Annotated in this window: 30 protein-coding genes, 1 tRNA gene, 3 pseudogenes and 1 CRISPR repeat array (1 of these 35 only partly in view); of the genes and pseudogenes, 15 read left to right on the forward strand and 19 right to left on the reverse strand. The window is 53.7% G+C overall.

Annotated features, from left to right (window positions below; all coding sequences use genetic code 11):
• Together BUA28_RS06360 and BUA28_RS06365 are read right to left on the reverse strand one after the other, a co-directional pair.
• Nucleotides 1–2,793, reverse strand: the 5' portion of a protein-coding gene (locus tag BUA28_RS06360) for a PAS domain-containing hybrid sensor histidine kinase/response regulator (protein WP_072767274.1). The gene continues 549 nt to the left of window position 1, outside the view; the window shows 2,793 of its 3,342 coding nt (coding positions 1–2,793); it begins with the start codon at nucleotides 2,791–2,793; its stop codon lies beyond the left edge, outside the window.
• A gap of 532 nt (nucleotides 2,794–3,325) precedes the next feature.
• Nucleotides 3,326–5,176, reverse strand: coding sequence for a S9 family peptidase (locus BUA28_RS06365; RefSeq protein ID WP_072767321.1), 1,851 nt, complete (start codon nucleotides 5,174–5,176; stop codon nucleotides 3,326–3,328).
• A 307-nt stretch (nucleotides 5,177–5,483) separates the two neighbouring features.
• Between BUA28_RS06365 and BUA28_RS06370 the strand changes: the two genes are divergently transcribed.
• The 3 genes from BUA28_RS06370 (at nucleotide 5,484) to BUA28_RS06375 (ending at nucleotide 8,088) form a co-directional block, all read left to right on the forward strand.
• A complete protein-coding gene (locus BUA28_RS06370) occupies nucleotides 5,484–6,698 on the forward strand; it encodes a RecQ family ATP-dependent DNA helicase (protein WP_218587236.1) in 1,215 nt (404 codons plus the stop codon).
• On the forward strand, nucleotides 6,695–7,177 hold the full coding sequence (locus BUA28_RS16065; protein WP_218587237.1) for a RecQ family zinc-binding domain-containing protein: 483 nt from the start codon (nucleotides 6,695–6,697) through the stop codon (nucleotides 7,175–7,177). Before BUA28_RS06370 ends, BUA28_RS16065 begins: the two co-directional genes overlap by 4 nt.
• A gap of 323 nt (nucleotides 7,178–7,500) precedes the next feature.
• Complete coding sequence (locus tag BUA28_RS06375) at nucleotides 7,501–8,088, forward strand: diguanylate cyclase (protein WP_072767275.1); 588 nt, start codon at nucleotides 7,501–7,503, stop codon at nucleotides 8,086–8,088.
• A gap of 63 nt (nucleotides 8,089–8,151) precedes the next feature.
• Here the strand turns inward: BUA28_RS06375 and BUA28_RS06380 are convergent, their stop codons facing one another.
• The 3 genes from BUA28_RS06380 to BUA28_RS06390 form a co-directional block, all read right to left on the reverse strand.
• Nucleotides 8,152–9,165: a methyltransferase gene (locus tag BUA28_RS06380; protein ID WP_178297921.1), complete on the reverse strand. Its 1,014-nt coding sequence runs from the start codon at nucleotides 9,163–9,165 to the stop codon at nucleotides 8,152–8,154.
• A 216-nt stretch (nucleotides 9,166–9,381) separates the two neighbouring features.
• Nucleotides 9,382–9,687, reverse strand: coding sequence for a hypothetical protein (locus tag BUA28_RS06385; protein WP_072767276.1), 306 nt, complete (start codon nucleotides 9,685–9,687; stop codon nucleotides 9,382–9,384).
• Nucleotides 9,688–9,855: 168 nt separating this feature from the next.
• Nucleotides 9,856–10,059 carry a hypothetical protein gene (locus BUA28_RS06390; protein WP_143148449.1) on the reverse strand — a complete coding sequence of 68 codons (204 nt, stop codon included), beginning with the start codon at nucleotides 10,057–10,059 and terminating at the stop codon, nucleotides 9,856–9,858.
• 504 nt (nucleotides 10,060–10,563) lie between these two features.
• On the opposite strand from BUA28_RS06390, the gene BUA28_RS06395 reads away from it, so the two are divergent.
• Entirely contained in the window at nucleotides 10,564–11,754 is a 1,191-nt protein-coding gene (locus BUA28_RS06395; RefSeq protein WP_072767278.1) for an ATP-grasp domain-containing protein, read from the forward strand.
• Between the two features lie 74 nt (nucleotides 11,755–11,828).
• Here BUA28_RS06395 and BUA28_RS06400 read toward each other — a convergent pair whose 3' ends face one another.
• Nucleotides 11,829–13,058, reverse strand: coding sequence for a glycosyltransferase family 4 protein (locus tag BUA28_RS06400; protein ID WP_072767279.1), 1,230 nt, complete (start codon nucleotides 13,056–13,058; stop codon nucleotides 11,829–11,831).
• A gap of 780 nt (nucleotides 13,059–13,838) precedes the next feature.
• On the opposite strand from BUA28_RS06400, the gene BUA28_RS06405 reads away from it, so the two are divergent.
• Entirely contained in the window at nucleotides 13,839–15,557 is a 1,719-nt protein-coding gene (locus tag BUA28_RS06405; protein ID WP_218587238.1) for a di-heme-cytochrome C peroxidase, read from the forward strand.
• A 48-nt stretch (nucleotides 15,558–15,605) separates the two neighbouring features.
• Here the strand turns inward: BUA28_RS06405 and BUA28_RS16400 are convergent.
• The 4 genes and pseudogenes from BUA28_RS16400 to cas9 form a co-directional block, all read right to left on the reverse strand.
• A pseudogene (locus tag BUA28_RS16400) lies at nucleotides 15,606–15,719 on the reverse strand (IS21 family transposase); the annotation flags it as partial.
• Nucleotides 15,720–15,743: 24 nt separating this feature from the next.
• Nucleotides 15,744–17,167: direct repeats of the CRISPR family, unit length 36 nt; unit sequence GTTCCGGCCAGAGCGCAAATCCCAATCTGCTAAACT.
• 69 nt (nucleotides 17,168–17,236) lie between these two features.
• Entirely contained in the window at nucleotides 17,237–17,563 is a 327-nt protein-coding gene (gene cas2, locus BUA28_RS06410) for a CRISPR-associated endonuclease Cas2 (RefSeq protein ID WP_178297923.1), read from the reverse strand.
• Between the two features lie 6 nt (nucleotides 17,564–17,569).
• Complete coding sequence (gene cas1, locus BUA28_RS06415; protein ID WP_072767282.1) at nucleotides 17,570–18,499, reverse strand: type II CRISPR-associated endonuclease Cas1; 930 nt, start codon at nucleotides 18,497–18,499, stop codon at nucleotides 17,570–17,572.
• Nucleotides 18,500–18,502: 3 nt separating this feature from the next.
• On the reverse strand, nucleotides 18,503–21,646 hold the full coding sequence (gene cas9 / locus BUA28_RS06420) for a type II CRISPR RNA-guided endonuclease Cas9 (protein ID WP_072767283.1): 3,144 nt from the start codon (nucleotides 21,644–21,646) through the stop codon (nucleotides 18,503–18,505).
• Between the two features lie 1,342 nt (nucleotides 21,647–22,988).
• On the opposite strand from cas9, the pseudogene BUA28_RS06430 reads away from it, so the two are divergent.
• Nucleotides 22,989–24,319, forward strand: a pseudogene (locus BUA28_RS06430) (RtcB family protein).
• A 53-nt stretch (nucleotides 24,320–24,372) separates the two neighbouring features.
• Here BUA28_RS06430 and BUA28_RS06445 read toward each other — a convergent pair.
• Nucleotides 24,373–24,465 (reverse strand) — tRNA-Ser (locus BUA28_RS06445).
• 62 nt (nucleotides 24,466–24,527) lie between these two features.
• Between BUA28_RS06445 and mltF the strand changes: the two genes are divergently transcribed.
• From mltF to BUA28_RS06460, 3 genes are all read left to right on the forward strand, one after another.
• Entirely contained in the window at nucleotides 24,528–25,928 is a 1,401-nt protein-coding gene (gene mltF / locus BUA28_RS06450; protein WP_256598251.1) for a membrane-bound lytic murein transglycosylase MltF, read from the forward strand.
• Between the two features lie 201 nt (nucleotides 25,929–26,129).
• Nucleotides 26,130–26,768: a peroxiredoxin gene (locus tag BUA28_RS06455; protein WP_072767288.1), complete on the forward strand. Its 639-nt coding sequence runs from the start codon at nucleotides 26,130–26,132 to the stop codon at nucleotides 26,766–26,768.
• 306 nt (nucleotides 26,769–27,074) lie between these two features.
• Nucleotides 27,075–27,605, forward strand: coding sequence for an REP-associated tyrosine transposase (locus BUA28_RS06460; RefSeq protein ID WP_072767289.1), 531 nt, complete (start codon nucleotides 27,075–27,077; stop codon nucleotides 27,603–27,605).
• 62 nt (nucleotides 27,606–27,667) lie between these two features.
• On the opposite strand, the gene cysG is transcribed toward BUA28_RS06460, so the two are convergent.
• Nucleotides 27,668–29,143: a siroheme synthase CysG gene (gene cysG / locus BUA28_RS06465; RefSeq protein WP_072767323.1), complete on the reverse strand. Its 1,476-nt coding sequence runs from the start codon at nucleotides 29,141–29,143 to the stop codon at nucleotides 27,668–27,670.
• 377 nt (nucleotides 29,144–29,520) lie between these two features.
• Between cysG and BUA28_RS06470 the strand changes: the two genes are divergently transcribed.
• From BUA28_RS06470 to scpB, 6 genes are all read left to right on the forward strand, one after another.
• Entirely contained in the window at nucleotides 29,521–30,363 is an 843-nt protein-coding gene (locus tag BUA28_RS06470) for a 3',5'-nucleoside bisphosphate phosphatase (protein ID WP_072767290.1), read from the forward strand.
• A 161-nt stretch (nucleotides 30,364–30,524) separates the two neighbouring features.
• Nucleotides 30,525–31,157 (forward strand): L-threonylcarbamoyladenylate synthase, encoded by a 633-nt coding sequence (locus BUA28_RS06475; RefSeq protein ID WP_072767291.1) that lies wholly within the window; start codon nucleotides 30,525–30,527, stop codon nucleotides 31,155–31,157.
• Nucleotides 31,150–31,797 (forward strand): site-2 protease family protein, encoded by a 648-nt coding sequence (locus tag BUA28_RS06480; protein WP_072767292.1) that lies wholly within the window; start codon nucleotides 31,150–31,152, stop codon nucleotides 31,795–31,797. The genes BUA28_RS06475 and BUA28_RS06480 overlap by 8 nt, the downstream gene beginning before the upstream one ends.
• Before the next feature lie 53 nt (nucleotides 31,798–31,850).
• A complete protein-coding gene (locus BUA28_RS06485) occupies nucleotides 31,851–33,053 on the forward strand; it encodes a tryptophan--tRNA ligase (protein ID WP_072767293.1) in 1,203 nt (400 codons plus the stop codon).
• Nucleotides 33,054–33,138: 85 nt separating this feature from the next.
• Complete coding sequence (locus tag BUA28_RS06490) at nucleotides 33,139–33,945, forward strand: segregation and condensation protein A (protein ID WP_083569901.1); 807 nt, start codon at nucleotides 33,139–33,141, stop codon at nucleotides 33,943–33,945.
• A complete protein-coding gene (gene scpB, locus BUA28_RS06495; protein ID WP_072767295.1) occupies nucleotides 33,911–34,627 on the forward strand; it encodes an SMC-Scp complex subunit ScpB in 717 nt (238 codons plus the stop codon). The genes BUA28_RS06490 and scpB overlap by 35 nt, the downstream gene beginning before the upstream one ends.
• Before the next feature lie 72 nt (nucleotides 34,628–34,699).
• Here scpB and BUA28_RS06500 read toward each other — a convergent pair whose 3' ends face one another.
• From BUA28_RS06500 to BUA28_RS16405, 7 genes and pseudogenes are all read right to left on the reverse strand, one after another.
• On the reverse strand, nucleotides 34,700–36,793 hold the full coding sequence (locus tag BUA28_RS06500; protein ID WP_072767296.1) for a CopD family protein: 2,094 nt from the start codon (nucleotides 36,791–36,793) through the stop codon (nucleotides 34,700–34,702).
• Nucleotides 36,790–37,200: a copper resistance CopC family protein gene (locus BUA28_RS06505; RefSeq protein ID WP_083569902.1), complete on the reverse strand. Its 411-nt coding sequence runs from the start codon at nucleotides 37,198–37,200 to the stop codon at nucleotides 36,790–36,792. The genes BUA28_RS06500 and BUA28_RS06505 overlap by 4 nt, the downstream gene beginning before the upstream one ends.
• Before the next feature lie 199 nt (nucleotides 37,201–37,399).
• Nucleotides 37,400–37,981 (reverse strand): hypothetical protein, encoded by a 582-nt coding sequence (locus BUA28_RS06510; RefSeq protein ID WP_256325254.1) that lies wholly within the window; start codon nucleotides 37,979–37,981, stop codon nucleotides 37,400–37,402.
• A gap of 113 nt (nucleotides 37,982–38,094) precedes the next feature.
• Nucleotides 38,095–38,670 (reverse strand): hypothetical protein, encoded by a 576-nt coding sequence (locus tag BUA28_RS06515; RefSeq protein ID WP_072767297.1) that lies wholly within the window; start codon nucleotides 38,668–38,670, stop codon nucleotides 38,095–38,097.
• Nucleotides 38,671–38,926: 256 nt separating this feature from the next.
• Complete coding sequence (locus BUA28_RS06520) at nucleotides 38,927–40,177, reverse strand: methane monooxygenase/ammonia monooxygenase subunit B (RefSeq protein WP_072767298.1); 1,251 nt, start codon at nucleotides 40,175–40,177, stop codon at nucleotides 38,927–38,929.
• Nucleotides 40,177–41,001, reverse strand: a complete 825-nt coding sequence (locus BUA28_RS06525; RefSeq protein ID WP_025042266.1) for a methane monooxygenase/ammonia monooxygenase subunit A — start codon at nucleotides 40,999–41,001, stop codon at nucleotides 40,177–40,179. Before BUA28_RS06525 ends, BUA28_RS06520 begins: the two co-directional genes overlap by 1 nt.
• Nucleotides 41,002–41,282: 281 nt before the next feature.
• A pseudogene (locus tag BUA28_RS16405) lies at nucleotides 41,283–41,377 on the reverse strand (methane monooxygenase/ammonia monooxygenase subunit C); the annotation flags it as partial.

The following is a 41,377-nucleotide window of genomic DNA, read 5'->3' on the forward strand; positions in this document are numbered from 1 at the left end:
CGGTTTACTGATGTAATCATCCATGCCTGCGAGCAGACACCGTTCTTTATCGCCCTGCATTGCCTGCGCCGTTACCGCAACGATGGGGAGCCTCGATTTACGGTCGGGCCGGCGACGAATCGCAGCAGTGGTTTCAAAACCGTCCATCTCTGGCATTTCACAATCCATAAATACAATATGATAGAAAAATGCCTCTACCATCTGCATTGCTTCCCGACCACTGGCAGCGACATCTACATTACAGCCCAGATTCCGCAGTATCATTGCTCCGACAATCTGGTTAGTAGCGTTATCCTCTGCAAGCAGCACACGCGTGCCAGTAAATGGGCGGTCCAGGCTGTGGGCCGTCTGTGTCTCGTGGATGTCAGGGAGGGAAGATTGACTAGTGATGAGATTTGTAGATCGCTGGTGGCAGTGTGCGTCCCAGATACTCCCCAGGGTCGACAACAGCTCTGATTGGCGCGCTGGCTTGACCAGATAGGCCGCAAAACCGACCTTCTTGAGCCGCTCCCTGATATCGCCTTCTTGTCCCAGTGAACTGAGCATCACCAATTGTATATTTTGGAGCAACGGATCCGCCTTGATGACTTGGCCTAGCATTTCTCCATCCATCTCCGGCATTTGATAATCAAGGATCGCGATCTGATACGGATCACCCGCGGCATGAGCCTCGCGCAACGCCCGGAGTGCTTCCACACCTGATACGCAACTGCCAATGCGCATCTTCCAGACGCGGAGTTGCTCTTGCAGCACCAAACGGTTAGCTGAGTTATCGTCCACAATCAACACACGAACACGTGCAAGCTCAACATGCGGTCTCGTGTCGACCGGCTGCTCTCTCTGTAAAGGCAGGCGCAGAGTAAACCAGAAGGTCGATCCAACGCCAACCCGGCTCTTCGCAGCGATGGTGCCGCCCATCAACTTAACCAATTGCTTGCTGATAGCCAAGCCGAGACCGGTACCTCCGTAACGTCGTGTAGTGGTATTATCGGCCTGCGTGAATTTGTCGAACAGACTCTCCAGTTTATCTGCCGCGATGCCGAGCCCACTGTCCTCCACGCTTATACGGAGCGAGACCTCGTCTTCGCCGAGCTCGTCGGCCTCCACATCGATGAGTACGTGACCCTTGTCAGTAAACTTGATGGCATTGTTGGCCAAATTAGTCAGTATTTGGCGGATACGCCCCAGATCGCCAAATACATGGCGCGGCACATCCGGCGGATAACGCACTATTACATTTACATCTTTCTTTCTTGTCGGCTGCATGGCAATCATGCCCGCCACCTCTTCAACGGCCTGAAGCAGGTCAAATGGAGCGGGCGAAATGACAAGTTTTCCTGCCTCAATCTTTGAAAAATCAAGAACGTCATTGATAATGGTCAGGAGTGTTTCGCCGCTCGCGCGTGCCAACCCCGCCAATTCCCGCTGTGGCGACGTTAGTGACGTATTCAAAAGCAGGCCGACTGTGCCGAGCACGCCATTCATGGGCGTACGGATTTCATGGCTCATATTTGCAAGAAACTCGCTCTTGGCACGGTTCGCCGCCTCTGCTGCTTTTCGAGCTTTCTGCAACTCTATCTCAATATTCTTCCTCGCTGTAATATCCTGGCCCGAAAAGTAAAATTCCCGCACATCCGGTATTGTAGCCACGTTCCATAAAACCCAGCGGGAGGAGCCATCCTTGCAGCACATCCGGCTTTCAAAGGAAACGGAAATGCCGGTCATGAGCTTATCCAGCTCTGCCGTAGTATCTGCACGTGAGCTGGAGAAGACGAAGTCTATGAACGGCCGAGACAGCAGTTCCTCCGGTGGATAGCCAGAAACCTTGGCCCAGGCTACGTTCAATCGTTTGAAGTAACCATCGAAGCCGCAGATGGCAAGAAAGTTGAGAGATTGATTAAAGTAACGGTCTCGTTCAGTTTGAGCGGCAGTAAAGGCACGGGAAAGATTACCGATCTCGTCATTTGAGTCAATCTGGAAATGAACGGCTTGGTCCACGTCTTTGATATTCCGCGTTTCATCTTCGAGCTGCACAAGACTTTGTACTTTTCGCCGCACAACCCGATACGAAAGAGCGAGCCAAACCATGAAAAAGGCCAGTGTTAAAAAAATGACACAAGCATAGAAAGTAGAGCGACGCTCGGTGGTAACCACGGCATGGAGCGTGCGCTCATCGAGCAGATCATCGAATTCGTTCACTACACGCACGATCTCCGCCTTCGCAATATGGTAGTTCTCGTCATGCAAGAGGCCGCGGGCGAACTCGGGATCAGGCATTCCCTTCACGTTAAACTCACCGGCTGGATCCTGAAACAGCCCTTTCATTGCATCAAATGCCCTGCCCTCCTGTTTCATCAATAGACGTGAACTGTTTTGGGCTTTCTCGAGCTTTGCAAGCTCTGCCGCCGTAAATCCAAGCTCTTCCATTCTCGATCTCAGGGAGAGCTTGCGCCCAGGACCCGGTCGAAAGCCCGCATCACCCATTATGAGGTCCCAGTAACCGCGCTCATAGTGCGGCGGGCGCTCGTGGTCGCCGTCGCGGATCGCAACTATATCCAAGTACATTTGCTCAAACTTTGGGTTGCCAGTGGCCACATAGGCACGAGCCATGTGCGTCAGGTCAGCGGAGGACCGGCGCAACTCATCGGCGACGAGGAAGGAAGCGTAACGAACATTCAGGGCATCATCCAGTTTCCGGTGCTCCAGGAAGCGAAGCGCAATAAGTAGGGTAAGCAGGGAAATAAGCACCCCTGTCACAAGATAAAATATGTAACTCATTTTCCGAATTGTCATTAATCTCCTTCCGTTTTGCTCTGGCTCCGCCGAGCTGCCTGCTGCGCGTGGACTTGTGATCTAAAGTGGCTCAGTTATTAACGGATGTCTAATTCGAATCTTGTGCAGATTTGCGCGGACGGAAGCAACTACGGCTGATTTCTCGGGTGGCATCCCAACCGTGACGTGACAACAGCCCGCAACGGATCGGTTATATGCTTGGCCGCTGTACTTAACCTGAACATGGCGATGGTGGCGTCGCTAGCCGCCAGCTATTTATCGCACCGCTGGTAAAAACCGGCTTATCGAAGTCTTGGCAAAGGAGATTTCGCCTGAGATCGCTTGTACCCCTGACCAAACTCAAAGGTGAATTGACCAATTTCGCCGGTGCGAAAATACTCGCGTTGCCTGGGCCGAAAAATCTCAGGCTGAACGGCTAACGGAATAATCTTGAACTGGACATTGACTCCAAGGACGGGGCTTGCACTTGAACTGATCGGCTCTTGCCGTTTGCTCGGCAGTATACAAAACGCAGAGTCGGGGGTTATATCGTCTATTTTCCGTCTTTCACGATATCATTACCTTTCAGATACTTATCCAAAAATTCCAGTATCCGGCGGTTGGCCTCGATCTGATTCTTCTTCTTGGTGAAGCTGTGGCCTTCATCCGGAAAAACGATATATTCCACCGGGACATTATTTTTTTTGACAGCTTCCACGATCTCATCGCTCTCCGCTTTGACCACGCGAGGATCGTTGGCGCCCTGGATAACCATTAAAGGCTTTCTTATTTCCTTGGCGTGAAAAAGCGGCGAGGTTGCAACGAGGATATCGATGTCATTCACAGGATCACCAATCTCATCATAAATTGCTTTACGGACCGATTCCCAGTAGAGAGGTATGCTCGCCAGCGTTCGCAGCCAGTTGCTCACTCCAAAAATATCAACGCCCACTTTAAAAGCCTCGGGACGAAACGCCAACGCTGAAAGCGTCATATAACCGCCATAGCTCGCACCCATGATGCCGATGCGTTCATGGTCGATGTAGCCGAGGCTGGCTAGAAAGGTCTTGGCCTCTATACAATCCCACAGGGGCTCGCGCCCGTGCTTGCGATTAGCGGCGGTAAAAAAAGTTTTGCCATATCCCGAACTGCCACGGTTGTTGATCCCCAGCACCGCATAGCCGTGGTTTGCGAGATACTGGATCTGCGCGTTATATCCGCGCATCGTCTGCCCGCCGGGGCCGCCATGGACATAAATAATGGCGGGCACTTTGTTTGCCGCAGAGGCTTCGTGCGGCTTGTAATAAATTGAAGGTATTATCATTCCATCGAAAGACCTGAAACGGACCACCTGCGCCTCCACCAAGTCCAAGGGGTCGATTTCCTTGCTCAAGCTCTGGGTGAGCTGTTGCAACTGCCCCGTATTGAAATCGTGGACGAACAGGTTATCGGGAGAGCGGTCTCCATTCACATAGAACGCCATCCGTGCGCCACTCTGCGAAAAAACGACGCCCCGGATTTCTCCCTCAGGCAGTGCCGGGAGAGCCAAGGGTTTCTCTTCCTCTTCTGTGCCCTCACCCGCCATAATCTCCACAATCCGAACCACCACACTGCCGTCCTGATTGATGGCGGTAACCCGAAACCGTCCATTCCGGGAGAAATAGGTGCTGATCACATTCCAATCGGCGCTTTCATGATCTCTGACCACGCCGGTGGTCAAGTCATAGGTGCACAAACGCTTGAACTCGCTTCCCTCATTGGTGAGAAAAAACAGTTTTTGCGAGGCCGGGTCAAAAGTCTCGGCTTGCAAGCTAATGGCGCCCTCATGCGGGGTCAGGTGTTTTACCTGTTGCCGGGCGGCATCAAACAGGTAAATATCGCTATCGGAAGTGGTATTGGCCCTGTTCAGTGCAATCCATCGCTCATCGCGGCTGATGGGGCCAAGGTCGAATCCTTCCTCATTCCTGTATATTAAAACGCGAGCATAAGTCGCGGCATCATAGCGATACAGATCGAAAAACCTGGGATCACGCTCATTGCTGGAAACAAAAAACGCGCTTCCATCCGGCCTCCACCCCATGAATTGCGCCTTGAGCCCGTGTCCCGGCGTCAGATCTTTTTCCGACCCATCCGGAGCAAGCAGAAAAAGATGATAATTTTCATCGCCGCCTTGGTCCCTGGTAAAAAGCACCCGGTCATCGTGGGGAAAAAAGCTGACGGAAAATGTACTGTCCGATGCGGACCGGGTCAGAGGCTCTCGCTTGCCCCCCTCTACCGGCAGCGTGTAGACGTTGAAAATACCTGATGCATTGCTGCTGAAAAGAATACGCTTCTCGTCAGCGCTGAACGAGGCGCCGGCTATAGAAATAGTCGCCATGAACTGCTCTATGGTATAGCGTTTCATGTAAGGATGGACCTCATTGATGGGTATGCGTGCATTCTCAAGCGCATAAGCAGCGTAAAAATTTTGTCGGAAAAATGAAGCACGCCGTATTGGCGCCAACACAAGAGCTTTACAGGATATGCATCAGCGCTTTTATGCTTGTGCGACTATAGGCTTCAGGTAGTCGGTCAAAACATTTGCCCTTTTTATGGAAGCGAACATCCGGATTGCGCCAATATAAAACGGCTGGCCGCGCCGTGGTAAATGAAAATGCACAAATAATTTTCAGATAGAGTATCTTTTAGTAATCATGAAGGCAAACGAGGCGATGGAAACCGAAGTTTCCGGCATGGATGATTCGCTACCGGACCAGAGCAGCCTGGAGGAGAGTCTTCACGAAGTATTCGGGCTGCATCACCTGAGACCCGGTCAGAAGGAAGTCATTCAGAGTGTACTGAATGGGCGAGATACGCTTGCGGTAATGCCTACTGGCAGCGGTAAATCCCTTTGCTACCAACTCCCCGCCTTAAACTTGCCAGGCACCGCCATTGTCGTGTCTCCCTTGATTTCGCTGATGAAAGATCAGGCCGAGAAACTTGAAGAGGTCGGGGTCGACGCGGCACAGGTCAACAGCACGCTTAATGCACATGAAGAGTCGGAGACGCTGCAAAACATTCGCAGGTCGCAGAGTGAAGTCGTATTCGTCACACCCGAACGCCTGTCCAATCCGGATTTTATCGCCAACCTGCAACACATCGCCATAAACCTCTTTGTTGTGGACGAAGCCCATTGTATTTCGCAATGGGGCCATGACTTCCGTCCGGCTTATCTCGGGTTGGGAGATGTGATCAAGGCACTGGGCAACCCGCCTGTGCTTGCCCTGACCGCCACGGCTACACCCGAGGTGATCGACGATATTGCGCAGCAGCTTGGGCGCAGCCCCATGCATATTGTCAACACAGGCATTTATCGGCCAAACCTGCAATATCGGGTGATACATGCCACGAGCGTAGAAGAAAAACTGAAGAAGTTGCAAAACCTGATCCAGGAGAGCGAGGAAAGCGGAATCATTTATACCGCCACCGTAAAAGCGGCAGAGGAAGTGATGGCCGCGCTTCAGGCGACGGGCGCCAGCGTTGCACTCTACCACGGGCGCCTTTCAAGAAAAAAACGCAGCGAAAACCAGGAAGAATTCATGGAAGGCCGAAGCAGGATCATGGTGGCGACCAGCGCATTCGGCATGGGAATTGACAAGCCTGATATCCGGTTTGTGGTGCACTTCCAGATGCCCGGGAATCTGGAAGCATATTATCAGGAGTCCGGCCGCGCCGGACGCGATGGAAAAACGGCGGCATCACGCTGCTTTATGACGTCCAGGGCAAGCGGATACAGCAGTTTTTTCTGGCACGCCATCATCCTGGACGAGAGGAATTGCACCAGATATATAAAGCAATACAAAAGCTCCTGGTGGAGCAAGAAACGGTTGAGTTCGAGCAGTTGCGTGAGCAAACCGGCCATCCCTCGGTTCGGAGGCTCCAGGTGATACTACAGCTCCTGGAAGAGGGCGGCATAGTCAGGCGGGACAAGCAACTGGGCTATCACCTGGAGAAAAAAGATGCCAAAACCGAAGACCTGGTTCAGCTTGCCGAGGCTGCGGGCAGGAAAGGCGACCATGACCGGCAGGCACTGGAACGCATGGTTTTCTATGCACAAAGCGGATTTTGCCGATGGAAGGTTCTGCTGGAATATTTCAATGAGGAAGCGGAATGGGACCATTGCGGACATTGCGATAATTGCATGAATCCGCCGGAAAAAGCGTTGTTACCGCTTCCCACTTCCGACCAGGAGGCAAGCGCGGTAGCGAAGCCTGCGTCAACGCCCTCGTTCCCTGCGGGCGCGATGGTCAAGGTTCCAAAAGTGGGAAAAGGTCAGATCCTCAGTAGCACAGATGAGATGGTTACAATCATTTTTCCGGATAGCCAGAAGCGAACCTTTTTGAAGAACCATGTGGAATTGCTCTGAAACGGAATGTGGAAGCCATGGACGTGGACGGAGCGGAGTCATGAGCAGGTAATTTTGTGGCCGGATGACGATGGCTTATCGAGTATCTGCCCTGTAAATGCCTTTCTTTCCGGTGCCGCTTTGGCTTCGCGGGATTATTTTCGCCTATCGGCTCTCTGAACCGAGCTGAAGGAGCTATTGTCAAACGCAACAATCACGCCTGCCAACACCTGCCAGTGCCAGAGCGAGTCCCGGCGTATGGATAAGGGATCAGACCTGGCGGGGTGATTAAACAGAATTGCAGGCGCATGTCCCAGCGCTCGATCAAAGTGAGGAAGAGCATCATGCTGAACGATCCTTCGGTTCTGATACTGATGTACTTCATCCTGCCCGTCTGGTTGCTCGCAGGTTGCGCCGACTGGCTGTGCCATCGCGCCTCGCATATCGAGACGACGACCGGCGCCAAGGAATCGATGCTCCACCTCCTCATGTTTGCCGAGATCGGCGTGCCATTGCTTGCCGCGATCTTCCTGCAGATAAACGCCGGCATCATCGCCCTCATGATTGCCGCTTTCTTCGTCCATGAGGCCACCGCACTTTGGGACGTCAGTTATGCGGTCACGGCGCGGAATGTGACGCCTATCGAACAGCATATCCACAGTTTCCTGGAGATGATCCCGCTAATGGCGATCCTGTTTATTGTCTCGCTTCATTGGGGTCAGTTCCAGGCGCTCTTCGGCTTTGGCTCCGAAACGGCTCGCTTCGACCTCAACTGGAAGGAGGAGCCATTGCCGGCAACCTATGTGATTTCCATTATGGCGGTCATCCTTACGTTCGAGCTCATACCTTATATCGAAGAGTTTTTCCGTGGACTGCGGGCCAATCATGGCGCGCTGGTTCCGCCAAAAGCCCGTGTGCATAAAAGCCGCTGAGCTGCTCGCCACTGCGCCCCCCGGATGGGCTGCCCGATATTGGCTGCGGCCGGAGGCAACGGTTTATTTGATCCCGACCACCATCGAGTCCGCTCCGGTCAACGGTTCTACACGCGTGGCGGAAAAGCCGGCTTCCTCCATCCATCCTTTGCAATCGGCGCCTGTGTAATCGAAGCCTCCCGGCGTCTCCAACAGCATGTTCAGGCTCATCATTAATCCAAATGCATTCTTTGAACGGTCATCGTCGATGATGGAATCATAAACGATGAGCGCACCGCCTGCGGGAAGCGCAGCATACGCCTTGCGGATGAGCATTTTTTTTGTGGGCAGGTCCCAGTCATGCAGGATATGCCCCATCAGCACGACGTCTGCCTTGGGCAGGTCATCCTTAAAAAAATCGCCAGATAAGAACACGACCCGGTCCGCGACACCAGTCGCCACGGCATACTGCTGAAAGACCGGTTCAACTTCCGCACGGTCGAATCCCAGGCCGCGCAAGTGAGGGTTCACAAGCGCGATCTGCACAGCGAGGTCCCCCTGTGCGGTACCGATATCGACGAAGGTCTGGTACCTTTGCCATGGGAAAGAGCTCGCGATAACCGTATTGGACGCATGGCTGATGCCGGTCATGGCCCTAAGAAACTCGCTCAAGCCTGCAGCATCGGCATAAAGAGTCTCGAAAAGATCCGCTTCGTTATTCTTGCATTCGTTTTGCGGTTGACCGGTACGAAGCGCTTCAGTCAAGTTGTTCCAGATCGGGTAGAGGCGTCGGTTTGCCATCTCAAGGATGCCGCCAATGTATGAGAGTTTCTTCCGGTCGAGATACAGGTCCGTTTCCGGCGTATTGCTATAACGGTCGCCCTCCCGTTTCAAGAAGCCAAGTGCTACGAGGGTATCAAGAAAATCACGCGACGCGCGGGGATGCAGGCCCAGCCGTTCTTGAAGTGAAGCAAGGCTCGCCGAGCCTTGCGCCAGTTCCGTAAAAACCCCTATCTCCACAGCACATAGCAAAGTTTTCGCTGGCCAGAAGGCCATGCCGGTCTGCAAAATATTTTCGGGAGTAAGCTGCTTTTCCATTGAGTCTCCGGATAGGAAAAATAACGATTACGGGAAGCTAAAGCCTTCCAGATTGGCTGCGCTTCAGCTGCACCTGCAGGCCTTCATTACTCTGCTACACCGCTGTCGGACTTTTTTATATTCGCACCACGACATCCGGCTAACCATGAGTGCCAACGCTGAAACCCGATAGTTAAATCGCGATAGTTCAATTGCCAAAGCGCGACAAGTTAAGTATCAGGTAGCATCCTTACATTTTATTTCCCATAAAAGCTCCCTGGTTGCAGATTCCGCTTCGATCGGTTGCAAAATCACCGGCGTTTGCTCATTAATGAGTATGTATTCTGATTTACAAATCTTATTAGCCCGGTTCGTCAATGTTCTGATCGCCCAATCCCGACTTATTTGACAAGGTTTATAATTAGTCTTGATGAAATAGTGCGTCCCATCATTTAATTTCTTTGAAGTCTGCTCATACTCGGGTGCGCTAGCACAACCCGCAAACAAAGAGGCCACCAGCAAAACTGTTACGACAGCTTTCATACTTCTCCTTTCAAAATTTAATAGCCCGGTTCATGGTCCTGCTGGCGGTCCCGGTCGTATTCCCGTTCATGGCGTTTCGCTTCACTGGACCCCACGCTAATTCTTCCTGCGGTCGTATTGCCGCTCGGTCGACTCATAGAACCAATTACAGATTTCCCACCGATCATGCTATTCGAGAAGCTCGCGCCATGTCGCGTGTGGAAGAGGTTTGTAATCGTTAAGATCGTGTGACCGGTCCGGATAGTCAACCTTCAGTCTCTCCACCGCCAGGTCGATTGCTTCATCCAGCCATTGTGCCATAACAGTGATTGGACCGGCCGGGGCCTCGGATGGGTCGATCGGATGAAATGTGATCTTGTATTCGCGCATCATTATCTCCTTATCTAGCAACCTGTCGGACTTAAAGGAAATCGGCTGCAAAAGCGTCTGGCCGGTTCATATTTCGCCGCTTTTTCGGCCAATAGAATAACTATTGGCCTTCAAAATCCTCAAAATCTGCCCTCACCCAGTCACTTTTTCGCTGCGATTCTTTAAGTCCGACAAGCTGCTTGCGTCGCTAGTTCATGATAGCGATTGAAATTCAAATATCAATCTCTTTAATCCCGATCGCCGCAAGCGCCTTCGCTTCCTTATGTTACTGCCATCTCTTATCCGGGATTGTGAAATGGCGAGTTTTTCTTAAAGACCAAGTGCAAGCGCATTTTTTACTTAAGGAAGAGGACTGGAAAAAATAGCTGTAGGAACATACAGCTTGTTAGGGTCAAACGAAGGATTAGAATCCGCGACTAGCCTTGATGTCCCCACTTGGCTTTTGGACCCCGTTGATACCGAAGGCTTGATCCAGCCCCCGGCCCCCCTTACACAGGTAGTAAAAGAATGCATAAGCTTGAAGTGCTTTTAATTGGCGGATACTGGCCAGAACTGATGATGACGGTACTGGGTTTATTAACACGGGCCGGGTTTACCGTGGATGTGATTTCGACCAATGCTTTTTTTAAAAAAAACAGATCAATACGAGATTATTTCCTTGCTGAAAAAAATGATCTACTCGTGAAAATCGCCTCGGAAAAGATAAAAAAAGAATACACGTTAGTTGTTATCGGAGACGATCCCACATTAGGAAAAATATTGAATTCCGATCTGTCCACGGAAGAAAAATTAGCGTTGCTTCCGGTTTTGTCGGAGAAGCACTTTGCACATATTTTTTCTAAAATTGGCTTATCCCAAGCTTTTAAAAGAAGTGGGGTTCTAACGCCTGATTTCCGGATCGCCAATGACGAACATGAACTGAAAAATGCGGTAAGGGAATTGGGTCATCCCGTCATTATCAAACTCGATTCATCCTCGGGTGGCAAGGGAATATTTGAAAGTTCAGGCGATGACGGATTTGATAATTTGATAACCAACATAAAGACCTATCCCGTTTTGGTGCAAAAGAAGATAAAAGGCGCGGAAGTGTCCATGGAGGCTTTTTACCAAAATGGCAAGCTTATTCATTTTGCCTGCTCGACACCGGAAAAATACAAATACAAATTCGGACCCACCTCAGTGAGGCGATATGTACAACTTTCTCAATTGGACGAAAAGGTTTTTGAGGATCTCGGGTTACTGGGGAGGGCATTGGGTGCCGATGGTTTCATAAATATCAGTTCCATCCGGTCCGATCTGGATCAAAAGCTATATTTTTTCGAGGCTGATATGAGGCCGAACCTGTGGGTCAGTCACCCGCGCTACTTTGGCGATGATCCAGCCAAAGTGATTAACCGGTATTTTTCCACGCGGAAAATCCTCACGTCCCCTTATCCTGTTAACGCCGGCCACCCTGAACAGATCCTGCTATCGCATCCGTTAAGAATAGGCCTGGGCGATTTGATCTTGAACCGTTATCAGGTTTGGCGGCATCTTCCAGAGAACTTCTTGTATTTAACGTTGCGCTACCGCGCCTGGGCATGGGTGACAGACACAATGGCCAAACGCTATAAGCGTTTATTGCCCAAACCATACCGGGCGCTGGTGAAAAAACATATTTCGTCAATTAAATATTCATTTTCAAGCGGTTCAACGTAGAAGGCTCAGGGTAGAAGGTCGAGGTTAGAAATAAGGTAGAAATAATCCCACCCGACTGTTTCCCCTGTTTGAGATCATTCCCGGCCGGATGTGCCTGACTGGATTTTTGCCTCCGCTACGGCATCCAGAATTTTATTCTGCGGCAAACGCGTGACTTTGGGGCCGGAGCGGTTTGAAGTCACCTCTGACAGTATCTCAAGAACCTCCCGTGCATATCGCTCCTGCGTAAACCTGTTCGCTGCCCATTGTTGGGCAGCATGCCCGATGCTGAGGCTCTCCTTCGGGTTGTCGTGCAGGAACCGTATTCGTTCAGCCAGCTCTTTTACATTTTCCCATTCATAGAGAAGACCCGTCTTGCCGTGCTGAATGATCTCCGCTGTTGCCCCCCTGGCGCTTCCTATGACGGGCTTTCCCGCAAGCATCGCTTCCACCGCCACCCGGCCAAAGGCCTCCCATCGGGAACACACAAGCACGACATCGGCGTTACGTATGAGGGGCATCGGATCTTCGGCATAGCCGTGAAATTTTATCCGTCGGGTGACATCGAGGGTCATTGCCAGCCGCACCAGTTCCGCGCGGTAGCGTTTTCCATCGTCCCCCACCAGCAACAAATGAACATTGATGTTCTTTCCGACCAGTTCCGCAAGCGCAGAGATTGCCTGGTGCTGGCCTTTCCATCGATGCAGGGAGCCGATAATGACGCACTGGAAAAATATTCGATCCTTGACCAGGCTGGTTGAATTCCCAACATTGGGGCGTGGGGTAACCGACTGGTAAATTACGCGGATCTTGTCCGCATTACGGAGATGTTTGTAATCATCCCCAACAGACCGGGAAGTGACAATAATCGCATTGGACAAACGATCCATGAGATACGAGACAGCGGGTTCGCCCAGATCGAATCTCTGGCTGGGATTATGGCGCAAGGACTCATGCGAATGCCAGATGTGCGGCAGGCGTAGAAGCCGCGCGGCGAACGCGCCGACCCCGGTTACCACCGTATTGGTATAGACAACGTCCGCATTCCAATTTTTAATTACCTGGGCCACGCGGATACTCATGAGCGCTGTTTTCAGGAGGCGCATTACACGATATGGAAGCGCCCTTGGGCGAGACATCCAGACTGGATAACCGATGATTCGCCATTTAATGTTTAGGCGGTCAAGCTCGTCCAGAAGCGGACCCTTCTTGGGAACCAATACCAGGGCCTCGACACCCGAGCGAAGCAGCCCCTGCAGCAACTCGAGCAAAGCCAATTCCGCACCGTACCGCCCAGCGGAATGAGAAATAAAACATACGCGCATTGGTGAGTTTCCCTGAGCCAGACGAAGTGCCGAAGTGTCGGCAGCCCAGCCATCGATAAATTGAGAATACGTGGCCGACAACCTTCTTTAGGCGGCAGTTATTTATTAGGCACGAGAATTGCAGATAAAAACAGCTGTAAGAAATTACAGGTGGGAGCGGCGGAGAGGTTTAACTCTAAATATGACGTATCGCCGGAAGCAAGAGGCCGATACACATTTTGTGATAGAGCGTGGATCGGGCTGCCTTGTAACAACTTAACCCATACAGAAGTGATTATCTAAGGCTCGAATAGCGAGAAAAAAGCCTTTCTTCTTTGCTGATTACCCCTGTTTCACCTGTTCCATACTTCTTTCAATCTTTTTGAATTCTGATCTCCAGATCAGCCAGGGCAGCACATGCGGCTGGACCCTCAGACTTTCCACCGGCGACAGTATTTTCCAGTTTCCCTCCGTTAAGGAGGCGGTGACAAGCCCCTACGCCCTCGTGGCGAGGGAGTCGAAAATCAATAATTAATAAGAGCGCACTGCGCAATTGTACCGCCAGGCATCAACTGGATTGGCATTCCGGGGTGACCCGGCATCCAAGTCAGCTTGATCCATTCAACCGGGAGGTTTCCGAAATTCGTCGATAACTTGTGACCCTTGCTCATAAGGATGTAAGTGTTGGTGTAGTCACGTTGACACTCAAAACTTTCATGCAACCGAGGCAGCAGGAGCGGGCAGCAGGAACGCGACGGATCCGTGAGATGCCCGATTCATTAATCCAGAGGGAGATAAATCTTGAAAATAAAAGTTCTATCCTGTATCGGCAGCATTCTATCCGCCTTGGCCGTGCTCGCGTCCCCGGCTTCATCTGCCGCCGAACCCGTGCTCATGGACCAGGGCACGAAATGGACGGCCTCGGACCGAAAGGATTTCTATAGTCGTGACCAGGGGTCGCGTATCATGCCGCTACGCTGGATCTCCGCATTGAAGCAACCAGACGGCCAGCAATTCATGGCTGATAGCCTGAGCCGATACGGCTTCCTGCCCAATAAAACCAGCAAGCCCGCAGGACTACCTATCGGATTTACCGTTGCAAGCGGAAGCGAGGAACAGGAAATCGGCATGAATTGTTCCGCCTGCCATACCCGTCAAATTGAGGTTAACGGCACCGCGTATCTGATCGACGGTGGGCCGGGAATTGTCGATTTCCAGCGTTTTCTAGCTGACCTCGATGTTGCCGTAGGCGCCATCCTGACAAACAAACAGGCGTTCACGGATTTCGCGCACGCTGTACTGGGTCAGTCGGCGACTGCAAAGAACAAGGAGATGTTGCGGGAATCAGTGAAGGCCTGGTATTTGCCCTATCACACGTTGATTGAGCGTTCACTTCCTGCACAGCCTTGGGGGCCCGCGCGACTCGACGCGGTATCGATGATCTTCAACCGGCTCGCCGGCCTCGATATCGGTTCTTCGCCTACCCGTATTATTCCCGAAAACATTCAGCCAGCCATCGCGCCGGTACGCTATCCGTTCCTTTGGAATGCCGCAATCCAGGACAAGACCCAATGGCCTGGTTTCGCCAGCAATGGCAATGATATTCTTGGCCTTGCCAGGAATCTTGGAGAAGTTTATGGCGTGTTTGGGATTTTTCGTCCAAAGAAAGATGCGGGGCATTTACTCGGAATCGACTACCTGCACAAAAACTCAGCTGAATTTCAGGGGCTGGGCGCATTGGAAAATTTGGTAAAAAAAATAGGCCCTCCCAAATGGGCATGGAAGGTAGATCAGCAACTTGCGGATAAAGGCAAGGAGATCTTTGCACGCAATACTGGACAGGGTGGCTGCGCCGATTGCCACGGCATCAAACCGGGGAAAACCCAGTTTCTCAACCAAAAAACCTGGGCCACGCCCGTAATGGATGTCGGTACGGATTCCAGGGAGTACGAGGTTCTCGGCCGGACGGTCAAGACGGGTGTACTTGACGGCGCGAAAATTCCGCTTCTCGCCAAGCCGCTAAAGCCCGTCGATACTGCCTTCAATGTTCTGAGCACAGCCGTCCTCGGCTCCATCCTTCAGCACTACGTTCCCGTCCTTATGAAAACCGAAGACGAAGCTCGGATGAAGGGCGCACAGTCTCCTTTTCCGCCGGAAACAGAATCTCTTCGGGATGCGTTCATTGCGCCCCTACCGGCTGCCACACCGTCCTACGCGTATGAATCGCGCGTCCTTGAGGGGATCTGGGCGGCTGCTCCCTATCTTCACAATGGATCAGTTCCCACGCTGGCGGAGCTGCTGAAACCGGCGGCTGAACGGGTGAGTTCCTTCAAGATCGGTCCGGCTTACGATACAGATAATGTAGGCCTTGCCATTGAGCAAACCAAGTTCGACTATACGCTGGAGACTACGGATTGCAGTGATCGAAATTCCGGCAACAGCCGCTGTGGCCATGAATTTGGCACTACACTTTCGGCTGACGAGAAAAAGGCATTGCTGGAGTACCTCAAAACACTCTGATCTAGCTATGTCAAATACTGCTTCTTCGATATCGAAGAAGCAGTTTACAAGAACCTGCCTTCTCCATCGATAGGCGTCCTGCTCAACGACAATCGTTCCAGCGTTATCAAACAAGACATGCTCGGGAACGCCACCAAAATACCCAAATGCCTGCTCAAGACCTTTGCTGCACTACCGCAGACCGTACGTCCGGCCAGAGCGCAAATCCCAATCTGCTAAACTGTAAAACTCGCGCTCGAGTACGCGGAGTACGTTCCGGCCAGAGCGCAAATCCCAATCTGCTAAACTAATACAGCGTTTCGACTCCTGAAGGCGTTGGTTCCGGCCAGAGCGCAAATCCCAATCTGCTAAACTCGAGCAATGCCACGATCATCACCTACGTGGGTTCCGGCCAGAGCGCAAATCCCAATCTGCTAAACTACAAGGAATTCGCCCGCGTAAAGCAGGATAGTTCCGGCCAGAGCGCAAATCCCAATCTGCTAAACTGCCGTATTGCCGGAGTGGATACGCACGCCGGTTCCGGCCAGAGCGCAAATCCCAATCTGCTAAACTGTAACAGGATCGAGATGGCTAAATTATCCAGTTCCGGCCAGAGCGCAAATCCCAATCTGCTAAACTACGTATAGAGTTATTGGGCGAACCGTGGAAGTTCCGGCCAGAGCGCAAATCCCAATCTGCTAAACTGCCTGGACGATGAGACGTACCGTGCAATGCGTTCCGGCCAGAGCGCAAATCCCAATCTGCTAAACTGTTGGCGCCGTTATCCCAGTTGATATTCACGTTCCGGCCAGAGCGCAAATCCCAATCTGCTAAACTGCGAGGCAATGCGCGACATTGCCACTCTGGGGTTCCGGCCAGAGCGCAAATCCCAATCTGCTAAACTTTCATATTTGAGTAGGCGACAGTACCGCCTGTTCCGGCCAGAGCGCAAATCCCAATCTGCTAAACTCGGGCGGGCCTTCACGGTGAACTTCAACGAGTTCCGGCCAGAGCGCAAATCCCAATCTGCTAAACTACTCGCGTCGAATGCAGATATGGTGGGTCTGTTCCGGCCAGAGCGCAAATCCCAATCTGCTAAACTAGGCATTCCGAAAACAAATCAGACTCAGTGGTTCCGGCCAGAGCGCAAATCCCAATCTGCTAAACTTTGGTATGGGATGCCCTGGACTTCGCCACAGTTCCGGCCAGAGCGCAAATCCCAATCTGCTAAACTTAGACCTCGCTGCGGCACAGCAGCTCATCAAGTTCCGGCCAGAGCGCAAATCCCAATCTGCTAAACTGCTTGGACACCGCGCTCCCTCGCACGTAGAGTTCCGGCCAGAGCGCAAATCCCAATCTGCTAAACTCTTGTCCGCACTGTGGCACGGTTGACGGTAGTTCCGGCCAGAGCGCAAATCCCAATCTGCTAAACTGGTTTCTTTGGGGGGTACTTCTCGACACTAGTTCCGGCCAGAGCGCAAATCCCAATCTGCTAAACTGCGGCGAATGATAACAAGGGCGCGATAGACGTTCCGGCCAGAGCGCAAATCCCAATCTGCTAAACTTGAGGTGGCTTTTTTATTGCCCGTTAGTCCGTTCCGGCCAGAGCGCAAATCCCAATCTGCTAAACTAGCTGCGCGTTAACCCCCTGATGTTCAGGGGGTTAACGCATTTATGAGAATAAGAAAGCGGGATTTTCATCAAAAAAGATCGTACTGATCCGGGGCTTTTTTGCAGAGTTGTTTGGTTTTTCCGCGAAAAGCGATGATGCGTTCATACTGTTTGTCGGTAAATTGTAGGATATTCACCTTTCCACCAGCGGGTAAATTCCTTTCTACCTGTGTGCAGTAGGTATCTATCTGGCTTTGACTGCTGCAAAAGCGCATATAAACAGAAAATTGAGACATCTCAAAACCCATGTCAAGTAGGGCATTACGAAACTCGGTCGCAGCCTTGCGCTCAGTTTTTTCGACCACTGGTAAATCAAACATTACCATAATCCACATGAGGCGATATCCTGAAAGCATGAGATATCAGTCATTTGATAGCGCTGCGGCCAGGGTAAGAGGCAAGCCCGGCAATGGCAGATCGAGCTTCTCTTTTCCACCCATAAAGATTTGCGCCAATGAGATAGCCAGTTTTTGAGCACAGACCATTACAGGGGTAGCACCCACGCTGGTTTGCATATCATCGTAAAGAGTTCTTACTAATGCCCGCTTACTCTCTGGCGTGACGAGGTTTTCACCCTGCTTTTGCAGTTGCCAGACTTTCAGGTCAATCATAGGCCGGAAGGGCTCCAGTAAGTCATCCACCAATCGCATGGCATTCCCTTCGTTACTGTGGTGCAGCCCTAAAGTAGGGTGAAGTCCTGCGGCAACCACAGCGCGTGCAGTGGCAGCGCGCAAGATCGTATAACCATAGTTGAGCATAGCGTTGAGTCCTCCCGCTTGCTGATCGCGGCGGAAGTCGTTACCGAATAGCAATCCCCAGTAACGTCGTGCTCCTTGGGCTTCAAGATTGTCCGGGTCGCCGGAACGCACCCTCCTAATCAAGGAAGAAAGTGGAATATCCGGAGCACCAGTAGCTTCGAGCGCAGCGGCCTGCTGCTGGAGCTTGGATTTGACGATCTCTGCCCATAGACGTTTTATCAGTGGCTGGCTAGCAGCGACCTGCGCATCGAATCGCTTGGCTTGCTGGTAGTTGCCATCAATAGTCCACAGCATTCCTACTACATTGTGATTCGCTGCGCACAGCACAAAAGGCACGCCGCGCTCAGCCAATGCCACTAAGAGGTTGTTTGTATAACTCAGACCATGGGCATTGGCAATAACGGCGGCGATGTCATCCAGCGGCACTTGCCCCAGCTCCTTGCGATCACCTTCAGTATCCCGTATTACAAGAAAACCACGAGAGAGGAATAAGTGTCTCCGGTCATCGGCCACCTCGACAATTCGACCGATCACCTATTAATCCTTGAAACCAGGATTACGGAGCTCACCGATGGGAGAAATGGTTACTCGCCGGGCTTTTCCTCGCCGCAAGTCTTCAATACCTATTTGTGAAAGCACAAACTGATCTCCCAACGCGAGCACGTCCTCAGCCGTCAGTATGACTTCAGTCTTCTCATTCTTCAGCTTCAAACGAGCTTTTCGCCTGGCTTCATATCTACCGCTGATATTTGCTTCATTCAGTTCAGTAAATGTCGTACCGCCCTGTACACTCATTTTAACCACTTGGAGCAATCTGTTTTTGCCTTTGAAATGAGCAAGAATCGTGTCGCCAGGCATCAGTTTTGTAATGAGCGTGCCATCGGCTGTTGCCAGTTTTACAGTACGCATGCGTTTTAGGACCGCTAAGGAATCTTCCTTTCCCCAACCAAGATCACGTGCCAATAAATAAGCTTTATATGTCGGGATGACCTCCATTACCCATCCCCCAGTTGCCTGCTTGAGAATTTCCATGCAGTAATTGCCATCCGGCGCATAGCCTTTGTAGGCACGGCTTTTACCGTTGATATCTAGTCCGTGCCGGTTAGTCTGTCCCGGCTCCGTAATTGGGACGATATATTCAACCATTCTTCCTTTTTCGCCTTCGCCGTTTTTTTTCTGAACAATTGATCCGTCCCGCCGGATACCGTAGCTTGTTTCCTTGAACATGGATCCCTCGAAACTGTGGTCGGGTTTGTGGCTGACTAAAACATGCTCGATGGCGCGTTTGACATGCTCCCGATAGTTTTCCCATGGCAGCGGCATTTTTTCAACAAGACGATTGAGGTGTTGCTTGCGCGCGCTGGCGCTGGCATTGGCGAACTGCTGCAATAAATATTGATCAGTTACGCCAATCACGCAGGCATCTACCGCGTGATGACGGTGATCATTTCGGTTCTTTTCGCCATTCAAGCCGAGCACATCATTTAGACCGAATTTGCCACGCAGCATAGCGGTCATGCGTCCCGGAATAACGCGTGTATTTGGGCAAATCAGACTCAAGTATTCCCGCGCCACCTTGCTCATGTAGCGTGTGTCGTTAAGGGCACGCGGCAAGAAGCCAGCGTCGTCTTTTAGCCACCGCTGGTACCCATCTTCACCAAAGCGATAGCGCTTGGCTTTGGGCATTTGTTCAGCCCTTGCGAGGATGCCTTCGTAATCGAAGCCCGCCTGGCTTTGCGCGCCAAAGGCATTCCAGGGCGTGCGATCGTCCTTGATGCGGTTTGCTCTACGAAGAGCAACGGTTTTATTATTCAGGCTATCGTCCAGCGTTTGCGAAAATGGCAAGATATGCTCAACCTCTACCTCGTCGCTCATTAGCATGCTTTTACTGATTTGTGTGCCCGAATAGGGGCAGCGGCGGTCTGCGGGATCAAAACTGAGTTCTTCCCAAAGAATCATCTTTTGAAGATCTTCACTTTTTACTCTTTCTTCACTGATATCCAGAATGGTCGCAATTTCGGCACGCAGCCTCGCGTTACGTTTTTGATGGTCTGCCTGTCGCTTATTCTCCTCGTCACGCTGATCTTTGCTTTGCTTGAGGTCACGCGCCAGTTCCACAATGACTTCGCTGGGATGGCCGTAGCGTTTGATGAGGGCATTTACCACCAGACGCACCTGGTTCAGCCCGATATGCACTGTAGGATTAGCTATGCGGCCATACCGCTTTTCATCGCTGTCTCTGGGGTCGTTGCTGCCGAAGCCCACATGACGCTGTAAAGGCTGTCCATAGTAAGGCAGTTCAGGCCAGATTTCGCCTGTGGCGGAAGGGCTGATATGGCTATGATGATCAAATCCGGCAGCTTGTACTGCTTTATCGTATGTCACCACGCCACCGCGAAGTTCCGGCAGGATGCGCGCCAGGGCCCTCGTGCACAGACTGCCATATCCTTCGGGCAGTGCTGCATTGGCGATGGCTTCTGCACGCTTTTCATCAACACCTGTTTCCTCTTGCAGCCACCGCATTAGCTTGGTTTCGTTTTCTTCCGCTATCAGCCGAAGAACGATGGCGTCCTGCTTCGTATCGTCAAAGTTAAACCATGCTGAACCGAAATATTCATTCTTGCTGAGAATGGCGCCGGTGATATTACCTTTAAGTTCTTGGCGTTTTGGGTCTTCAAAGTTGAACTGTACTGCTCCGCCTATGCTGAGCAATTTCCTCATTTGTATAAAACTGCACCTGCCTTTTTTTTCCAGTTCTGCGATGAGATTGTCACGCTGTTGCAATGTGAGCTGCTCCTCCTTAAATCCATCTCTCAGGATGCGCAAATGGTTGACTTCCTGATAGATGCGAAAGCGCTGCGTGCTGGGCAGGGCAAGCGGCGCGCGTTCTTCCTCAGGTAGAAACGTGCACCGCCCTGGCTTGACGGGCTTGAGCGGCCGCTGATGCAACAAAACGTCTTTAAGGTCAGCACGTGCTGTTTCAGTGAACAATACCGGATTCAATTCGGCTTGTTTAGCCCATAGCCTGTCAAACTCATGCTCGATCATGGATCGGTCAATATAAAGATCATAGCTCTTGTCAATGCGAATTTTACCGTCGTCTTTGAGGATTCTATTTTGGCGGAAACGGGCGCGAACGGGCTGCCCTGTAACGTTGCGTGCGTGAAGCCATTCGCCTACCGTACGAGAATTTTCAGTATCGAGGATCGTGCGCAGCTTATGGATGGCGCTTTTGAGCGCTCCGCTATCGCTATCTTTTTTATCCGTTTTGCGGTTGCTCTTGAATCCACGACGCTGATTGATGTGAAATAGCGCGCGACCGAATTCCGCTGGAGTAAGTGCTGAATCTAGTCCTTTGGCACGCAAGGCAAAAGGATTCATAGTTTCCATTGCCTTGCGCTGCGCTTCTTCGGCGGGGAAAAAACCATATTCCACTAACGTGCGCATCATGCGCGCCTTGCGTTTAAGCAGTCTATCGCGGCGACGGCGCATACTACGCGCGTCGCGTCGCGTCACAGCGAGAGAAGAGTCATCTTTAGGATTACGGCCATTCGAGAAAATACGCGCACCCACCTTGATAACCGCGCAGGGGCGGTTGTTTGCGTTTAACCGTATCATCGCCCAACCAAGCGAGGTTGATCCTAAATCGAGCGCTAACCGATACCGCATCCTATGTGACATGATTTACTCCTTGACTTGCTGAGATTCAGCATAATTTTCTTGACTAGATGGTATTCCATCACTAGAATTCACGCCGCATCAGTAGATTGGGATTTGCGCTCTGGACGCTAACAAGCTGAAAGATGCACCAAATGAAGGGGTCGCTATATGCGGCCCCTTGTTTTTTAGCTCTCATGCTGTCCTCACTCTTTCCGATTACAACGATTAAAGCGCATTTCTTGAACGGCCTTAGATAGTGATGAACCTCTACAGGGCCTTCTTCAGTCAATCTTTCCCTGCTTCGCCTTCAGTCAATCTTTCCCTGCTTCGCCTTTTGTATTCCGCTATAGATGTTTTACGCGATTCCTATCTGTTGCGGGTCTGCCTCGTTTACGTTTAAGCTTCTCTTCTTTCACTACTGTCCGGAGATTTGAGTTTAAACGCGTAGTAACTCGTTGAGCATATATCATTAAATGACATATTTCTCTGTAACCGATTTCAACTTGCGTCAAACTTCTGACTTTTGTCATGAGTTCGCACATGCGCGCAGGGAAACTGGTGTTTGCTTAATTGATGGGGCATCTGCCATTGCACACGTTTCGTCAGCGCGTAGCCAAACATTGGAATCCTGCGCCCGTATACCCAAAACCTTCTTCTTTAGCAAAGTAAAATTCAATTCGGGGTTCACAAGAAACGGCCTAATCTCTCAATACATTGGCGAAAAATCGGTACTGGGTTTGTTTGTAACCAGAATCTAAAGCTCAGCAGTTTGCTGAAGATTGTATACAAAAGAGCTAAGAAGGTGGATCTATAGAGTAATTAGTTCATAAAACAAAGCCTTAAAAGATCAGAGCACAGCCCGGACTTGTTCGCCTAACTTCTATTTTTCATTTTTATGAATCAGCAAACAATTGTACTGAAGTACACCCATCGCCGAGTATGTGTACTCCAATGCGCCGCCCAAGCGTTTGCCCGTCTGTTTGATTTCTGTCTTCAAAACGGTCGTTTTTCGGGGATAACGCCTGCCAGAAAACCTTTCGGTTTCCCTACTTTTTTATCTTCCAAAACTATCATGAAAGTATCTCTTCTATCAGTAGTGTCCGGTTAAATCAGTAAATATTTCGCAGAGATCACGCTCTGGGGAAGTATTAGGCCTCGAACCAAAAACAGTCGCCTTTGTCCACAACGTACCCCCGTCGTAAAAACGCGTTCACGTGATCGAGGCCCTCTTGCAATGAAGAATATTTATAGCGAGGAAGGATCCAGACCTATCAAGGCCTGGACTGATGTGGAAGACGACGCACTTGCCCAAGCCCGGAATCTTGCGCGACTGCCTTTCGTCGATCGACACGGTATCGCCCTCATGCCCGATTGTCATCTTGGCAAAGGTACGACGGTAGGCACCGTTATCGCAACGGACAAAGCCATCATTCCAGCTGCGGTAGGTGTCGATATCGGCTGCGGCATGAATGCCGTCCGCCTTTCCCTCAAAGCGTCGGACCTGCCCGATTCGCTGCTCGCTGTCCGTCGCCAGATTGAACGCGATGTTCCCCTGGGTGCTGGCGGAAGCCGCAAAAAGCCGGTTGCACTGGGCAAGCTTTCCTTAGCGCTAAATGAAGGCCGTGGCTACAAGAGATGGTTCGGGCGTTTCGCGCAGAGTCGAAAGACCGATGAAATCAGTTTGCTAAAAAAGGCCGAATCACAACTTGGAACTTTGGGCTCAGGCAATCACTTCATCGAGTTGTGCACAGATGAGAATCAGGACGTGTGGGTGATGCTCCACTCGGGGTCCCGGGGTATTGGCAACATGATTGGAAGCTATTTCATCGAAAAAGCCCGGCGCCGGATGGAACGCCTTTCCATTCACCTGCCGGATGGCGATCTTGCATGGCTGGCGGAAGGCGAGGATGACTTCGACGATTATGTAAAAGCGGTTGACTGGGCACAAGACTATGCGCTCGAGAACCGGCGGATCATGATGGAGACGACAATAGCAGCGTTACGCCGCCACATTCCCATTAATTTTACCCTTACCCGGGAAGCCATTAACTGTCACCACAATTACGTGGAAAAGGAAACGCATTTTGGGAGAAATTTATGGGTGACCCGCAAGGGAGCAATACGTGCGCGGGTGGACGATCTGGGTATTATTCCCGGCTCGATGGGCCAGCGGAGCTATATAGTGCGGGGGAAGGGCAAACTTGAATCCTACTGCTCCTGTTCACACGGTGCGGGCCGAAAATGTCCCGAAGTCAGGCGCGAAGGATATTTACCGTGGCCGACCTGGTTCAGCAGACCAAAGGGGTCGAGTGTCGCAAGGATAAAATGGTGTTGGACGAGATACCCTCATCGTATAAGGACATTGATGAGGTGATGGCAAACCAGGCAGACCTGGTGGAAGTGGTTCACACTTTAAAAGCAGTGATGTGCGTCAAGGAAGTTGAGAGGCATCGCGGGCCGCGATTCGGAAGCTCCATTACCGCATCGAAATATCTGCGTCCGTTTTTGCCTTCCCTACTCTTGCCGTCCAGTTCTTTTCGTCGAAAATCATTGAACCCTCCAGAAGTGTCGTATTCCCTCATCAGCCGGGCGTATCCGCTGACTGTCGCTGTGGTCGCCGGATACATTTCGCCATCCACTTCTGTTTTATCCGAAACATTACGGGCGAATGCCGAGGATCATATTGCCGCTTGAAGTCGGTGTGCCCTTTTTCACAGGAGCTTACGGGAGGAACTCGGATGCTAAATTGGCGGAGAGGGTGGGATTCGAACCCACGTGCCAGGTTACCCTGACCATCTGATTTCGAGTCAGCGCCGTTATGGCCACTTCGGTACCTCTCCTTGTGGTATACCATTTTATCAGTTTATCTCACGCTCGTTCAGAACAACATGGCAGAATGTTTATGAATTCTGCTTGTCTCTCTCCCATGCACGTTCTCCCCCGTTTGCTTTTTGTTGTTTTCGGTTGCGGCCTCATTTTTGCTGCCTGTGATTCATTTGAAAAATCGGTATCGCCATTCGACAAAACCGATGAGCTAGTGGTTATTACGGTAAACAGTCCTGATACCTATTATGAGAATGCCGAAGGCGGACATGCCGGATTGGAGTTCGATCTTGCGTCCGAGTTCGCGCACGACCTGGGTATGAAAGTCAGGTTTAAAATAGTGCCGAAACTGGATGACGGTTTGTTGAGCCTGGAGAAGCATCAGGGACACTTTGCCGCTGGCTTGACCATTACCCCCAAGCATGCGTTGCGCGCTCGCTTCGGTCCGGTCTATCAGCTCGTCCAGCCCCAGGTTGCCTACAATACGGACTACCCGAAGCCCAAAAATATGAACGACCTCGCGGGGAGAACCGTCGAAATTGCCGGTGGCGCCACCTATACCGAACCACTGAATAAGGCAAAGCAGTACGTTCCGGAACTGAAATGGGCTGAAGTGGATATTACGCCCGAAGACCTGCTGGCAAAACTGGCAGAGGGAAAAGTCGATTACGTGATAGCAGACTCCACCCAAATCAATTTGGCAAAGAATTTCTTCCCCAATTTGGGCGTAGCGTTTGATTTAGGTGAGCCAGCCGGCAAGGCATGGGCCTTTTCACCCTATGCAGAACGCGAATTATTGGAAAGGACTCGGAAGTTCTTTAACCGCATCGAACAGGACGGCACTTTAGTGCGCTTGCTCGACCGGTATTATGGACACACTCAGCGGCTTCTCCAAACGGATGTGATTGGCATTCTGAATAAAAGACGCACGATACTACCCGATTTACGCGACTACTTTCATGAGGCCGAGGAGTTGACAGGCATTGACTGGCGGCTGATTGCGGCGTTGGCCTACCAGGAATCGCACTGGGATCGACTTGCGGTTTCGCCCGCTAATGTGCGCGGCATCATGATGTTGACGGAAATTACCGCCGACCGCATGAAGGTGACCGATCGACTGGATGCCCGGCAGAGCATACTTGCGGGCGCGCGCTACCTGATGCTGCTAAAAGATGGACTACCCACACGTATCAAGGAACCGGACCGTACCTGGATCGCGCTGGCAGCATACAACCAGGGCTCCGGTCACATCGAGGATGCGCGCATTCTGGCCCAGCGTCTTGGTCTTAACCCGGATTCGTGGGTGGACCTGAAACAAACATTACCGCTACTAAGCCAGAGCAAATATTTTCGCAATCTGAAGCATGGCTATGGGCGAGGCGGCGAAGCGGTCATACTGGCGGAATCGGTACGTACGTACTACAACATATTGCAGAAATATGAACGGCCTTATTCTTGGGGCTTTCCGATCAAGCGGTGAGGTTGGCTCGCTATCGCTACCGTAGCGAGCTTTCGGTAAACGCTGCCCGCGGTATTCATGGGATGGAGAAAATGATGTGGTGCTATCCACCTCATCCATTTTGCGCAAATAATAATTGTTGAGTCATTACAGCAGTCAGGCTATATTGAGCTTATCAATTTCCCACGAACTTTTAATCCATTGTTAACTTAGGAGGATGCCATGACCTTACGCTTAGGCGATACTGCACCTGATTTCGAGCAAGATTCCACGATCGGAAAGATCAGGTTTCACGAATGGATAGGCGATTCCTGGGCGGTACTGTTTTCGCATCCCGCCGATTACACGCCTGTGTGCACAACCGAACTGGGGTTGACTGCAAAGCTCAAGTCGGATTTCGACAAACGCAACGTCAAGGCAATCGGATTATCGGTCGATTCATCGGAGAAACATGCTGGGTGGATCAAGGATATCGAGGAAACGCAAAACTGCAGCGTCGATTTCCCGATCATCGCGGATCTGGACAAAAAGGTTGCGACGCTGTACGACATGATTCACCCGAATCAGTCGGATACCGTGACGGTTCGGTCGCTGTTCATTATCGATCCGAAAAAGAAAGTTCGGCTCATCATCAGTTATCCGTTAAGCACAGGCCGCAATTTTGACGAGGTTCTGCGAGTTATCGACGCGCTGCAGTTGACCGATAAATATACGGTGGCGACGCCGGGCAACTGGAAAAACGGCGATGACGTGATTATTCCCCTGACGATAAAGGATGAAGAGGTCATCAACCAGAAATTCCCGAAAGGTTACAAGGCGCCTCGTCCGTATCTGCGCATCACGCCGCAACCGGATAAATAGCTATCAAATAGCCTGCGGCATCTGCCTGTGTAAAGTCTATTCACAAAAGTGCCCGAGTTTTGGGCGCTTTTGGTGTTCGGAATCCGTTACAGCACCGGGAATCGCATCATACGGCGCAATGCGCTTCGCTTATTGTCGCCCTACTTCTTATTACTTCTTGCGAGATGGGGTAATAGATGAAGAGCCCAAACCAATAACCTCAATCCATGCAACACGGTCGAATAATTGTCGCCCTTATGCATATAAGGTAGGGCGCCAATAAGCGAAGCGCATTGCGCCGTATGAAAATATCCTCAATATTACCGCATGCCTGATTATCGCCGCGCCTGGCATCCGGGCGGAACCTATTTCTTTACCGTCAACCTGCTGCAACGGCAAGGCAACGACCTGCTGACTCGACATATCGATTTGCTGCGGAAAGCCGTAAGCTTGATACGGCAACGTCATCCTTTCGTCATTCATGGCTGGGTGGTGCTGCCAGAGCACCTCCATTGCATCATCGAACTTCCGCCTGATGACGCCGATTTCGCAACGCGGTGGCGGTTGATCAAAATGACGTTTTCCAAAGCATTACCACTTACCGAGCAGCGTTCCACGATTCGAATAGCGCGAGGTGAACGCGGCATATGGCAACGGCGTTACTGGGAACATTTGATTCGTGATGAGGAAGATTTCCGGGCGCATATGGATTACGTTCACATCAATCCGCTCAAGCATGGTCTGGTAAAAATGGTGAACGAATGGCCATATTCCACTTTTCATCGATTGGTTGAAAAGGGTATTTATCCTGCAGACTGGGCGGGATGCAATGAAGACAAGCTTGAATATGAGGATTAACATACTGCCTCCTTTCATACGGCCCAATGCGCTTCGCTTACTGGCGCTCTGCTTCTTTTTATTTACTTCTTTTTATGTACCGCGGCCTCGTTAACGTGCAGGTCTCCCTCTGGCTCAAACCAGGCAAGTTTCTGGTGCAGTTTCACGACTTCACCCACGATGATGAGTGTCGGCGGGATGAGATTGGCGGAAGTGGCGAGATCGGGAAGTGTCTCAAGCGAGCCGGTCAGTACGCGCTGTTTGTGAGTGGTTCCCTGTTGCACGATTGCGGCTGGGGTTGTAGCAGGCAGGCCATGCGCGATCAGTTGGCGGCACAATACGGGCAATCCAAGCAACCCCATGTAGACCACAATAGTTTGATGTGGCCGAGCCAGCATTGGCCAATCCAGATCCACACTGCCGTCCTTGAGATGACCGGTCACAAAAACGCACGACTGAGCATAATCGCGATGCGTGAGCGGGATACCAGCATAAGCTGCCGCCCCGGTTGCTGCCGTGATGCCCGGTACGACCTGAAAGGGAACGCCCTGGCTGGACAGGGTTTCGATTTCTTCCCCGCCACGGCCAAAGATGAACGGATCGCCGCCTTTCAGCCGGAGCACGCGTTTGCCTTCTTTCGCCAGCCGTACCAGTAACTCATTAATGGATTCCTGCGGCATGACGTGCTTGCTGCGTTCCTTGCCCGCATAAATACGAAGCGCATCGCGGCGCACCATATCGAGTATTTCAGGCGAAACGAGACGGTCATACACCACCACGTCCGCTTGCTGCATCAGGCGCATCGCGCGAAAAGTCAGCAATTCGGGATCTCCCGGCCCGGCGCCGACGAGATAGACTTCTCCCTGCATCTCTTCCCCGGCCTCTTCCTTTCCTGAGCTGTCAGCCTGGTTTTCCAGCAGACGCTCCAGATAAGCCTTGGCCGCCTGATCCCGCCCGGCAAAAATCATCTCGGCAAACGACCCCTGCAGCGCATCTTCCCAGAATCTTCGCCTTTTCTCCGGGCGCGTGAAGCGTAGTTTCACTTGCTCCCGGAACTCCGCTGCGTAAGCCGCGAGGCGTCCATATGCCGCCGGTATCATGGTTTCCAGACGGGCTCGCAGCAATCGCGCCAGTACCGGGGATGCACCCCCGCTCGAAACCGCGACTATAATAGGCGCCCGGTCTATGATCGAAGGCATGATGAAAGAGCATAAAGCAGGAGAATCGACGACATTGACGGGAATATGCAATCGTTCGGCGGCCTCTGATACCTTCCTGTTGACCACGGGGTCGTCGGTAGCGGCAATGACCAGAGCGGCATCGCCGAGGTGGCCCGCATGGAAGGCTTCGGCGCGATAGGTGATCCTGCCCTGCTCAAGTTGCCCGCGCAATGCTCCATCCATTTGTATCTGCATCTCGGCGCCGAGCTGTGGAGAAACCAGCGTGATATGCGCACCGGCGCGCAACAGCAACGCGATCTTGCGGGCAGCCACTTCCCCACCGCCGATTACCACGCAGTTACGGTTTCTGATGTTGAAAAAAATCGGTAGAAAATCCATTTGTTCCATTCGAGTTCGACGACTGTATTCTCGTACTTTACCTGAAAATGCGTATTAAAATGAGCTGGCCGATAAGTTTGAGCTATAACCTGCCGCTACGGGAACACCCCGAAGAAGCGCTTATAATTTTGGGCGTTTGGGCGATAGAACCGTTTTAGGTGTATGGAATCGGTACGCCAGTAGTTCTGGAAGATCTCCGCTTTCACAGGAGAGATGTTGCCTCTGCTTGATCGCTGGTTTTGCAGCTGTCAGTCTTGCGCGTACACCTCCGACTGGAATACAAGCGCCGCATTCTTTTTGATTCTTTTCTGCGGTTCATTTTTCATACCCCTTCTTATTTGCTATGATGCGTCTCTTGCTTCGCGCGAACCGGCTTCATGCTTAACATCGATTTGCATTGTCATTCCACGGCTTCCGACGGCTTACTGTCGCCCACGCAACTGGTGGAACACGCGGCCACGCAGGGGGTGGCGGTGCTGGCGTTGACCGATCACGACGATGTGGCTGGACTGGATGAAGCCCGTTGGGCCGCGGTCGAGAAAAACATCGTCTTTATCAATGGAGTGGAAATCTCCGTTAATTGGCGTGGCCAGACCTTGCATATTGTCGGGCTTGGAATAGATCCTGAACACCCGCAGCTCGCGCAGGGCCTGACCTCCATACGCGAGGGCCGGACGGTGCGAGCCGGCAAAATCGCAGCGCAACTCGACAAATTCGGCATTCACGGCAGTTTTGAAGGCGCTTGCAGAAATGCCGGCAATGGGCACCTGATAGGTCGGCTGCACTTCGCACGCTTTCTGGTCCAGCAGGGTTACGCCAAAGACGTCAGATCGGTGTTCAAAAAATATCTGGTCAAGGGCAAACCCGGGTATGCGCCGCACCAGTGGGCGCCCTTGAGCGACGCGATCGATTGGATACGCAACAGCGGTGGCAGAGCTGTGATTGCCCATCCGGGCCGCTACAAACTGGGCAAGGGTGCATTGGACGAACTACTGCTTGAATTTCGTACGCTTGGCGGAGAAGCTATCGAGGTTATCACCGCCAGCCACACGCCGGAACAGTCCATGCTGTTTGCGCGCCATAGCCAGCGGCTGGGTTTATTGGCTTCGCGCGGCTCGGATTTTCACGGACCGGGCGAGAGCTATTTCGATCTGGGCCGGATGCCGCCATTGCCTGATTACTGTAAGCCGGTATGGCACGACTGGAAAGGAGCGGCGTAATGGGAAGCTATGTGACCTAATCAAACATCTCCAGAATCGCTGCTGCATCTCAGCGACTTCTGTTTGCGCCTTAGCGGTCGTACCAGTTGGCAAATGAACCTGCCTGAAGCATTCGATTTTTTGCAGGTCCCCTAAAATTATAATTAAAAACTGTTTCTCACGTGGCTCAATTCTTTTCCATTCACCCGGATAATCCGCAACTGCGCCTGATACGACAGGCGGCAGCTATCATACGCGCCGGGGGTGTCATCGCTTACCCTACCGATTCGTGTTATGCACTGGGGGGCCAACTAGGCGACAAGAACGTCATGACCCGCATCCGCGCCATTCGTCAGGTGGGTGAAAACCATCACTTTACCCTGATGTGCCGGGATCTGGCTGAAATTTCCCGTTATGCGAAATTCGATAACCGCGAACACAGGCTACTCAAGGCGAGCACACCCGGCAGTTATACTTTTATCTTCCAGGCGACCCGCGAGGTGCCGCGCCGCTTGCTGCATGCGAAACGCAACACCATCGGCGTGCGGATTCCCGATCATCCTGTGGTTCAGGCATTGCTGGCAGAGTTGAATGAGCCCCTGTTGAGTTCGACCTTGATATTGCCGGGGGATGAGCTTCCCCTGAATGATGCGGAGGAAATCCGCGCGCGCCTGCAGCATCATGTCGAACTGGTGCTGGACGGCGGCGCTTGCGGCCTGGAGATGAGTACCGTGGTGGACTTGACTGGGGACACGCCGGAAGTCATCCGGCAAGGCAAGGGCAGCCTTGAACCCTTCGGAAAGATGCATGGATAGCATCATCCAGAGTATTGCCATTTATGCGCTGCCGGTAATTTTTGCCATTACGCTGCATGAAGCCGCGCATGGGTATGTGGCCAAGCACTTTGGCGATCTCACCGCCTATTCACAGGGACGCGTCAGTCTTAATCCGCTTCGGCATATCGATCCTATCGGTACGATTCTGCTTCCCTTGGTAACGCTGTGGCTGGGCGGAATCCTGTTCGGCTGGGCCAAGCCGGTACCGGTCAACTTCGCGGCATTGCGCCGCCCCAAGCAGGACATGCTCTGGGTGGCGCTGGCTGGGCCGGGTGCAAATCTTTTCATGGCATTGCTATGGGGGTTCATGATCAAGATTGGCCTCGACCTGCCTGAGAGTGAGCTCTCGACGCCCTTGATTTTGATGGGCGAAGCAGGTATCAAGATCAATGTAGTATTAATGGTGCTGAATTTGCTGCCTCTACCTCCACTGGATGGAGGCCGCGTTGCGGTAAGCCTGCTACCGCCCCATTTGGCGCAGCATTTTGCAAAGATTGAGCCTTACGGTTTTATGATTCTCGTACTACTTTTGATGACGGGAATACTAGGTGCGGTGATCGGACCTTTTATCGCTATTACAATACAGTTGGTGGCTTGGGTATTTGGATTCGAAGTGTAGTAAACGGTTGGCCAGGAATTCTGGTCAAGGATAATTAAGGACAAGTAAAGTATATGTTCGCTGATCGGGTTTTATCGGGGATGCGCCCCACCGGTGCCCTGCATTTGGGGCATTACCATGGCGTGCTGAAGAATTGGATAGAGCTGCAGCACCAGTTTGAATGTCTTTTCTTCGTTGCCGACTGGCATGCTCTGACGACTCACTACGATACACCGGAAGTCATCGAGCAACATGTCTGGGATATGGTGATAGATTGGCTTGCCGCGGGCGTGGACCCGGCACAGGCAACCTTGTTCATCCAGTCGCGAGTACCGGCGCACGCCGAACTGCATTTACTGCTCTCGATGATCACCCCGCTAGGTTGGCTGGAACGCGTGCCCTCTTATAAGGATCAGCAGGAAAAATTGTCCGAGAAGGAGTTGAGCACTTACGGCTTCCTGGGTTATCCCCTGCTGCAAAGCGCGGATATTCTCATTTATCGCGCCACGCGCGTGCCGGTGGGCGAGGATCAGGCGCCGCATATTGAGTTTACCCGTGAAATTGCCCGCCGGTTTAACCACATATATGGCAAGGAAGCCGGCTTCCGCGAAAAAGCGGAGGCGGCAATAAAAAAGCTGGGTTCAAAAAAATCCAGGGTCTATCGCGAGCTACGGAATCGCTACCAGGAGCACGGCGATCAACAGGCGCTGGCTGCAGCGAAGTCATTGCTGGACGAGCAGCAGAACGTTAGCCTGGGTGACCAGGAGCGATTATTCGGGTATCTCGAAGGCGGCGGCAAGATGATTCTTTCCGAGCCGGAAGTGATGCTCACTCTCGCTTCAAAAATGCCGGGGCTGGATGGACAAAAAATGTCCAAATCGTACAATAACACCATCAGCTTGCGGGAGGATCCCGCCAGTGTGATAAAGAAAATTCGTACCATGCCGACGGACCCGGCGCGTGTCCGCCGCAGTGATCCTGGCGACCCTGCCAAATGTCCGCTTTGGCAATTCCACCTGGTCTATTCGAGCGAGGAAACAAAAAAGTGGGCGCAGGAGGGTTGCGTGAGCGCCGGTATCGGTTGCCTGGACTGCAAGCAGCCTGTCATCGACGCGATATTGGCCGAACAGCAGCCCATGCATGAGCGCGCCCGGATGTATGAGGAAGATCCCAGCCTTGTGCGGAACATCATCGCCGATGGATGTGAGAAAGCCGATAGACTGGCTCAGGAAACCATGCGGGACGTCAGGGAGGCAATGGGGCTGGATTACGCTTGAGCGCTTCCCTGCGACTTTTCATCGGCTGTATAGTCTGTAGCGAGATGGGATAGCAAGCACATGCCGGGCGCGTACGGATATCAAAGTGAACGATTCTTCTCCCCCAGTCGCTAATTCAGTGGCGAAAATCCGTGGTGAACCGCTGGCCGAGCTGCCTGCGGATTTGTATATCCCGCCAGATGCGCTGGAAGTATTTCTCGACGCATTTCAGGGACCGCTCGATCTGCTGCTTTATCTTATCCGCAAACATAACCTGGATGTGCTGGATATTCCAATGGCGGAACTTACGCGGCAATATATGGGCTATATCGAGATGATGCGGGCTAACAAGCTGGAGCTGGCGGCGGAATATCTCCTGATGGCCGCGGTTCTGATTGAAATCAAATCCCGTATGCTGCTGCCGCTGCCTGTTTTGCTGGCTGAGGAGGAAAGTGACCCGCGCGCCGAGCTGGTGCGGCGTCTTCTGGAATACGAGCAGATGAAGGTCGCAGCGCAGAGGCTCAATGAGTTGCCCCATGCCGGACGTGATTTTACGGTAGTTGGAGTCCAAATTGATCAAGCGATGATCGAGTACTTGCCGGAAGTCAGCGTGGATAATCTCCGCGACGCTTGGCTTATGCTGATGGCGCGTTCCAATGTAAATCGGCGGCACCATGTCACTCGGGAAGAGCTTTCGGTTCGGGCCCATATGAGCCGGATCCTTCATCAATTACAGGGGCAAAACTTTGTCGAGTTCAATGAGTTGTTCAACCCTGCTGCCGGGGTGCCGGAACTGGTGGTAACTTTTCTAGCGTTGCTGGAGCTCGTAAGGGAAAACCAGGTGGAGGTAAGTCAACCTCGCGTGTTCGGGATTATTTATGTCAGGCCAATTAGTGCCCTCATCGCCAATTAGTCTCACGGGGGCGTCCAATCCCTGGGAAATTAAACGTATTCTGGAGGCGGCGTTGCTTACCAGCCAGGAACCGTTGCCGTTATCGGAACTGAAGAAACTATTCAATGGGGAACTGAGTGCGGAGGTTTTGCGCCGGCTGCTCGAAGAGTTGCGCCAGGACTGGGATGGGAAGGGCATAGAACTGGTGAGTATTGCCGGTGGCTGGCGCTTCCATGCCCGGCCAGAGATGCAGGAATTTCTTGATCGGCTTAATCCCCAGAAACCGCCGCGATACTCTCGCGCTGTATTGGAAACGCTTTCAATTATTGCATATCGCCAGCCGGTAACACGCGGTGACATTGAAGAAATACGAGGCGTTGCTGTCTCGGGGTCTGTGCTTAAAGCGTTGGAGTCGCGCGGCTGGATTACAACTGTTGGACATCGCGATGTTCCCGGTCGGCCGGCCTTGTACGCAACAACCTTGAATTTTCTCAACGATTTGAACCTTCGCTCCATTGAGGAGTTGCCCTCGCTGGAAGAATTGGGATCGTTGATCGAACCGGAAGGTGCCATGGAAGTGACATCGGGTCAAGCACCGGCTGCGCCTGCGAACTCGACCGGGTCAGGGCCACCCCTTTTGCAAGCTTCGCAGGTATCAGAAGTTCCACAAGTCTCTGAGCAGCCCGACGCCCAAAGTAGTTGAGCGGAAATAACTTTTACAACCGGCACTCTTGGTGCGCCAAGCCGCCGAGAGGTAGTAATCAGCGAGTGCTGATCAATGCACATGATCCCCCGGCGGGGGCAATATCTCCTTTTCCCGATTAAGCTGCGCGACCTGCTGCATCAGCATCTCGGTGTTTGACCAGCCCGGGCCATCCGCATCCGGAATCCAGCGCGCGCGCAGATAGCCGTAGCGGTCCACCAGGAACTCCATGTGCGGGGGCAAGGTGCCCTCCCCCAGCAGATCGGCCTTGTTCAACGTGCGGCGAAACAGCTTATAGCTCTGCACGATCTCGTGCGCCCCTTCGATCACCACCGGGAAAGGCACGTTGCCCTTGATCTGCTCCAGCTCGCGCGAGTCCCGATCATCCTCCGGCACCGCCAGCAGCACCGTATTGGCTTGAGCCAGCCGGGCGTTGAGATCGCGCAACTGCGCCAGGCGCTCCCGCGACTCCGGCCACGAGAACAGCACCAGCAGCACATTCTTCTGGCCGCGGAAGTCCTTCAGCGTTCCGCTGGAGCCGTCCTGCGCGGTATAGGAGAAATTGGGCGGGCCCATGGCAGGCTGCGGCTGTTCCGGCTTGACTTGCGGGCTCATCAAACGCGCCTGGTAGCCGCGCGACATGGCGTGCAGGAAATTGACCACGTCCCAGCGGTCCTCTTCCGAGAGTTTGTCGGCAAACTCGGGCATGCCGGTACCGGGAATGCCGAAGGAGAGCCAGTGGAAGAAATCGCCGGCGGTATGCTTGGCGGTATGCGGCTCGGTGAGCATGTCCACCGGCGGCTTGGCGAAGCTCTTGGCCATCACGCCGTTGCCCTTGCCCTGGGCGCCGTGGCAGGGCACGCAGTTCTCGGCAAAGTGGGCCGAGCCGTTGGCGATGGAAATGGTATCGAACGGTACCGGGGTCTTGCGGTAGGTCTCGGGGTAGGCGTCAACCGCCAAGGGCGGCAGGCCCACGCCCATGGCCAGGACGGCCAGCGCGAGCGGGATGCCCAGGCGGCGCTTCCTGTCCCACTTTCTGGTGCGCGCGAGCGCTACCGCCGCGCCGGCGGCGGCCAGGAGCGCCAGGCCGATCCAGGCGCGCAACATCACGCTGGGGTCGCCCCAGGTGGCGGCCAGGGAGAAGCGGAAGGAGTAGGGCCAGTTCTGGATGATGGCGTGCTTGGCCGGGACGGTGTTGGCAACGATAGTGGCCAGCAGCACGATGCCCAGCGCGAGGAGGAATTCGAAGCTGACCCACTTGCGCAGCCGGTGCCCGCCGGCCGCGGCCAGGCCATCGGCGTGCTGGGCCAGCAGCGGCAGCCAGCTGCGCGCGCGCGCGGCAATGACGAGCACCACCAGGAGCAGGGCGATCTTGCCGTTGAGCAGCCAGCCGTATTCGGTGGCGACCAGGGCGCCGTAGCTGTTGTCGACCATGCGGTAGGTAATGAAGATGCCGGTGGCGATCACCGTCAGCATGACCGGCAGGGCCATGGTGGAGAAGCGCTTCAAGGCGAGCGCGTCGGCCTTGACCGTTTCTTCGCGCGCGTGGAACAGGGCGTGGATGCGCTGGATGGCGGGCGTCTGGATGCCGGAGCGCGCGTCGCCGGGACGCGCGTCGTTCGCCTGCGGCACTTCACAGCTGAAACACACCACCAGGAAGGCGGGCAAGGCGCCGAACCAGATGCTGGCCATGATGATGTGCAAGGCGTAGGGCAATACGGACAGGAGGGACAGGTCTTCGGCGGCGGCGTGGCTGGCCAGGGCGCCCACGGCGAGGGTGGCGGAAGCGACGGTGGCGCACAGGATGTATTGCCATCTTGCCGGAGGGGCTGCGCGGATATAGAGGGCGATGGCGCAGACGAGGGCGGCGCAGGCGGCGCGCCCGGCCCAGACGTGCCCCATGTGGGTGTTCTGCACGAGCGCGAGCCAAGCCTGCGGATGCCAGGCGTTGGCGTCAATGCCGGTGGCCTGGGCCGTGGTGGTGGCGAGGATGCCCAGCAATCCGGCCAGGAGGATGAGCGCGAGCCAGGGCAGCGCCCGCTCCAGGCGGCCCACCCAGGGGGAGTGGATGGAGCCGGCAATGGCCAGGAAGACGCAGCTTCCGACCAGGATCATGTTGGACGCAAGCTGTAACCAGCGCAGCAGCGTCGCGATGACCTCGATCATTTGGCGGGTGTTTTGCTCTTTACGGTGAAGTCGTAGGACGAGTCAACCACGTGGCCGTCCACCGACAGCACCCGGAACTTTACCGTGTATTTGCCGGGCGCCAGTTGCGACAGGGGCAATACGATGGCCTTGCGGTCGTCCGCGGCGATGTGCGGCTGGATGTCGGTGACCGGTGACTTGGCGGCGTCCAGCACGGTAAGCGAGGCATAGTCCTTTTCGATTTCTTCGTTGAACCAGAGCCGCACTTGCGTGGGGGTCTGGGTAAGCTGCGCCCGGCGCGGCGGTTCGGCCTTGACCAGCATGGCGTGCGCCAGGACGGGGGTGCTGTGCAGCCCTGCCCCCAGCGCCATGAGCAGGATACTGCCCATCATGACCTGTTTGAGGGAGGGAATCAGGATCGATTGCATTCTTGGCTCCTCTTCGTGAAGCTGCCCCGCCACGGCAGTGGATGGGCAGGTTGATCTTTTAATCTTTTTTGGCTTTTTATTCGGACCGTATTGTTTGGACTGTATGGCTTCAGTTTGGTTCGGGCGCTGCTCAGGCGAAAGGCCGCCGCCGGTTATTCTATTATTCAGGTGGGGCTTGCCGCTCGCGCTGTGCTGCTGCTCAGGCGGCGCCGGCAGTCGTGGATTTGCGCCCGCGCAGGAAGAAGACGCCGGCACCGACAGCAATCACGGCGATGGCGCCGATGAGGTAGGGCGAGGTGCCTTTGGGTTCGCCCACGGAGAATGGGAAGCGCGAGACGTATTCTTCCTTGCCGCCGACGCTCACCAGGCCTACGAATTTGCCGGGCTGCTTGAAGTCGTATTCGAAGTTGATGGAGCCGTTGGGGTAGACCTTGGCCGGAATATGCAGCAGGGTGATGGCGTCCAGGTTTTCTTCCTTGCCTTCGGGTGCGCCGGTGTCGCGGACGATGCGCACTTCGGTGGGCAGGGGCCGCAAGGCTTCTTCAATGTAGTCAAGGGCTACGACGGTGCGGCCGACGGCCGGGATGTCTTCGCAGAATTCTTTCTCCTGCGTGCTTTCCGGCTGGTAGCCGGTAAAGTGCATGGTATAGGGGCCGATGGTGAGTTTGCAGATGTCGTCGGCCAGGGAGAGTCCGCCGTGGGCGTGCACTTGGGTGGACAGCGGCAGGGCCAGGCCCAGCATCAGGCCCAGGAGGGCGGGTTTGAGAGAGGGTAAGGACATTATCAAGGTCACCTATAAGAAATGATGAATCGTCGATCCTACGGCCCGATACTCGGTTGCCGCCGGGGCTGTCCGGGTTGTCCGGGTTGTTTTTGTCTCGTCGTTTTCGTGGTCTACGGCCGGCGCGAGGCGCGCCAGCGCTGCATGCGCTTGGATTTCATGAGCTTGTATCCCAGCAGGATCAACAGCAGCAGGGCAATCAGCGGCCCTACCGCGGTGCGGAATATGTTCGCGTAGTTGATCATCTGTACCCGCAAGGGGTACTGGTAGCGCAGGGGAGGCAGTCCTTCGGCGGTGATGATGACGGTGTAGAGGCCCTGGTCCAGGCTGGTCTCGCCCTTGATCACGCCGTCGGGGTGGTAGCTTGGGCGCAGGTAGCTTACGGTCTCGTCGTCGGTTTCGCTGGTGCCTTTGATCACGCGCATGCCGATGGGCATTTCGCGCAGGCCCGGGTCGACCAGGTCCACCACCAGGTAGGTGTCTCCGCTCTTGGGAATTTCGGTGCAGTATTGGGCGGTGGGCTCAAATTGCGGCTGGTAGGCGCTCAGGTGCACCATGTTCTCGCCGATGCGACGCACGCAGCTGTCTTCTTCCAGCGAGACTTTTCCGTGTGCGCCTGCCGCGCCAGCATAGAGCGCGGCGCTCAGGATGAGCGCTGCAGCACTTGCCTGTGTCACTTGCCTAATCACAAACGGGTCCTCTCCGCGTCGTTACGAATCGCTACGAAGTTATCAAGATTCATTGTTTACGCTAATCGCCGCTTGGGCGGGTTTGCCATTCATCCGCGGGCGGCAAAGCCTGCGGTTATCGCCATTCCAATTCTACTATCTAATTCTACTATTTTTATCCTGCATAAAAAACACCGATCCACCTTTCCGTCTGGCGACGGCGGCGGACCGGTGTCATGCCTTGCGGGACGGGGCTATGCCTTGCGTCCCATGCGGCCTAGAGCTTGGTGAAGACCGGTATGACGGCGCCAGCTATGCTGTTGATGTTGCGATCGCCAGTATCGCTCCATGTCATGAGCAATCCGCCAAAACGGCTTTCCGGGTCGCCCAGCAGGGCCATGAGCCGCTGTACTTCCCACAGTGCATCTTTCGCTTCCATCTTCACTTCGCGGGTCTCGCCCGGCTGGATCGGGGTCTCGTTGTCAAACGATAAGCCGGTGGCCACGAGTTCCTTCGGATAGTTGCGGTCCATGTGCTTTAAGCCCACTTTGTTGATGAACCGGATGCCGGCCGTGGTGAATTCGCCAATGCGGTAGGCGGAATCGCCGCTGTTGGTGATGCTCATGGTCACGCGCAGTGCCCGCCCCGGTACGTCGTAGTTGGCGTGGGTCACTTTGATGGCGATGGGGTTGGGTTTCACCGGCAGCGGGGCAACCTTGGATTCACCCGCCTGGATGGGCACGGTGTAGGGGTGCTTGTTTTCGGTGTAGCGGTAGCCTCCCCATACGAGCCCGATGGTCGCAAGCAATACGATCCAGGCAACTTTGGTGTCCATCGGGTCCAGCAGCAGTTCGTCACCATAGGCCAGCAGTACGCGGCTGCGCGGCAGGAACATGGGCCGTGCAACGTAGTAGCCGATCCAGAAGATGCCCAGTCCCATCCACAGGGCGTGCCAGAAGAGGCCGTTGCCCAGGTTGAAGGTTTCGGTGTCGATGGTCTCGCCGGTCAGCAATTTGACGGGGTTGGTGAAGTCATCCCAGCTGCCGGTGATGTTCATCCAGGCGGCGGGGCCGGCAATCGGGCCCGCGTCCTTGATGTTCAGCATGGCGTGCATGTGATGGCGACCGGGTATGCGCGCTTTGAGCCTGACTTCGAAGGCGTAGTCGCGTCCGATCTCAAGCGGCCCTGCGATCATGGTCGGCTCGCCGTTCAGCTTGGTGGAGAGGCGCACGAACACGGGGCTGGGGCTGCCTACGTTGAAGAAGGCGCGCCCCGGTTTGCCAACGGCCCGCGGCCAGTCTTCGGCCAGGTGGAATTTGCCGGTCATGGTGGCAAGATCGTTCACTTTGGTGGTCTCGGGACCCCATTTCATGTCGTACCATTGGATGGTGCGCATGCGCAGGAAGGGTTCCTGGGACCGTTCGCCGTGGGCCTGGGCCGGGGTGATGTCAAGCATGAAGGTCATGCCCAGGGCGGCCATGCCGCACAGGCCGGTCAGGCCGCGCTTGATGAGGTTGTTGAATTCCATTATTTGATCCCCTCGGGAAAGCCTTCTTCGCCAAATGCGGTGACGTCGTTTTTCATGGTGACGCGGCCACGGGCGCCTTTGACGTAGAAGAATGCGGTGCAGTAAAGTTTGCCGAAGTACCACCAGAGGCAGAACATGAGCATGGAGACGAAGGCGGCAAAGAACGAGGCGATGACGGTGGTGTGACCGCCAAAGGTCCGCAGCGAGCCTTGTTCGATGTTGCGTACGTACTCGGGGGTGCCGGTGCGAACGTACAGGAAGCCGGTGTAGTCGGCTACGGAGAGCAGTACGCCTTCGGCAACCAGCGGCAGGTGGGTCGGGCCAAAGATGGGCCAGTTACCCGGGTAGAACAGGAGTCCGAATGCGCCGCCACCAACCAAAGCTGTGATCATCCAGTTGCGGGTGAGCAGCATGACGGTGTCCATGACGAGTGCGCCCGGTATCATGGTGGAGGGGAAGACGAAGCTGATGGGGTAGTGCGACCACCAGTAGAAGCCCCAGTAGCGGGTCAGCCATTCGCCAGTCAGCAGGCAGACGACGCAGAGGGTGGCGCCAAAGGGCAGCCGGTAGTTGACCCACAGGTAGTACATGATGGCTGCGCAATAGGTGATGCCCACGATGGGGGTCACTACCGGCCACCATTGACGGTCTTTCCAGTCCAGCCAGAAGTCCCAGTCACCCGCCAGCAGCATGAAGTGCATGTGGTAGGTTCCAACCAAAAGTATGCATAGAATCGGGAAATAGACCGCGTCTATCATCCTGGACATCTTTACTGCTTCCGGCGGCATCTTGGCCGCCTTTAGTATTTCATCGGTTCTGCTCATCGCACCCTCCCCTCAAATGTCTACGATCTTAATCTTAATACGTGAATGATGTGTTTCTGTTGCGGTGTTGCTTGTTGCTTGGCCTCGTTCCGCCCCAGCTTGGTTTTTTTTGGCTGGACCTTTGTGCGCGGCGGTGGCGGTCGCCGCTCTGCTGTCGGGTTGCATCAGGCAGGGCGGCCTAAGGTGCCTCAGGGTTTTCCCCAGGGGTTCTCAGTGTCCATCAGCGTCCGGGGTGCCAAAACAAAAAGACCGGCTGAATTGGGTTCAGCCGGTCTTTCAGGTTACGGTACGATGCGGTTGTTGAGGATGACTTTGCTTTGGCCATTCCAGACGACGTCGGTCAGGTTGGAGTAGCGGGTGATGATCTGTGCCGCGA

Source organism: Nitrosospira sp. Nsp11 (assembly GCF_900142705.1).
GTDB lineage: Bacteria > Pseudomonadota > Gammaproteobacteria > Burkholderiales > Nitrosomonadaceae > Nitrosospira.

Bases quoted from the DNA above. Each gene is read 5' to 3' on its own strand.
- BUA28_RS06365 (WP_072767321.1), bottom strand. From the start codon at position 5,176: ATGAAACGCTATACCATAGAGCAGTTCATGGCGACTATTTCTATAGCC.
- BUA28_RS06370 (WP_218587236.1), top strand. From the start codon at position 5,484: ATGGAAACCGAAGTTTCCGGCATGGATGATTCGCTACCGGACCAGAGC.
- BUA28_RS06375 (WP_072767275.1), top strand. From the start codon at position 7,501: ATGCTGAACGATCCTTCGGTTCTGATACTGATGTACTTCATCCTGCCC.
- BUA28_RS06380 (WP_178297921.1), bottom strand. From the start codon at position 9,165: ATGGAAAAGCAGCTTACTCCCGAAAATATTTTGCAGACCGGCATGGCC.
- BUA28_RS06385 (WP_072767276.1), bottom strand. From the start codon at position 9,687: ATGAAAGCTGTCGTAACAGTTTTGCTGGTGGCCTCTTTGTTTGCGGGT.
- BUA28_RS06390 (WP_143148449.1), bottom strand. From the start codon at position 10,059: ATGATGCGCGAATACAAGATCACATTTCATCCGATCGACCCATCCGAG.
- BUA28_RS06395 (WP_072767278.1), top strand. From the start codon at position 10,564: ATGCATAAGCTTGAAGTGCTTTTAATTGGCGGATACTGGCCAGAACTG.
- BUA28_RS06400 (WP_072767279.1), bottom strand. From the start codon at position 13,058: ATGCGCGTATGTTTTATTTCTCATTCCGCTGGGCGGTACGGTGCGGAA.
- cas2 (WP_178297923.1), bottom strand. From the start codon at position 17,563: ATGCTTTCAGGATATCGCCTCATGTGGATTATGGTAATGTTTGATTTA.
- cas9 (WP_072767283.1), bottom strand. From the start codon at position 21,646: ATGTCACATAGGATGCGGTATCGGTTAGCGCTCGATTTAGGATCAACC.
- mltF (WP_256598251.1), top strand. From the start codon at position 24,528: ATGAATTCTGCTTGTCTCTCTCCCATGCACGTTCTCCCCCGTTTGCTT.
- BUA28_RS06455 (WP_072767288.1), top strand. From the start codon at position 26,130: ATGACCTTACGCTTAGGCGATACTGCACCTGATTTCGAGCAAGATTCC.
- BUA28_RS06460 (WP_072767289.1), top strand. From the start codon at position 27,075: ATGCCTGATTATCGCCGCGCCTGGCATCCGGGCGGAACCTATTTCTTT.
- cysG (WP_072767323.1), bottom strand. From the start codon at position 29,143: ATGGATTTTCTACCGATTTTTTTCAACATCAGAAACCGTAACTGCGTG.
- BUA28_RS06470 (WP_072767290.1), top strand. From the start codon at position 29,521: ATGCTTAACATCGATTTGCATTGTCATTCCACGGCTTCCGACGGCTTA.
- BUA28_RS06480 (WP_072767292.1), top strand. From the start codon at position 31,150: ATGGATAGCATCATCCAGAGTATTGCCATTTATGCGCTGCCGGTAATT.
- BUA28_RS06485 (WP_072767293.1), top strand. From the start codon at position 31,851: ATGTTCGCTGATCGGGTTTTATCGGGGATGCGCCCCACCGGTGCCCTG.
- scpB (WP_072767295.1), top strand. From the start codon at position 33,911: ATGTCAGGCCAATTAGTGCCCTCATCGCCAATTAGTCTCACGGGGGCG.
- BUA28_RS06500 (WP_072767296.1), bottom strand. From the start codon at position 36,793: ATGATCGAGGTCATCGCGACGCTGCTGCGCTGGTTACAGCTTGCGTCC.
- BUA28_RS06505 (WP_083569902.1), bottom strand. From the start codon at position 37,200: ATGCAATCGATCCTGATTCCCTCCCTCAAACAGGTCATGATGGGCAGT.
- BUA28_RS06510 (WP_256325254.1), bottom strand. From the start codon at position 37,981: ATGTCCTTACCCTCTCTCAAACCCGCCCTCCTGGGCCTGATGCTGGGC.
- BUA28_RS06520 (WP_072767298.1), bottom strand. From the start codon at position 40,177: ATGGAATTCAACAACCTCATCAAGCGCGGCCTGACCGGCCTGTGCGGC.
- BUA28_RS06525 (WP_025042266.1), bottom strand. From the start codon at position 41,001: ATGAGCAGAACCGATGAAATACTAAAGGCGGCCAAGATGCCGCCGGAA.